The following is a 53,881-nucleotide window of genomic DNA, read 5'->3' on the forward strand; positions in this document are numbered from 1 at the left end:
CTCGCACCCCAGACACCCACCCCCAGCCACGACATCACCCACGGCGCCGCGGGCAGCGGACTCGCCGCGGCCCACCTGTGGCACCGCACCGGCGACCCCCGCCTGGCGGCCCTGGTCGTCGACGCCGCCGACCGGCTCGCCGCGGCCGCCCGGCGCGAGCGGCCCGGGGTGAGCTGGCCGGTACCCGCCGAAGCCGTCTCCGAGGAGGCCGGCAAACGGTACCTGGGCTTCGCCCACGGCACCGCGGGCATCGGCTGCTTCCTCCTCGCCGCCGCGACCGTCACGGACCGCCGGGACTACACCGAGCTGGCGGTGGAGGCGGGTGAACACCTGGCCGCCCACGCCGTGCTCGTCGGCGAGGCCGCCCAATGGCCCGCCCAGGCCGCGGACCCGCCCACAGCCCCGTACTGGTGCCACGGCTCGGCCGGCATCGGCACCTTCCTGGTCCGGCTCTGGCGCGCCACCGGCGACGACCGGTTCGGCGACCTGGCCCGCCGCGCGACGCACGCCGTCGTCGAACGCGCCTCCCGCGCGGCCCTCACCCAATGCCACGGCCTGGCCGGCAACGGCGACTTCCTCCTCGACATGGCCGAAGCCACCGGGGACCCGTCGTACCACACCATGGCCGAACACCTGGCCCGCCTCGTCACCGCCGAACGGGCCCACCGCGCCGGCCACGTCGTCTTCCCCAACGAGTACGGGGACGTCTCGACGAGCTGGAGCGACGGATCCGCAGGAATCCTGGCCTTCCTCCTGCGGATCCGACACACAGGACCCCGGCGCTGGGTGATCTGACCCAGCAGCCGGTTTGAGCGGCAGGGACCCTGCCGCCACATCACAGAGAAGGAGAAAGTCATGGAGAACCGCGACCTCGAACTGCTGGCTCACCTGCACGCCCTTCCGGAGACCGACCCGGTCGGCGTCGACGGAGCCCCGTTCGCCGCGACCTGTGAGTGCGTCGGCCTGCTGACGCTCCTCAACACCGTCTGCGTGGGCATCAGCTGCGCCTGACCCCGTTCACGGGCCCGCCCGGCCGGAGACGGCACGCGTAGGGCTCGATGACCTCCGGCCGGTGGCTGCCCCCGCAGCAGCCGCCGGCCGGAGCACCACCCCGGCCCACCAGCCTCCGTACCGCCCGAGTCCGCAGACCCGCACCCGGCAGACGAGGACCGCCCATGCAGCCACCCCCCGGTGACGACGCCCCCGCGCAGGCCCTGCTCCTGACAGCCGCGCCCGCGGCCCCCGACACCACCGGGTCGGCGCCCGAACCGGCGTACGCCATCCGTACCCGCGGCCTCGTCAAGAGCTACCCGGGCCCGGACGGCACCACCGTCCACGCCGTCCGTGGCCTGGACCTCGACGTGCGGCAGGGCGAGACCTTCGCCTTCCTCGGCCCCAACGGCGCCGGGAAGTCGACCACCATCGCCATGCTGTGCGCCCTGGCCCGTCCCACCGCCGGACGGGCCGTCGTCGCGGGAGCAGACGTGACCGGCCGGCCGGACCGCGTACGACGACACGTGGGAATGCTCTTCCAGCACAGCGCCCTGGACCCGGACCTGACGGCCGAACAGAACCTCCACATCCACACGCGCCTCTACGGGATGAGCCGCCGCCACGCCCGCCGGCGCGTCACCGACACCCTCGAAGCGGTCGCCCTGACCGACCGGCGACGATCCCCGGTCCGCACCCTGTCGGGCGGCATGCGGCGACGCCTGGAACTGGCCCGAGGGCTCCTGCACGAGCCCCGCATCCTCTTCCTCGACGAGCCGACCACCGGACTCGACCCGCACGCCCGCGCCCAGGTCTGGGACCACCTGCGCGCACTGCGCGAGCGGCACGGCACCACGCTCTTCGTCACCACCCACTACCTGGAAGAGGCGGAGCACTGCGACCGCCTCGCCATCATCGACGCGGGCCGCCTGGTCGCCCAGGGCGCACCCTCCGCCCTGAAGGCCGCGATCGGCGACGACCGGGTGGTCCTGCGCACCGGCGACGACGCGGGCGCGCGAGCGGTCGTACGGGACACCGCGCCGCCGGGCGCCGCCCTCACCCAGGACGGCGACGGTCTCTCTCTACGCGTACCCGACGGCAGTGCCTGGATCCCCCGCCTGTGCGCGGCACTGGCGGCCCACGGCATCCCCGTACGGGCCGCGTCCGCGACCCCGCCCACCCTCGACGACGTCTTCTTCCACCACACCGGCCGCAGCATCACCACCGCCCGGCCCCCGCAGACGCGGACGGAAGCCGGGAGGGAGGCATGACCGCACCCGCGCTCGGCGCCCCCGACACCCCCCACACCCCCGACACTCCCGAGGCCGCCGCCGAGGACGGCCGCGCACCGACCCGCCTGCGGCGTGAACTGCGCGCGGTCCACGGCCTGGTCCACCGCGACCTGCTGCGCCTGTCCTCGCAGCCCACCCACACGGCCCTCATGCTGCTCCAGCCGGTGCTGTACCTCTTCATCCTCGGCGGCGGCCTGGCCGCGCTGATCCCCACCTCCACGCTGGGCGTCGGCTACCAGACCTACCTCTTCCCCGGCATGCTGATGATGACCGTCCAGACCCCGGCCATCATGGTCGGCATCCGTCTGATCACCGACCGGCAGAGCGGCTACCTGCGCGAGCTCCTGATGGCCCCGGTCAGCCGCACCACCCTGCTCCTGGGCAGCTGCGCGGGCGGCACCACCGTCGCCGCGGTCCAGGGCGCCGTACTCCTCGCGCTGGCCGGCGCGGTGGGCCTGCCCTACGATCCGCTGCTGCTGGCGCTGCTCATGGGCGGCATGATCCTTGCCTCCTTCACCCTCACCGCCCTGTCCCTGGCCCTGGCGGTGAGCCTCCAGCGGGCCGAGGTCTTCCACATGCTGCTCGGCGTCGTGATGATGCCCCTGCTGTTCCTCTCCGGCGGGTTCTTCCCGCTCGAAAGCCTGCCGGGCTGGGCCCGCTCCCTGGCCGCCGTCAATCCGATCGCCTACGGAGTGGACCTGCTCCGCCGCTCCATCACGCTCCGTCTCCCGGACCGGGCGACCGCGGCGGGCATCGAGTGGTTCGGCAGCCGCCCCCCGCTGGTCCTCGAAGCCGCCGCTCTCCTGGCGGCCGGCGCCCTGGCCCTCCTCTGGGCCGCCCACCGCTTCAAGCGCCCCGAGTAGGCTCACCCGGCCCGGCCCGACCACCCTCGTGACACTCCGTCACTGGCCGGTGGACCGCCGTTTCCGGGTGCGTCCTCCGCCAGGGGAATCCCCGAACGGCCGGAGTCGAGCACGTGTCCCCCTTCGCCATTTCAGTTCGTATCCGTCGTGCCGACGCCCCAGCGCACTTGTTCCGTTTCCCGGGTATCCGCACGTGCCGAAGCCAAGTCCGCTCTTGCCGGGCTGGGCCGGGCCGCACGCAAGGGCTCCCCGAATGTCGCGCAGATGAATTCCGGGTGCGTGCGGGTCGGGCGTTCCCGCATTCCTGATCTCCGGGTCGTGGAAACCGTAGGAACGGGGTGTGTTTCTGCTCGGTGAGCCGCATCCCGTCACGGGCGAAGCCGTTCGGGGAGTGGAATACCCCAGGGCACGGGTCGCACCGCTCTACCGGCCGATGACATCAGCCGTGAGTGGCGTCGATGACGCAGAAGCGGTTGCCCTCGGGGTCGGCCAGCACCACGAAATCCGGGTCCTCCGGATAGGAATCCCAGTCGACGTGCCGGGCCCCCAGGGCGACGAGCCGCGCCACCTCCGCCGCCTGCTCCGCCGCGTCCGCCGCGTACAGGTCGAGGTGGACCCGCGGCCGTTCCTGCACGGGCGTGGAGCTGCGGCCGAGGGCCAGGCCCGGACCGCCGCCGTCGGCCGGGACCAGGACCGTCCAGCCGTCGTCCACCTGGCCGTCACGGGGCACGTACCCCAGCGCCCGGCTCCAGAATTGCGCGGCCCGCCGCACGTCCGCGGCTCCCATGACGATCGTTCCCAGGGTCAGCATGATCCGATTCTGGCAAACCGGCGCCGGGCCCGGCCTACGGTGCCGGTGCCGCGGGCCGCTCGATGGCCACCATCGCCGCGTCGTCGTCCAGGGTGTTGCCGGCCGCGTGCGCGAGCAGGTCCTCGCACAGCCGCTCCAGCAGCGCCTGCGGGCGCAGTCCCGACCACGCGCTCACGCGCCGCGTCAGCGGGTAGAAGGCGCCCGCCCCGTCGCGGGCCTCCAGGACACCGTCGGTGTACAGGAGCAGGACGTCGCCTTCGGCGAAGGCGAAGGTCTGCGCGGTGGCCGTCGACGGCACGAGCCCGGCGAGCCCCAGCGGCGGCGCGGGCCGGTCCACTTCCAGGAGCTCGGCGCCGCCGTCGCGCAGCACGAGCAGCGGCGGCGGATGACCGCAGCTGACGAGGTGCACCACCGGCTCCGCGTCGGGAATCTCCAGGACGGCCGCGGTCACGAAGCTCTCGCCCTCGTCCCCGGCACCGTCCAGGTCCGCCGAGACCGCCGCCTCCAGGTAGTCCACCAGGGCCGGCAGTCCGGCCTCCTGGTGGGCGGAGGCCCGGAAGGCGCCCAGTACGAGCGCGGCGTCCCCGACCGCCTCCAGCCCCTTGCCCCGGACATCGCCGATGATCAGCCGGGTGCCCGTGGCCGTCCGGGCGGCGGCGTACAGATCCCCGCCGATCTGGGCCTCGGCCGCGGCGGCGAGGTACACGGAGGCGACGCCCAGCGGACCGATCCGGTCGGGCAGCGGCCGCAGGACCACCTCCTGCGCGGTCTCCGCCACCGAACGCAGCTGGGTCAGCTCCTTCTCGTGCACCTCGCGCAGGTGGGCGAAGAAGGTCACGAACACCGAGATCATCACGAGCGCGATGATCTGGAAGGTGTGGTTCAGATCCGTCAGGCTGGTACGCGCCGTCGCCACCACGACCTGGGCCAGCACGGCGACCAGACCGACGAACGCCGTCATCCGGGGCCCCGCGAACGACGCGGTCACGGCCGGCGCGGCGGCCAGGAACGGTCCCAGGTGCACCTCGGGCGGAGCGAGCACGTCGATCGCCGTGACGAGCGCGATCAGCGCGAACGGGACCGCCAGCTGCGCGTGGCTCACCGCGGGGGGCCGGTGGTGACGGGGGTGCGACGGCGGCCGGAGATCCATCCCTCCTGCATACACCGTGAGGTGAGCCGGATCCCCGAAGCCCGGCCGTCGCAGGCGGCCCGGCCGGTCCTACGGGCGCCGGCCGGTCCTCATGGCGCCGGCCGGTCCTACGGGCGCCGGCCGGGCCTGCCGCCCTTTCCGCCCTTGGCGCCCTTTCCGCCCTTGCTGCCGCCCGAGGCCCCGCGGGTGTTCCTGCCCGCCGGCTTCCCGGACGAGGACGTGCCGCCGGCTCCCGACTTCCGCTGCCCGCCGCCACCCGAACCCGGTTCCGGGCGCTTGCGCTTCGCCTTGGGCTGCGGCGGGGTGGGTGCCCGCCCCCGCGTGCTGTTCACGGTCCGGCCGCGGACGATCCCGATGAACTCCTCCACCAGATCGGTGGTCTGCTCCTGCGGCCACGACAGCGCGACCCGCGAGGCGGGCGCGTCGGAGACGGGCCGGTAGGTCAGGTCCTTACGGTGGTGCAGGCGGGCCAGGGACTGCGGGACGACGAGGACGCCCACTCCGGCGGCCACCAGCTCGATCGCGTCCGCCGTGGTTTCGGGACGCTCGATCGCCGGCTTGCCGGGCAGCTGCTCCCAGTCCAGGGTGTCGTCGAGCGGGTGGAACACGATCTCGTCGGCGAGGTCCTCCGTGGACACCTCTTCCGCGGCGGCCACGAGGTGGTCCTTGGGGACCACGACCACCGTCGTCTCGGTGTAGAGCGGAATCGCGCTGAGGTCGTCACGGTCGACCGGCAGCCGCACGAAACCGGCGTCGGCGCCGCCCGCGCGCAGCACCCCGCACGCCTCGACGGGGTCCACCGCGACCAGGGTCAGCGGGATGTCGGGCAGCCGCTCGTTCCAGATACGCACCCACTTGCTGGGTGTCACCCCCGGGACATAAGCGAGCCGGAACGAATGGGGTACTTCCGAGCCTGTCACGCCGCAAGGTTACCGGTCGTGGTCGGAGGTAGCGCACACGCTCGATACCCTTGACACCATGACGTCGCACCAGAACACCCAGACGATGAAGCCCGCGACCGCGGCGAAGAAGCTGGGCGTGTACCTCGAGGCCACCCCCGCAGAGTTCCAGGAGGGTGTCGTCTCGCGCAGTGAATTGAGTGCGCTCCAGGCCGATCCGCCCCAGTGGCTCAAGGAGCTGCGCGCCAACGGTCCGCACCCCCGGCCGGTGGTGGCGGCCAAGCTCGGCGTGTCCATCGCCGGCCTCGCCCGCGGCGGGGTCACCGAGCCGCTCACCACGGAGCAGATCGAAGCGCTGAAGCAGGAAGCCCCCGAGTGGCTCCAGCGCGAGCGCACCACCCAGGCCGAGGTCCGCAAGGAAGCGGTCCGCATCAAGGAGAAGAACGCGGAGCGCGCCGAGAAGGCCCGCGACCAGCGCTCCTGACCCGCGACTGCGCCTTCCGTCAGGCCTGGCCTCCCCACGGGGAGGCCAGGCCTGACGCCTTTCGCCGACTGCGTCGGGGGCGGACGGCGCCGGTACCGGCGACGCCGAACCGATTCCTCAGGCGGTGACGGCCTCCGGGCGGTTCTCGTCCCGCCGCCCGGCCGGGGGTGCCGAACGCGTGGAGAACAGCCCGTCCACCGCCAGGGCGCCGGGGCCGGTGAAGACCAGCAGGAGGAAGGCCCAGCAGAACATCGCCGAGGCCTCGCCGCCGTTCTGCAGGGGCCACAGCGCACCGGGCTGGTGCACGGTGAAGTACGCGTAGGCCATCGAACCGGAGGCGACGAAAGCGGCCGCCCGGGTGCCGAGACCCAACAGGACCAGGGCTCCGGCGACGAGCTGGATGGCGGCGGCGTACCAGCCGGGCCAGGTGCCGGTGGCGATGGTTCCGCCGCCGTGGGCACCGCCGAGGACACCGAAGAGGGAAGCGGCGCCGTGCGAGGCGAAGAGCAGTCCGGTGACGATCCGGAACAGGCCCACGGCGTAGGGCTGGGCATGGTCGAGACGTGCGTTCATGGGGGGAGGGTCCTTCGGTCGGGGACGGGTTCCGAAGTCGTGCCGGCGTTCTCGATCGTGAGGCGAGCCATAGGTTAGGTAGACCTAACCGGGCTGACAAGCGCGAGTTCCGGCCACCCGCAGAGGGGATCCGACGCCACCCCGTACCCGGCAGGCAGCACACCGGCCCGCACACCGGCCCGCATCCCGGCCCGCATCCCGGCCCGTGCGCCGCGCCCGGGTCCGCCCGATCCCGTGCGCACCTGGTCGCGCGTCCGGCCGTGTGGTTCGCGCGGCGCGTCGGCCCCGCCCGAAGGCCGTCGGCCGACCCGTGGGGTCCGCTGGACGCGTGAGCATCCTCCCCGGACGTGACTGGTGGACCGGGCTCCCGCCCGCCGCGGGAGCCGCCGTCATGGCCACCGGCATCATCTCCGCCGGCCTGCGCCTGACCGGGCGGGACGCGGCGTCACTGGCGGCGCTGGCCGTCGCCGGGGCGCTGTGGCTGGTACTCGCCGCCGACTTCGTCTCCCGGCTGCTGGGCGACCGCGGGCGGTTCCGTGCCGAGGCCGACACTCCGGCCGCGCTGACGGCCGTCGCCGCGACCACCGTCATCGGGGCCCGGCTCGCGCAGCAGGGCTGGCAGACGGCGGCCGCCGTACTGCTCGTCCTGGCGGCCGTGCTCTGGCCCGGGCTGCTGTTCAACGTCCTGCGGCACTGGCGGCGGCGCATGCCGGGAGCGGCCTTCCTCGGCTGCGTGGCCACCCAGGGCCTCTCCCTCCTCGCCGCGTCCCTCGCCGACGCCGGCCGACACGACCTGCTGGCGCGGGCGGCGCTGGCCGCCTTCTGCCTCGGCCTGCTGCTCTACCTCGCGGCCCTCCTCCGCTTCGACCTGCGCGAGGTGGTGGGCGGGGCGGGCGACCACTGGGTGGCGGGCGGTGCGCTCTCCATCTCCGCCCTGGCCGGATCCAAGCTCACCGCGTCACCCGTATGGACCGGCACGGCACACACCACGCTGCGTAACGTCACCCTGGCCCTCCTCGCCCTGTCCCTCGTCTGGTACGTGGTCCTCCTCGCCGCCGAACTGCGCCACCCGAGGCCGCGCTACGACATCCGGCGCTGGGCCACCGTCTTCCCGCTCGGCATGACGGCCACCGCCTGCCTCTCCGTGGCGGGTCCGGCCGGGGTCGACTGGCTGCGCCCGCTGGGCGAGGTACTGCTCTGGATCGCCGTCGGCGCCTGGCTGCTGACCTTCGCCGCGCTGGTCGCCTCGCACCTCACCGCCGGGCGCGGCGCACCCGGCCACTGACTCCCGCACCGCCCGGCGGACGCCCGTCCCGGGCGCCGTGTCGCGTCGGTGCCGGTGCGGGCGCCGGTGTCTCAGTAGGGTCCCGGCATGGCGTACACATTCCAGGTGACCATCGACTCGACCGACCCGCACACGCTGGCCGACTGGTGGGCCGAGGCCCTCGGCTGGGAAGTGGAGCCGAGCGACGAGCAGTTCATCCGCGGCCTGATCGAGGCGGGCCACGCGAGTGAGGACGACACCAAGACCCACCGGGGCACCCTCGTCTGGAAGGCCGGCGCCGCGATCCGCCACCCGGAGGGCCTGGAGGGCGCGCCCCGCGTCCTCTTCCAGTTCGTCCCCGAACCCAAGACGGTCAAGAACCGGGTCCACTTCGACGTCCGTACCGGCTCCGACGACCCGAAGGCACTGGTCGAACGGCTCGTAGCCAAGGGCGCCGAGCACCTCCACGAGGGCCGCCAGGGCCCCAGCACATGGACGACACTCGCCGATCCGGAGGGCAACGAGCTCTGCGTCTCGCACTAGGGCGGACACGGCGCCCGCACGACGTAGGCTGCGTCCGTGAACGTCATCCTCTTCGGCGGGACCGGAATGCTCGGCCGGGCCGTCCTGCGGGAGTGCCTGCGCGACGATGCGGTCGAGAGCGTCGTCGCCGTCGGACGCGGCCCGCTCGGCGTCAGCCACCCCAAGCTGCGCGAGTGCGTCCAGAGCGATCCGTCCGACCTGGCCGCCGCCGGGATCGACCCGGCCGCGTTCGACGCCTGCTTCTTCTGCCTCGGGGTCTCCTCCGTCGGCATGACGGAGGAGGCCTACCGGCACGTCACCTACGACCTGACGCTCGCCGTCGCCCGGCCGCTGGCCGCCGCCAACCCCGGCATGACCTTCGTCTACGTCTCCGGCGAAGGCACGGACAGCACCGAACAGGGCCGTTCCATGTGGGCGCGGGTCAAGGGGAAGACCGAGAACGACCTCCTGGAACTCCCCTTCCGCGCCTACATGTTCCGCCCCGGCATCGTCCAGCCGGTGCGCGGTGTGCCCTCCAAGGCCCGGCTGTCCCGGGTGTTCTACGCCGTCCTCGGCCCCCTGGTCCCGCTCGTGCGGCGGGTCGCCCCGAACCTCGTCATCACCTCCGAGGCCTTCGGCCGTGCCATGATCGCCGTCGCCGCGCCCGGCACCGAGATTCCCGGCCACATCCTGCGGCCCGCCGACATCAACCGTCTCGGCGCGGCGCCGACCAGGCATAATTGACTACCGGGCACACCCTCCCGCACGTGAGAATGAGCCATCTCAAACCGGGAGGACCCCATGAGCCAGGAGACCCTGACTCTGCATGACCTGCTGCCCGCACAGGCGCTGGCGGAATCGATCGACGCCGGGTACGTGACGCGCAAGTCGCACCCCGAACTGCCGCTGTCCATCTACACCTACACACGGACCGCCCAGTACGAACGCGTCTGGAACGACGTCACCACACGCTGCCGCGGCCTCGTCGCCGACGACGAGACGGGCGCGATCGTCGCCCTGCCCCTGCCGAAGTTCTTCAACGTCGGCGAGCACGAGTCGGGTCAGCCGTACGCCCCCGCCCTCCCGGACGAGGCCTTCGAGGTCTACGACAAGGTCGACGGCAGCCTCGCCGTAGTCTTCCACTACGCGGGCCGCTGGCGGGTCGCCTCCAAGGGGTCCTTCATCAGCGCCCAGGCGACCTGGGCGCAGCGCCGGCTCGACGGCCGGGACACCGCGGCCCTGCGCCCCGGCACCACCTACCTCGCCGAGATCCTGTACCCGCAGAACCGTATCGTCGTCGACTACGGCGACCGCCGGGACCTCGTCCTGCTCGCCGCCTTCGGTCTGGACGGGACCGAGGTCCCGCTCGCCGAGGCCGCGTCCCACTGGGCGGGAATCGGCTCCGTCGTCACGGTCTGGCCCGCCATGCCCATCGACGAGCTGATCGCGCTCACCGAGTCCAACGTCCTGCCCGGCGGCGCCCCGGCGACCGGTACCCAGGCGGAGGGCTTCGTGCTGCGCTTCGCCTCCGGCGTGCGGGCCAAGGCCAAGCTGTCCGAGTACGTACGGCTCCACCGGCTGCTCACCAAGGCCACCGAGCGCGACATCTGGCGCGCCCATGGCATCCAGCGGTTCGCCGGCCTGCCCCTCAAGCAGCTGGCCCAGGGCCTCGGTACCACCGTCGCCGAGATCGAGGCCTCGGGCGGCAAGCCCCTCGACGCGCTGCTGGACCAGGTACCCGACGAGTTCGACACGTGGGTGCGTGAGGTGATCGAGCGGATCGAGAGCGAGTTCGCGCGGCGCGAGCGCGCCATCGACGAGGCGTACGAGGGCCTCGCGCACCTGGCAGCCGACCGGGGGGCCTTCGCCCGGGCCGTGAAGGCACTGCCCGACCGGGAGATCCGCGCCGCGATGTTCCTGCGCCTGGACGGCCGGTCCACGGAACTGGCCGTCTGGCGCAACGTGCGGCCGGAGACGTCCGACCCCTTCACGAACGACGAGGAGAACTGACCCGTGTCCGAAGAGACACCCGCCCTCACGGACGCGAACGACGCCGTGGCCGCCGCCGAGGGGGCCCCGCTCCCCGTCGTGCACGTCATGACGGGCCTGCCGGCCTCCGGCAAGACGACGGCCGCGCGCGCCCTGCAGGCCGAGGCCGGTGGCCGCATGCGCCGCGTCAACCTCGACGACCTGCGGCTCATGCTCGACCTCCCGGACCCGGCGCGGGGCCGTAGCTTCCGGCACGAGCAGACCGTGCTGACCATCCAGGACGCGGCGGTCCGCGCGGCGGTCGACGGCGGCTTCGACGTGGTCGTCGACAACACCCACCTGACCAAGAACATCCCCAAGCGGCTCAAGGCGGCGGTGGGCGGTCTCGCGACCTTCGTCGTGCACGACTTCACCGGCGTCCCGCTGGAGGAGTGCCTGCGCCGGGACGCCGCGCGCGAGCGCCAGGTCGGCGAGGAGGTCATCCGCATCCTGGCCGAGAAGCACGAGAAGGCCCGGCGGGGAGGCTGGCGGCTGACGTCGGAGTGGATGAACGGCGGGGCGAGCGGGGTGGCCGCGCCGCCCGTGACGGAGTACGTCGCCGACCCGGCGCTGCCTGCCGCGGTGATGTGCGACATCGACGGCACGCTGGCGCTGACCGGCGACCGGGGCCCGTACGACTTCTCGCGCTGTGAGCTCGACCTGCTCAACGAGCCGGTACGGCACGCGCTGGACGCCTTCCGCCGCGCCGACGGCGACGTGATCGTGCTGCTGTCGGGGCGCGGCGAGGAGCACCGTCCGCAGACGGAGTCCTGGCTGCGGCGCCACGAGGTGCCGTACGACGAGCTGTGGATGCGCGCGGCGGGGGACACCCGCCGCGACGACGTGGTCAAGGCGGAGCTGTTCGACACGCACGTGCGCCACCGGTACGCGGTGCGGGTCTCGCTCGACGACCGGGACCGGGTGGTCGCGATCTGGCGCCGGATGGGCCTGCCCACCTGGCAGGTCAACTACGGCGACTTCTGAGGGCCGGGCCGCCGTGGACGCCGCGCGGAAGGTGCTGATCGTGGACGGCGCGAACGTCGTCGGCTCCGTGCCGGACGGCTGGTGGCGGGACCGGCGGGGCGCGGCCGTCCGGCTGCGTGACCTGCTGGCCGGCCGGGCCGGGGACGAGGAGATCGTCCTCGTCGTCGAAGGCGCCGCCCGGGGCGTCGAGTCCGTTCCCGGCGTACGGGTGGACCCGGCGCCCGGAAGCGGTGACGACCGGATCGTGGAGCTGGCCGCCGCGTACGCGGAACGCGGCTGTGTCGTGGTCACGGCCGACCGGGAACTGCGTGAACGGGTCCGGGCGTACGGCGTGGAATGCGTGGGGCCGCGTGCCGTACGCCCGGTGGACTGACTGCCGACCTGCCGACCTGCCGGCCTGACGGCCGGCGGGGACGGGGTCAGCGGCAGTACTTCACCTCGGAGAGGTTCTTGACGTAGCGGGCGGAGACCCAGCGCTCCTTGTCGTAGGCGCGCTTGGGCGCCCCGGCCTCGTGCTCCCAGTTCGCGTTCCGGTCGGCCAGGCGGTACCAGATGCGGTTGCCGTCGACGTTGTCACCGTACTTCTTGCAGTCGATCTCGACCTTGCTGTTCGGGTAGACGTGGCCGAGGGACTGCGAGCGGGTGCTCGGCTTGCTGCGGACCGTCAGCGGGCCCTTCGACACGACCTTGCCGGTCACGTGCCGCTCGGGGTACACACCGGGCTCCGCGGACCCTCCGCCGACGACGATCTCCCGCGGCGGCAGGTTCTCCGAACCGTCGTCGGCGACGGCGGCGCCCGCTCCGACCAGACCGAGAACCAGGCTTCCGGTGGCGAGAGCGAGGGTGGTTCTGGTGGGCTTCAGCATGAGCCGGCTCCTCTACGAAGACATCCACCCGGCCGCGACGCGCGGCACGGGGCGGCAACCAGGCGGTTGCCAGGGACGACTATGACGAGGGCGGGGCGCGTAACCCCGGTGGCTCACCGTCCTTTAACCCGATATGACCAATTTGCACCCTGGGGGTGCGTGGCCGTGCCCGCCCCCGAACGGGCACGGCCACGCAACGGGGCCCCGGGGGGACTGGGCCGGTGCCGGCCGCCTGGCCGGCGAAGGCAAATCTACGGTCCGGCCACCCGGACCGCGCCCATCCAGGGGATGAGACCGGTCTACCGCCGAGGGAGGCCGTGCCGTACAACCTGAGTGGTACACAAGGAGGTTGAGGTGTACCTACGCACCCGTCCAGTGGTGGTAGCGCGCCGCGGCGGGCTCGCGGCCCGCATGCCCTGATCGAGCGCCCCGGGGTGCGGGTGGCGCAGGCCCGCGCGAGAGTGGGTGCCATGGGAATCGATGACTACGGCGGCGGCGCCGGCGCACATGAGAGCGGCGTCCTCGTCGTGACGACCAACGACGTTCCCGGCTACCGGGTCGAGCGCGTCATCGGCGAGGTCTTCGGCCTCACCGTCCGCTCCCGCCACCTGGGCAGCCAGATCGGCGCGGGCCTGAAGTCGATGATCGGCGGCGAGCTGAAGGGCCTCACCAAGACCCTGGTGGAGACCCGTAACCAGGCCATGGACCGGCTCATCGAACAGGCGAAGGCGCGCGGCGGGAACGCCGTGCTGATGATGCGCTTCGACGTCACCGACGCACAGGACGTCGGGACCGAGGTGTGCGCGTACGGAACGGCCGTCGTCCTCGTCCCCGCCTCCGCCTGATCCTCCCGGCCTCCGCCCGACCCGCCCGACGGCCGCCCGGCCCCTGCTGAGATGCTCGCCCGGTGAACGATCGATGCGAGATTGTCGTGGTGCGCCGGCCCGGTCGGGACCTCTCCGTCCAGGACGGCCTGGCCGGGCTGCTGGCCGCCTACCATCTGCGGACGGAGGCCGAGAAGGGTACGCCCGTCGCCGGTGCGGACGCCCTGCCCGACCGCTACCGGGCGGAGATCGCGGATCCGCGGGCCGCGTTCGCCGACGACCTCGTGCTGCTGGCGCTGAGCGGGGACACCACGGTCGGATGCCTGGTGGTGACCGACTCGGCCCCGGGGCGGCACGAGGTGAAGAGGCTCTGGACGGCCCCGGAGTTCCGCGGACAGGGCATCGCGTCCCGACTGGTCGGCGCCGCGCTCGCGCATGCCGGGGAGAGCGGCGCCGAGGCGGTGCGGCTGTCGGTGTGGGACTGGCGGACGGGCGCGATCGCGCTGTACGAACGCCTCGGATTCACCGTCACCGCGTCGTGGGACGAGCGGGACGGCCTGGTCTGCATGGAACGGTCCGTGTGAACGGGCGAGCGGTCGTCGTGGCCATGCGGCGATGGCCACGACGACCCTCGCGGCGCCGGGCGGGGCATCACCCGCGGGCGGCGACTACCGCTTCCAGAGCGTCACTTCGGTCATGTACGTCGGGGTCGTGTAGTTCTTCTCGGTCGAGGGTTCGAGGCTGACGATCTTCACCATGGCCAGGTTGCCCTTGCTCGTGACGGTGCACAGCAGGTCGCCCTGGACGATGGTGCTGTCGGCGCCCGTGAGGTCGGCTTCCCGCAGCTTGTTCGGGATGGGATCGGTGGCGGCCCCGGTCTCGCACTGTTCGGGGGTGGCGCCCTTGCTCTTGCCGAACGAGGTCGCGGTCCGGATCCCGTCGTAGGCCATCGTCAGCTCCTGGTCCGACGAACTGATGTCGCCGAACGGTGCCACCTTGGGGAAGTCGAGGTCGACGTCGTTGTACTTGCCGAACTCCCTGGGCGCCAGGAACTTCACGGGCTTGTCCTTGAACACCGCGGTGTAGGTGCGCGCGCCGGATGCGCCGGATGCGCCGGATGCGCCGGAGGACGAGGCCGAAGCCGAGGCCGAGGGGGTCGGGCCGCCGGCCTGCGCCGCCGGCGACGCGTCCTTCGGGGACTCCGCCGGCTTCTCCTTGCTGTCGCCCGCGGTCCGCTTCGCGCCGTTGCCCTCCTCGCGCGTGAGGTACCAGGTGCCGCCAGCGGCGACGGCGAGGACCAAGGCGCCCGCGCCGACGGCCAGCGGCACCCGGCTGCGACGCGCCGCGGGGGCGGGGGCGGCGGTCGGGCCGGTCGGCGCGCCGTAGGCAGGTGCGTAGCCGGGTGCGGGGGTCGGCGCGCCGTACTGCGGCGGGTGCGGGCCGCCCACCGCGCCGCCCGGGCCCTGGGTCGGCGCGTACGCCGCGGGGACCGGCCCCGGCGCCTGGGCGGGCGCCTGCGTGGGCGGGTACGACGGCGCCTGCGTGGGTGCGTACGAGGGCGGGGCCGGGGCCTGCGCCGGTGCCGAGAACTGCGTCGGGGACGGCACCGGCACCGGTGCCTGGGCCTGCGACTGCGCCGCCAGCTCGCGCCGCGCGATCTCCGCGGCCAGCGGCGCGGGCAGCCAGCCGTCGAAGTCCCGCAGCTCCCGGCCCGCCTCCCGGCCGCACCACTCGGCGAGTTCCGCCGGGGTGGGCCGCTGACCGGCATCGGAGTGCAGGCAGCGCTCCAACAGCCGGCGCAGCTGCTCCGGGTAGCCGCTCAGATCCGGTGCCTGCTGCGGGGTGTTGGCAATCGCGGCGGCGATGGAGAGACCCGCGCCGTCACCGTAGGGGTGGCGGCCGGTGGCCACGACCGCGGCGATCAGACCCAGCGCGAACACGTCGGTCGCCGCGGTGACCGTCCGGCCGAGCGCGTGCTCGGGGGACATGTACTGCGGCGTCCCGATGAACCCGCCGCTGCGGGTCAGCTGGGTGGTGTCGGTGGCCCGCGCGATCCCGAAGTCGATCACCCACGGGCCGTTGGAACCCAGCAGGATGTTGCTGGGCTTGAGGTCGCGGTGCACCACCGAGGCGGCGTGGATGGAGTGCAGGGCCTGCGCCGTGCACCCGATCAGCTGGAACACCGCGGGCAGCGGCAGCGGGCCGTGCGTGGCGAGCGCGTCGTCGAGCGCCAGGCCCGGCACGAACGCGGTGGCCAGCCAAGGCTGTTCGCCACTGGTGTCGTGGTCGAGCACCGGCACGATGTGGTAGCCCTGCACGCGCCGGGCGGCCTGCACCTCGCGTTCGAAACGGACCCGGAAGTCCTGCTCCTGGGCGAACTCGCGGCGGATGACCTTGAGGGCGACCGGCTGGTTCCCGCGGGTCCGTGAGAAGTAGACGGAACCCATACCGCCTTCGCCGATCTTCGCGAGCAGCCGGTACCCGGAGATCTCCTGCGGATCCTCCGGGCCGAGCGGTCTCAGTACGGCGTCGTCGGTGTTGGTCATGGGCTCCCCCTTGAAGATCACTGGCACCAGATCCTAACGGGGGAGCGGACCCCGGACGCACCGCGCCGCTACGGTGGTGCTCCGGAGACGAAGGGGCGGCCCGATGAGTCAACGCAAGTCGGCGGCGGAGGTGTTCGACGCGCTGGGAGAGCGCTACGAGGAGGTGTTCGGTCGGGTTCCCGGTCAACTGGCCGCCCTCGACTGGCTCATCGCCCGACTGCCCTCCGGGGCGCGGGTGTTGGACGTGGGCAGCGGTACCGGCCGGCCGACCGCCGAGGCGCTGGTCCGGGCCGGCTGCGCCGTCACCGGCATCGACGTCTCCGCGGCCATGGTCGAACTGGCCCGCGCCCGTGTCCCGCAGGCCCGCTTCGAGCAGGCCGACGTACGGACCTATACGCCCGGGCGGGCCGGCTTCGACGCGGTGTGCTCCTTCTTCCCGCTGCTGGTGATGGACCAGCCGGAGGTGGCGGCCGCGCTGGACCGCATGGCGTCCTGGGTCGCGCCGGGCGGGTACCTCGTGCTGGCCACGGTGCCGGGGGACATCCGGGGCCTGGACATCGAGTGGATGGGCCACGAGGTCACCGTCAGCAGCCTTTCCACGGAGGACCACCTGGCCCGGCTCGCCGGCCTGGGCCTGGAGGTGCTGCACCACCACACCGCGCCTTTCCAGCCCGCCGACGACCGGGCGGGACCCGAGGAGCACCTTTTCTGCTACGCGCGCCGGTGCATGTGACGGGCCCACGCACCGGGCCGGCACGTGGTGCCGCTGCCCGCTGCCCTGCTGCCCGCTGCCCTTGCCCCGAGCGGGCGGCAGCGGTCCGCCGTGTGCCGTGGACGCGGTCCCCGGTGCGTCCCGTGGCCGCGGAGGGGCGGTCCTGCCGGGCCCGTGGCGCAGCCGCGCCCCGTGCCGGACGGGCGCGTCCGGCACGCGCCGGAGACCGGCGGTCGTCCCCGGCACGTCACCCCGTCGGCTCCTGCGGTCGAGGAGCCGAGGGGACGTCCGGCGCGGGCCCTTCCGCCCGGGCGGCCGCCCTCGGGGCACGGTCCGGACGCAGGCCCGCGGCCAGACCCGCGATCACCACCAGCAGGCCCAGCCACACCGCCGGGCCCGGGACCCCGCTGCCCGTGAGGACCCCCGCACCGGCCGCGGCCAGCGGCGCGATGCCGGTCAGCAGGCCGGCCCGGCCGGCGCCCACGGCGGTCACCGTGCGGTACCAGAGCAGGAAGGCCACCGCCGTCACCATGACGGCGAGGTAGCCGGCGGCCGCCCACTGGGCACGCCCCAGCGACCACAGCCCGGCGGGACGCTCGAAGGCGACCGCGAGCCCCACCAGCATCAGCGCGCCCAGCCAGACCGCGTGCACGGACACCCCCCACGCCCCGTGCCGGCGCAGGACCGGCACCGCGAGCAGGGTGAAGGCGGCCTCGCAGCCGAGCGCGAGCGCGGCCCAGGCCACGCCCGCGGCGTCCGTGCGGCCCGTCCCCTCGACCAGTACCGCCCCGGCCACCACCACCGGAGCCGCGAGCAGCACCCGGCGGCTGGGCCGGCGTCCCTCCAGGAGGGGGCCGAGCAGGCCCAGGAGGATCGGTACGGAGGCCACCGCGACGGCGATCACGGCCGGTTCGGCGTGTGCGACCCCGCGGACCACGGCCACGTTGAACAGCACCAGCCCGGCCGCCGCGATCCCGGCGAGCCACAGCCACTCCCGGCCCCGGGGCCACAGGATCGTCACCCGGGCGGCCCGGGCCAGACCGAACAGCAGCAGCGCGGCGGCCACGTACCGGACGGCCTGGGTGGCGAACAGCGGGGCGCCGACGAGCGCCCGCGAGACCGTGACGCTGCTGCCGACCAGTGCCATTCCCGCGATCCCCGGAACCAGGGCGCGGAACGGGGCGGAGGCTGCCGCGGGTGCCGAGACGGGTGCCGAGGCAGGTGCCGAGGCGGACGTGGACGTGGAGGTCGAGGCCGGGGTGGAAGCGGGCTGTGTCTGCATGGAAGCCAGCGTGGCCGCACAATGGCCCCATGAGCAGGTCCAAAGAGGGCGCAGCCGAGGGGTCCAAAACGCCCAGCGGATCGGACTTCCTGCAGCTCGACGTCGGCCAGGCCCCGCCGGGCGGCCGCACCGAATGGCTGGCGGGCCGGCTCCGCGCGGCCATCGCCGACGGCACCCTCCCCGTCGGCAGCCGGCTTCCGGCCAGCCGTGTCCTCGCCGCCGAACTGAGGGTGTCCCGGGGGCTCGTCACCGAGGCCTACCAGCGCCTCGCCGAGACGGGCCAGGTCAGCGGCCGGGGCCGGGGCGGCACCGTGGTCGTCGCCGCCCCGCCACCGGTCGCCGCCCCCACCCGCCCGGCGGAGCGCGGCGGGCTCGTCGACGCCCTGCGCGCCGAACCGTGCCGGATCGACCTCTCGCCCGGAGTGCCCGACCTCACCGCCTTCCCGCGCACGGCCTGGCTGCAGGCCGAGCGCCGGGTCCTCGCCTCCCTCACCCCGGCCGACTTCGGCTACGGCAACCCCCAGGGCGCGCCCGCACTGCGCGAGGCGGTCGTCGGCTGGCTCGCCCGGAACCGGGGCATCCGGGCCGACCCCGACGAGGTGGTCGTCGTCGCGGGCGTCGCCCAGGCGCTGGCGCTGCTCGCACACGTCCTGCGGGAGGAGGGCGTACACCGGATCGCGGTGGAGGACCCGGGCTCGCTGGGCGCCCGGCAGCAGCTGGAGTACGGGCGGATCGAGACGGTCCCCGTACCGGTGGACGAGGCCGGGCTGGACGTGGCCGCGCTGCGGGCGAGCGGGGCCGGGGCCGTGCTGCTCACTCCGGCGCACCAGTTCCCGACCGGTGTCGTCCTCGACGGCGAGCGCCGCCGGGACCTGCTCGGCTGGGCGGCCGCCGGGGGCCTGGTCATCGAGGACGACTACGACGCCGAGCACCGCTACGACCGGGCCCCCGTCCCCGCCCTGCGCGCCCTGCTGCCCGAGGCGGTCTGCTACGCCGGCAGCGTGTCCAAGCTCCTGGCCCCCGCCCTGCGCCTGGGCTGGCTGCTGGTCCCGCCGCGCCTGCGGGACGCCGTGACCGCCGCCAAGCGCTACGCGGACCTCGGCAATCCGGTCCTGACCCAGCTCGTCCTCGCCCGGCTGACGGACTCGGGCGAACTGGAACGGCACCTGCGCCACGTCCGGCGCCGCCACCGCCGGCGCCGCGACGCCATGCTGCGGGCCCTCGCCGAGCTGATGCCCGGCGCCCGGGTGCACGGCGCGGCGGCCGGGCTGCACCTGATGGTCACCTTCGACGGGGCCGGCTTCGACGACACGGCTCTGGCCTCGGCTGCCCTGGCGCTGGGCGTGAAGACCCATCCGCTGTCCTGGCACCGGGTCAGGCCGGGGCCGCCGGGCCTGATCCTCGGCTACGCGGCCGGCTCGGCCGGAGAGATCGAGCAGGGCATCGCCACCCTGGCCACGGCCCTCGGGAAGATCCCGGCCGGGGCCCCGGCAACCGGTCGGAAAGTTTTTCCGGAACGGCGGCAACCTCCCGGCGGGACGCGCGTCGTGCGGGGGTGAAGGGCGCAGTACCGCGTCCTCGACCCGACCGTGGAGAACCACCGTGAAGAACCTGTTGCGCGTCCCCCTGGCCTTCCGCCGGACGGCCGTCACCGCCGCGGCCGCCGGAGCGGCCGTCGCCCTCGCCGGTCCCGCCTTCGCCGCGGGCGGCAGCTCGGCCGCGCCCTCCCCGTCGGTCAGCGCGCCCGCCAGCGCCTCGCCCAGCGCGGGCGGGGTCAAGCCGTCCCCGTCCGTGAGCACCCCGCCGAGCGCGGGCTCCGAGGCGAAGAGTGCCGCCCCCAGCGCGGCTCCCAGCGCGAGCGTGTCTGCCCCGGGTTCGAGCACCAGGCCCAGTGCGTCGCCGTCGGAGCCCGCCGCCGCACCCGGCCCGGCGGAGCTCGCGCATACTGGCTCCTCGGCGACGACCATCGCCATGGGGGCGGGGGCCACGGGTCTGGTCCTCGTCGGCGCGGGAGCCCTGTACGCCGTACGGCGCCGCGCCAACAGCTGAGGAATCCCGTGCTCCGACTCGCGTCATCCGTCGGCCCCCTCACGCCCGGCTTCGGCCGGGCGTGGCGGGGCCTTTGGTCGTTGCTGCACCGGGAGCGTTCCGCCTCGCCGGTCTCCCCGCGGTCCTACGGCTCCGCGTACGGCCCCTCGTACGGCTCCTCGTACGGGCACTCGTCCCCGTACGGCCACACGGGGCACGGCGACGAGCGGCCGCCCACCGTCACCGAGCTCTACCACGCGCACCGGCTGCGGATGGTCCGGCTCGCGGTGCTGCTCGTCGACGACCTGGCCACCGCCGAGGACGTGGTCCAGGACGCCTTCACCGCCCTCTACCGGCGGCACGGGGAGCAGATCAGCGAGGTCGACAACGCGCTGGGCTACCTGCGCACCGCCGTGGTCAACACCTCGCGCTCGGTGCTCCGCCGCCGGCGCACCGTCCGGGCCTGGACCCCGCCTGCGGCGGTCGACATACCGTCCGCCGAGGACCACGTGGTCCTGGACGAGGCGCACCGCGAGGTGCTCGCCGCGCTCGGCCGGCTCACGCCGCGCCGCCGCCAGGTGCTGGTGCTGCGGTACTGGGCCGATCTGAGCGAGGCGGAGATAGCGGCCACCCTCGGGATCAGCCGGGGAGCGGTGAAGTCCAACGCGAGCCGCGGCCTGGACGCCCTGGAACGGATTCTGGAGGGACGGATATGACGCGTGACGGCGAACGCCTGGCCGAGCACCTCGCCGAGCGGCCCGTCGAGCGCCGGCTGCGGCAGGCTCTGGACGCGCGCGCGGACGGCATCGACATCCGCCGGCTGCGGCCCGCGGAGCCGCCGGGGGCGCACTCGGGGCGGCGGCCGATGGCGGGGCTGCGGCGGTTCGCGCTGCCGCTGGCGGGCCTGGCCGCAGCGGCGGCCGCCGGGATCGGCTACCTGCTGCTCGCCCCGGATCCGTCACCCGGCCCGGGGCTGCCGGCCACCCCGCCGCGGATCACGGCCCCCGGCCCGTCCCCGCAGGACCCGACGTCACCCGCCCCGCGGCCCTCCGGATCGGGGCGGCCGACGCCGTCCCCGTCCCCGCCCGCCACCGGGTCGGCGAGCCCGTCGGTCCCGGTCTCGCCCAAGGCGTCGGGATCGGAACCCCCGTCGGCGAGCCCGTCCGGCGCGCGGGGAGCCGTGGTGACGTCCTCGCCGCCGTCGAGCTCCACCCCGCGCTGAGGGCCCTGCCCACGCGGTGGCGCGGGCCGGGCCCCGCGCGGGCGCGGTTCAGCGCCGTAGGTTCTCCACCGCCGTGACCAGCGGGGCGAGTTCAGGTACGTGCGAGGCCTCGTCCAGGGCCTCGCGCAGGGCGGTGTCGTTGGTGGGGCGGGCCGCGGCCAGGAGGGCCAGGCCCGCCTCGCTCACATCGGTGTAGATGCCCCGCCGATCGGTGTCGCAGATGTAGCGGTTCAGCAGGCCGCGGTCCTCCAGCCTGCTCACCAGCCGGGTCGTCGCGCTCTGGCTGAGCACCACGGAGTCGGCGACCTGGTGCATCCGCAGGTGCCCGCCCGGCCCGTCGTGCTGGCGGCTGAGGACGTCGAGCAGCGAGTACTCGCGCACGCTGAGGCCGTGGCCGGCCTGCAGGGCCCGTTCGATGTGCGCCTCGATCCGACCGTGCAGGAGGGAGAGGGCGCACCACCCCTGGGAGAGGGCGGTGAGCGCGCTGTCCGTGGCCGTCATGGGCTCCTCCGTCGAAGCGTCCCGGGCTGGGGTGTGTGACCCCCAGGATAGTCCACACGCGCAATAGCCAGCGCTTGCAAATATCCCGCGTCTGCAATTAATGTAGACGCATGCAAGTGGCGACCGCATGAATCGCCGCCCCGCCCGGCGCCCGCCCGCGATCACTCCGGCCGTTCCCGGCCGTTCCCGGCCGCGATCACGCCGTCGCCCCGCGCACCCGCACCACCCCCTCCCCTGAAGGACACCTCCCCATGCCTCTCGCACTCCTCGCCCTCGCCGTCGGGGCCTTCGGGATCGGCACCACCGAATTCGTGATCATGGGCCTGCTCCCCGAGGTCGCCGGCACGTACGGGGTCTCGATCCCCACCGCGGGCTTCCTGGTCACCGGCTACGCCCTCGGCGTCGTCCTCGGCGCACCCCTGATGACCGTGCTCGGCACCCGCATTCCCCGCAAGCGCATGCTGATGCTGCTCATGGGCCTGTTCATCGCGGGCAACGTGCTCTCCGCCCTCGCCCCCGCCTTCGGCGTCATGCTGGCCGGCCGCGTCGTCGCCTCGCTCGCCCACGGCGCCTTCTTCGGCATCGGCGCGGTCGTCGCCGCCGGACTCGTCGCCCCCGAGAAGAAGGCCGGTGCGATCGCCATGATGTTCACCGGACTGACGGTCGCCAACGTCGTCGGCGTCCCGCTCGGCACGTTCGTCGGCCAGACCCTCGGCTGGCGCGTCACCTTCCTGATCGTCGCCGCGCTCGGCGTCGTGGGCCTGCTGGGCATCGCCCGCCTGGTACCCGAGCTGCCCCGGCCCGAGGGCGGGGTACGGATCCGCCGCGAGCTCGCCGCCTTCCGCAACGTCCAGGTCCTGCTCGCCATGGCGATGACCGTCCTCGGCTTCGGCGGTGTCTTCGCCGCGATCACCTACATCACGCCGATGATGACCGGCGTCGCCGGCTTCGCCGACTCCTCCGTCACCTGGCTCCTCGTCCTCTTCGGCCTGGGCATGGTCGGCGGCAACCTCGTCGGCGGCCGCTACGCCGACCGCGCGCTGATGCCGATGCTGTACGTGGCCCTGGGCGCCCTGGCCGTCACCCTCGCCGTCTTCACCTTCACCGCCCACACCAAGGCCGGCGCGGCCGTCACCCTCGTGCTGATCGGCGCCCTCGGCTTCGCCACCGTGCCACCGCTCCAGAAGCGCGTCCTGGACCAGGCCGCCGGCGCGCCCACCCTGGCCTCGGCCGTCAACATCGGCGCCTTCAACCTCGGCAACGCCCTCGCCGCCTGGCTCGGCGGGCTGGTGATCGCCGCCGGGCTCGGTCTGACCGCCCCCAACTGGGTCGGCGCGGCACTGGCCGGATCCGCCCTGGTGCTCGCCCTCGTGTCCGGCGCGCTGGAACGCCGTACGACGCGGCGCGTGGCCCGTGGATCCCTGCCCACGGCCGCGACGGCCGCGACGTCCGGCACGTCCGGCACGCGCGAGGCGGCCGGGGCCGTGCCCGCCCACCACTGAGCCACCCCGTTCCCCCGTACGCACGCACCCCCGTACGCACGCAGCCGCGTACGTACCCCGCCCGCAAGGAGAAGCACCGCATGTCCACCCCCACCCGCACCGCCGTCGCCCCCCTCACCACCGAGGACGCCGAGCTGCTCGTCGCCACCGCCAAGGCCGCCGCCGAGGCGGCCGGGATCACGGTCAGCGTCACCGTCCTCGACGCGGGCGGCCACCTGCTCGCCTTCCGCCGCGACGACCGCGCCGTACTGATCTCCGGCGAGACCAGCACCCGCAAGGCCTACACCGCCCTCCAGCTGAACGCGCCCACCGCCGACCTCGTCGAAGCCGTCCGGCCCGACGGCCCCTTCCACACCCTGCCCACGGCCCTCGACCGGCCCCTGCTGTTCATCGCGGGCGGGCTCCCCGTCCACCGCGACGGCCGCCTCGTCGGTGCCATCGGAGTCGGCGGCGGCGCCCCCGAGCAGGACCACGGTTTCGCCGCCGCCGCACTGGACGCCCTCGTCTGAGACCGCCGGGTCGCGCGCCCGTGTCCCCCGTGCCACGTTGGTACGGGGGACACGGGCACATGATGAGCACACCGAGACGGCACAAGAGGGTCCACACCATCGCGACGGCAACGGTCGCCGCGCTGGTCACCCTTGCCCTCCCGGGCTGCACGGCCGCCTCGGACGAGGCGAGCGCCCGCGGCCCCGCGGACTCCTCCGCCGCCTCCGCGACGGCGGCGCGCCCGGCCGAAGCCGCCCCCACCCCCACACCCACCCCGTCCTACCCCCTGTCGACCGCCCCCCGCACGATCCCGGCGGTACGGGAGCACGTGCCCGCCCGGGGCCCCGGCTGGAAGCCCGCGCCCGAGGCCCGTGTGGTCGTGGCCCCGGACGACAGCGCCGCGCTCGCCGACGAGGCCAAGCTGCTCGCCGGTGAACTGGGCATCGGGTACGGGGCGTCGGCGGCGCCGCGCTCCGGCGACGTGGAGCTGTCCCTGGACGCGGGGGCCGCGGGAGGGCCCGAGTCGTACACCATGGACGTCAAGGACGGCCGCGTCCGCATCAACGGCCCCGACCAGGCCGGGGTCTTCTACGGCACCCGCACCCTCAAGCAGGCGGTCAAGAGCGCGGGCTCGGCCCCCGAGGGCACCGTGCGCGACGCCCCCGCGAAGCCACAGCGCGGCCTCAACCTCGACATAGCCCGCAAGCCCTTCACCGCCGACTGGATCGAGGACCGGCTGCGCGAGATGGCCGACCTCAAGCTCAACCAGCTCGGCCTGCACTTCTCCGACGACCAGGCCTTCCGCATCCAGTCCGACACGCACCCCGAGATCGTCTCGACCCCGCACCTCACCAAGGCCCAGGTACGCGAGATCAACGCGCTCGCCTCCCGGCTGCACATCACGGTGGTCCCCGAGATCGACTCGCCCGGCCACCTCGGCGCGGTCCTGCGCGCCCACCCCGACCTGCAGCTGCGCGACACGCAGGGGCGGGCGGTCAAGGGCGCCGTGGACATATCCAACCCCGCCTCCGCCAAGCTGGTGGACGAGCTGCTGCGCGAGTTCCTTCCGCTGTTCCCCGGCGGAGCCTGGCACCTGGGCGCCGACGAGTACCAGGCGCTGGTCTACCGCGACCCGCAGGCGTCCTTCCCCCAGCTCGCCCGCGCAGCCCAGCAGCGGTACGGGCCCTCGGCGCGGGTCCAGGACCTGGCGACGGGCTGGCTGAACGACCGCGCCGACGTGGTCCGGCCGTCGGGGAAGGCGCTCAAGGCGTGGAACGACGGGTTCTTCGCGGGCGGGGTCACGAGCGCGGCGAAGGACATCCAGGTCGAGTACTGGACGGGCAAGGAGAACGGTGCCCGGCCGCCGCTGGAGTACCTGCGCGAGGGCCGCAAGCTCGTCAACCTCAACGACGAGTTCCTCTACTACGTGCTGGGGGAGCCCAACCAGTTCACGTATCCGACGGGGAAGCGGATCTACGAGCAGTGGACCCCGCTGGTCCTGCGCGGCACGACCCCCGTCCCGGCCTCGTACGGGCCGCAGATCCTGGGTGGCCGTCTGGCGGTCTGGAGCGACCTGTCAGGTGCCCAGACCCAGGCCCAGGTGGCCGCGGGCATCCAGGCCCCGCTGGCCGCGCTCTCCCAGAAGGTGTGGGACGCGCGCACGCCCCAGCTGCCGTGGTCCGACTTCAAGGCCCTCGCCGACCGGCTCTGAACGGCCCGGTCCGGGATCCCGGATCCCGGATCCCGGTCTCCGGCCGCCGCGCAGGCTGCCGGGGCCGGCCCTACAGCCGCCCCGTACCGCCGGCGCGCTGCCGGCGACGCCCGAGCCACTGGCCGGCCAGTGGCAGCGCCAGGATCACCGCCGAGGTCCAGACGGCGGCGAAGACCCAGATCAGGATCCGGGAGACGGTGACCGAGGCCGCCACGAACAGCACCGCCGCCGCCACACCGAGCAGCCAGGCGGCCACGGTGCGCTGACGCCGGTGCGAGGTGGAGCGCAGGATCCGGTCGAGGGAACGGTCGGCCTTCAGTTCGGCCTCGATCGCGGAGAGGGCGCGCTGCTCGCTGTCGGAGAGTCCGGCTCCATCCATCACGGCGTACCTCCGCCGGCTGCTGCCGTCGGGCGCGGGTCGCAGCCTCTGGCCGGGGAATACCCTGCCTGACGCGGCCCAACCCCCGGAGGACGCCGTGACGGCGGACCTGGTCACCAGATGGAGTTGACCCACTCCGGGTGGTCGATGAACGGGTTGCGGTTGTGCTGGAACTGGTCGAATATGACCTGGTTCCGGCGCTGCTCGAAGGCGTCCGGCGGGTCCATCTGGTTCCACTGCTTCAGCAGGCTGATCCGGCCGAAGAGCGGTGCGGAACCGTTGTTGACGTTGTCGTTCAGCTCCAGGTTCGCGAAGCCGTCACCACCGTCGTAGCGGACGGCCATGTACAGCAGCATCCGTGCCACGTCGCCCTTGACGGCGTCACGCGGCTCGAAGGAGTCGGCGTCGGTCAGGCTGCCCGGCGCCTCGGCGACCGGGCTGCCGCCCTTGTCGAAGTCCTTGTTGCCCCGGGTGCTGTTGACGGTGACGTCCTCGGGGCGCAGGTGGTGCAGGTCGGTGCCCGGGCCGGTGGCGGTGCCGAAGTCGCCGTGGCTCTTGGCCCAGACGTGCTCGCGGTTCCAGTCGTTGACGCCGCCGCCGTTCGTCGCCTTGGACTGGGAGCGGCCCGAGTAGACGAGGATGACGTTGTTCGGGTTGGCCGGGTCCTGGTCGGTCACCTTCAGGGCGTTCCACACGCCGTCGTAGGTCACCTTGGACTGGTTCTTGATGATGTCGTGCAGGGCGGTCTTCAGGGCGGGCCCGGTCTTGCCCTGGGCGTTCGCGTAGTAGTCCGCGTACGGGTCCGCCGCCGCGGCGGAAGGATTCTCCGTCGCGGTCGGGCCCTGCTGGCCGGCGGCCGCGGCCGCCGGGACGGCGAACAGGGCGGCGGCAGCGAGGCCGGCCGCCCAGGGGGTCAGGCGCGAGATTCTCATCGGGTGGGGGGTACCTCTCCATACGCACCGTCCCCGCCCGGGGATTTGGCGGAGTGTCAGTGGCAGAGCGAGGGTCACATTGTCATGTGCCGAACAGGTGAAGACCACGTGTCGGGAGTGGGGGATCTTCGTGTGTGTGCGGGTCGCGCGCCGCGGGCAGGGTAGCGGTGGCCCCGATGGGGCCGGAGGGACGATGACCAGCCCGAACCGGAGGACCCCGTGGCAGTGAAGATCCTCATCGTGACCGGCGACGCGGCCGAGTCGCTGGAGGTCCTGTATCCGTACCAGCGCCTGCGCGAGGAGGGGTACGAGGTCCACATCGCGGCGCCGCAGGTGAAGAAACTGCGGTTCGTGGTCCACGACTTCGAGGAGGGCTTCGACACCTACACCGAGAAGCCCGGCTACACCTGGCCGGCCGACCTGGCCTTCGCGGACGTCGTCACCGAGGAGTACGCGGCCCTGGTCGTCCCCGGTGGCCGGGCGCCCGAGTACCTGCGCAACGACCCCGAGGTGCGCCGGATCCTGGCCGCCTTCGCGCAGTCCGACAAGCCGATCGCCCAGATCTGCCACGGTCCGCTGATCACGGCCGCGGCCGGGGGCCTGGGCGGCCGGCGGGTGACCGCGTACCCGGCGCTGGAACTGGACATGAAGGCGGCCGGCGCCGAGTTCGAGGACTCCGAGACCGTGGTCGACGGCACCCTGGTCTCGGCCCGGGCCTGGCCGGACCACTCGCGCTGGATGCGGGAGTTCCTGACGGTGCTGCGCGCCAAGGCCCCGGTGGCCTGAGCGGGGACCGCGGATCGCACGGGCGGCCGTGGCCCCGGGCGAGGGGGCCACGGCCGCCGGGACGTGCGGGCGGTGCCGGGAGCGGGCGGGACGCGAGCGCGCCGCGCCCCGGGGTCGGCGCGGCCGCTGCTGCCGCTCCGGGCGTCAGCTCACGGGGGTGATCGCCGGAGCGGGCTCGTACTTGTAGTTGGCGCCGAAGTTCTTCTTCACGGCCGCCTCCCAGGAGCCGTCCGCGACCATCTTCTTCAGCGCGTCGTTGATCTTGCGCTGGAGGTCCTTGTTGCCCTTCTTGACGCCGATGCCGTAGTTCTCGTTGCTCAGCGTCTGGCCGAGCAGCTTGAACTTGCCCTCGTTGCCCTTCCGGGCGGCGTACCCGGCCAGGATGGAGTTGTCGGTGGTCATGGCGTCGACCCGGCTCTCCTGGAGCGCGACGACGCAGTCCGCGTAGCCGCCCATCTCCAGCAGGCCCGCCTTGGGGGCGAGGTTCTTGCGGAGGTTCTCGGCCGAGGTGGAGCCGCTGACCGAGCACAGGCTCTTCGTGTTCAGGTCCTCGGCCTTGGTGATCGAGGCGTCGTTGGCGCGGGTCATCAGGTCCTGGTGCGCGACGAAATACGGGCCGGCGAAGTCGACCTTCTCCTTGCGCTTCTCGTTGATCGAATAGCTCGCGACGACGAACTTGACCTCGTTGTACTGGATCAGCAGTTCGCGGTCGTTGCTGTAGACCTGCTTGAATTCGATCTTGTCCGGCTTGTAGCCGAGTTCCTTGGCCACGTAGGTGGCCACGTCGACGTCGAATCCGGAGAAAGTGCCGTCGGTCTCCCGCATGCCTATGCCAGGCTGGTCGAACTTGATGCCGATGGAGAGGGTCCCGTCCCCCTGGTCCCCATCGTCGAAGACGCTGCACCCGGAGGCGGTCAGGGCGATCGCGATCACTGCGGCGACCGCACCGGCCTGGGGAACCTTCATGCTGCACTCTTTCCTGGGGAACGCGGGACGCGTCACCCGGGATCGCCGGGGGCGTGTGGAACCGCGCGAATGTGGGGACGTGGGGACGCGTGTACGAGGAAGCTAGGAAGCGGAATGGCTTACCGTCACTAGATTTGAGCAAAACTTGAGGATAACGATCCGGTCAGTCGTAGATCGTGCGGTTGGCGCAGGTCGGAACGGGGAAAGGGGCGGGCGCGATAAAGGCGGCCCACGGGTTGCGGGGCGGCGCGGAGCCGGCCGGGGGCGAATCGGCGTTACCGGCTGAATCGGCTGAACGGGCCGAAATGGCCGAAAACGTATGATCGTTCGGGGCGGGCCGGGGGCTCGTGGGATCATGGACGCGCAATGCCCGTGAACGAAGGGGGAGTTCGGTGACCGGTGTACGCAAGGGTCTGGCCAAAGTGGAGTTCGCGCTGCGGTGGGACCCCAGCCCGGCGGGCGCGCCCGCGAACGACCTCGACGTGGTCGCCGCGGTCTACGGCGCCGCGGACCTCCACGGGACGCCCGTCCAGCTCGTGCACTTCGGCAGCCGGTCGCCCGACGGAACCATCACCTTGAACCGGGACAGCCACACCGGGCAGGGCTTCGGCTTCGACGAGGTGATGACCATCGAGCTGCACCGGATGGCGCCGGAGTCGAGCCGGGTGGTGGTCGGCGTGGTCATCCAGGACAACGGCGCCGGCCCCGCGGGCCGGCCGAAGACCTTCGCCGACATCGGCGGGACCGGCTTCCGGATCCGCGAGGGGCACACCGACCTCGCCCAGGGAGACTTCGCGGCCGTCGCCGCCGCCACCGCGGCCACCGTCGCCGAGTTCACCCGTGACGCCTCGGGCGCATGGTCCTTCGACCTGCGGCTGCACGGCTTCGAAGGCGACCCGGAGGCGTTCGCCCGGACCATGGGCGCCCTCCGCTGAGACCGGCCGTCCGGTCCGGGGTCGAAAACCGCGCGGACCGGGTGGCGGCCACTCCTGGGGTGAGTGGCCGCCACCCGGTCCGGGTGGCGCGCTGCCGCCGTCCCCACGAGGCAGCGCGGGCGGGTCGCCGTCAGGTCATCGAGGCGGCGGCCCGCCGGTTCAGGGGGCCTGGCCGGCCGGGGTGCCGGTGGGGCCGGAAGGCGTGAGGCCCAGGGACGGGAGCATCACGGCGTCCACGAACCGGACGAGGTAGTCGGCGTCCGCGTACCGCCCCTCCAGTACCGGCCGGATCCGGAGCACGCCCATCAGCTGGGCGGGCAGGAACTCCACGGCCGGATGGTCCGCGGCGATCTCGCCGCGCGCCACGGCGCGTCCGACCATCTCGTCGAAGGCGGCCAGCTCCGGCTCGACGAGCGCCTCGCGCAGGGCGGCCTGGAGTTCCTCGTCACTGAGCACGGCGTGCCCGAGGGCCTGGGTCAGCCGGGTGTCCCGGCCGGAGGTCCCCGCCGCGATCCGGGCCGCCTCGCGCAGATCGCCGGCGAGTGACCCGGTGTCCACGGCGACGAGGGTCCCGCGCCGCCCCGCGCGCAGGGCGGCGGCGACGAGCCGGGGCTTGGTCTTCCACTGCCGGTAGAGCGTCGACTTGCCGCAGCTGGCGCGGGCCGCGACGCCCTCCATGGTCAGGGCCTCGTAGCCGTGCTCGCGCAGCTGCTCCAGGACGGCGTCGTAGAACTCCTGCTCACGCTCCGGGGTGATCTTGGAGCGGCGCGCGGGGGACGGCACGGACGTCATGGATGCGGCTCTCCTCGGGGGCGCCTCGGCGGCAGGTTCCACTACGGAAGTGTACGGGAACGCGACCGTATCGGTACACCAGCGTATCGATACGCCAATGTATCGATACACTGGCGTGTCGCTGTGCGCGCAACAGGAAGAGAGACCGGGGGATGAGCTCCCACACCACACCTGCCGGAACGGCAGCCGGACCGAGAGCCGCGCGCCGCCGCCTCATACGCGAACTGCTGCTCGTCGTGAGCTTCTTCACCGTCTACAAGGCGGGCCGGCTGCTCTCGACCGACCGCACCGAGGACGCCTTCCGCAACGCGGCGCGCATATGGGACGCGGAGCGTTTCCTGCACCTGCCCGGCGAGGGCGCGATCCAGCGGCTGCTGCTGCACGGCGAGGCCCTCGTCACCACCGCGAACACCTACTACGCGGGCGTCCACTTCCCCGCGACCGCGCTCTTCCTGATCTGGCTCTACATCCGGCGCCCCGCCCACTACCTGTGGACGCGCCGCGTACTCGCCGGACTCACCGGAGCCGCTCTCGCCCTGCACCTGGCCTTCCCCCTCGCGCCCCCGCGACTGCTCGACGCCGCGCGGCTCATCGACACCGCACAGGTCTACGGACCCGCCGTCTACAAGGCCACCCCGGCCGAGGACACCCTGGCGAACCAGTTCGCCGCCATGCCCTCGCTGCACTTCGGATGGGCGCTGATGCTCTCCGTCGGCATGATCGCCGCCACCTCCTCGCGGTGGCGCTTCCTGTGGCTGCTGCACCCGCTGGTGACCCTGCTCGTGATAGTCGGCACCGCCAACCACTACTGGCTCGACGCCGTCGTGGCGGCCGTCCTGCTGGGGGCGGCCCTGCTGCTCGTCCCCAAGCCGAGGACGAGCAGGCCGGATGCGGATCCGGACCGGGACACGGGATCGGACCCGGGGCCGACCTCGGAGTCCGGCCAGGACCTCCCCGTACGGGGCCTGCCGCGCCCGCGGAGCGCGGACGTGGCCGTAGGAGCAGGACAGTGAACGACACCGCCCTCGCCGTCGCGCTCTGCCTGGCCTCGGCCGTCGCCTACGCGGCCGCCGCCGTCGCCCAGGAACGGCTCGCCCGGGCCGCCGTCGCACGCACCGCCAAGGCCCTGCTGGGCTCCGGGGCCTGGTGGTGGTCGGCCGGGCTGAACGCCGCCGCCGCGCTGCTGCACGCGGCGGCCCTGCGGTACGGCCCCCTCACCCTGGTGCAGCCGCTCGGCGCGCTCACCCTGGTGGCCGCCGTCCCGCTCGGGGCGCGCCGGTCCGGCCGCAGGGTGGCGGCCACCGAATGGCGGGGCACCCTGGCCACCGTCGCCGGGCTCGGCCTGCTGCTGCTCCCGGCTTCCGGGCCCGCCCCCGACGACACCCTCACGCTGATCGAGGCGCTGGCCGTATCCGGCGCGACCGTCGCCGTGATCCTGATGCTGACCGCGGAGAAGGACCCGCGCTCGGGCCTGCGCCACGCGACCGCCTCCGGGCTGGCCTCTGCGGCGGCCTCCGCCCTGACCCAGACGGTGGCCGTGGCGGCGGGCCGCGGCGGAGCCCTGCTCAGCGTCCGGGTCGTCTCCGTGGCCCTGCTCGTCATGGTGTTCGCCGTCGGCGGGATGCTCCTGTCGCAGCGGGCCTACCGTGGGGGGCTCGGCGCCCCGCTGGCCGTCGTGAACCTCGCCAACCCGCTGGCCGCGGCCGCCATCGGCATGGTCCTGCTCGGCGAACGGCTGCAGGGCGGGGTGCCTGGGCTGCTGCTGGCCGGCGCCGGGGCCCTCCTGGCGGCGCGCGGGGTGGTCCTGCTCACCCGGGCGCCCTCCGCCGGTGCCGGTGCGGGCACTCCGGGCGGCGGCCCTGTACCGGGCGCCGAACTCCCCGTGCCGGTCGGCCGTGTGGCGGTCTGAGCGCAGGAGAACCGATCCGCGCCCGGCCGCGTCCTTCCGGGAGAACGCCCGAACGACCGAAGCGGAGTGACTGGACATGGGGATCGTCAGCTGGATCATCCTGGGACTGCTGGCCGGGGGCATCGCCAAGGTCCTGCTCCCGGGCCGGGATCCCGGCGGCCTGATCGGGACCACCCTCATCGGCGTCGCCGGCGCCTTCACCGGTGGCTGGCTGTCGGCGAAGTTCCTCGACAGGCCCGTCCAGACCGAGTTCTTCGACCTCGCCACCTGGGGCTCCGCCATCGCGGGCTCCCTGGTCCTGCTGATCGGCTACCGCATCCTGTTCGGCAACTCCCGCAACTGACCCGGCCCGCCCGGTGTGTGCCGGCCGCCGACTAGGCTGGCCGCACCACCGCGACGTACGAGCCCGAGCAGCGAGGAAACCGGTAGCCGGATGAGTATCACCCCCGTCCCCACAGCCGACCTGTACGACGAGTACGGCGAGTCCCTGGCCATCTGCACGACCGGGTTCCGCCAGTTCGGCGGCCGCCGGCTCTTCGCCGGGCCCGTACGGACCGTGCGCTGCCACGAGGACAACGCACTGCTGCGCACCCTCCTCCACACGCCGGGCGAGGGCGCGGTCCTCGTCGTGGACGGCGGCGGCTCGCCGCGTACCGCCCTCGTCGGCGACCTCATCGCGGGTGCGGCCGAGGCCAACGGCTGGGCCGGGCTGATCGTCAACGGCTCGGTCCGCGACAGCGTCGCCCTCGCCGGGCTCGACCTCGGCGTCAAGGCGCTCGGCACCGTCCCCCGCAAGAGCGGCAAGACCGGCGACGGCGCGGTCGACGAGCCCGTCACCATCGGCGACGTCACCTTCCACGCCGGTGACACCGTCCACGCGGACGACGACGGCGTGGTGGTCCTGCCCCGCTGACGGCCGGCCCGGACCACTCGGCCGGCGCGCACCGCCGCCCCAGGTACACGAACCCGGTACACGAAAGCCCCCGCCATCCGGATCACGCCGGGTGGCGGGGGCTTCGCGTCGTGCGGCTACTCGCAGGCGGTCCCGTCACCGTCCTTGTCGAGGTGCTTGCCGTAGCCCGGGTCCCCGCGACGGACCGGCGCAGCACCGGCGGCCTTGGCCGCGGCGCAGTTCTTGTAGTAGACGCTGCCGCCCCCGCCGGTGCCGGACGAGCCGCCCGTGGAAGAGGATTCCTTCGTGGGGCTGGGCTTCTTCTGATCGGGATCGTTCGCAGGGATCTGGTACGTGGTGCCCTTGGCGGCCGGGCACTGCTTCACGATGCTGGCCTCCGACCACTGCCCCAGGTCGAGGCGGACCTTGGCGCCCGCCGGGAGGGCTCCGCCCTTGTCAGGGCTCTGGAAGCAGACCTTCCAGTCGCCGTCCGCGGCGGCCTTGGCGTGGGTGGGGGCGTCGATGTCGAGGTAGACGTCGTCGAGCGTGACGGCGGCCTCGCCGATCCCCGCGGTCTTGAGAGCAGCCATGGCGTCGCCATAGGAGGTGCCGACGACGTTCGGCATCGAAGCGGCTGCGGCGGCGGTGGGGGAGGTGCTGGCGGCCGGCGTGGGGTTCGACGCGGCGCCCGGAACGGAGGACGGTGCCGCCACGGCCGCCTTGGCGTCCTCGCCGCCCTTCTTGGCCGCGTCGCCGTCGCCGAGGAACGGGCTGATGAACCACAGGCCCGCGAGGACGGTGGCGAGGATCTTCTTGCCCTGACTCCAGCCCGAGGCCGCCCACACCAGGGCTATGCCGACCGGCGGCAGGACTATCAGGGCCGCGATGACGAGGGCGGGATGCTGCCACCAGCGACGGACGGGCGCGGGCGCGGGCGGGTAGGGGTACGGCGGCGAGTAGGTCACAAGATGCCTTTCTGGCAATCCACGTCGTATCGCGCCGAGATTACACAAGAGATCGAATCGTGTACCGAGAGATACGGGATGTGGGAATGCCGGAGTCGCCCACCGCTGGATCCGCCCCTGCTGAATCCGTCGGCGTCACCGCCGCGGGCGGGCGACCGGGAGAGACGCCACCCGGTCACACCATCTCAGCGGATCGCGCCAACAGCCACCGGATTCCGTGGAATTCGGTGCGGCTCCGCACCGGCCCGCGGTCGCCGGGAGCCTCCACCCGCTCCCGGTGGTACGGGTCCGCCGCACCCGGCGGCTGTGCCGAGCGGACGGCGGCCACCGTCCGGGGCACGCTGACGGTGGACCGCCTGCGCCGCCGGTCACGCCGCCCCCTACGATGAGCGGCCATGGATACGAGTGAGGCCGGCAGACAGCTGATCGACGGCCGTTTCGAGCTGGTCGCCCCCCTGGGCAGCGGGGGCATGGGCACGGTGTGGCGCGCCCGCGACATCGCCCTGCACCGCGAGGTCGCGCTCAAGGAGGTGCGCCCGCCGGACCCGGCGACCGCCGCGGCCCAGCCCGGTCTCGCCGACCAGATGCGCGAACGGGCCGTCCGCGAGGCCCGCGCCCTCGCCCGCCTGGCCCACCCGCACGTGGTGACGATCCACCACATCGTCGAACCGCCCGAGGGCGCGGACGGCCACCCGTGGATCGTCATGGAGATGGTCCGGGGCGGCTCCCTGCACGACCGCCTGGAGTCCGGCCCCATGCCGCCCGCCGAGGTGGCGCGCCTCGGCCTCGACGTGCTCTCCGCGCTGCGCGCCGCCCACGCCGAGGGAGTGCTCCACCGCGACGTGAAGCCGGCCAACGTGCTGCTGCGGCCCAGCGGGTCGGCGGTGCTCACCGACTTCGGGATCGCGGCGCTGAGCGACTCGACCGCCCTCACGTCGACCGGGGTGCTGATCGGCTCGCCCGAGTACATCGCACCCGAGCGCGTTCGCGGGGAGGAGGGGCTGGCCGCCTCCGACCTGTGGTCGCTGGGCATGCTGCTCTACGTCGCGGCGGAGGGGGTCCACCCGCTGCGCCGGGCCACCAGCCTGGCCACGGTCGTCGCGGTGCTCGACGAGCCGATCCCGGCACCCGTGCGCTCCGGCCCGCTGGCGCCCGTACTGGAGCGGCTGCTCGTACGGGACCCGGCCGCGCGGCCCGACGGGGAGCAGCTGGAACAGCTGCTCCGGGACGCGAGCGCCGCTCTCGGATCCGGCTACGGTGCGGGCGCGGCCGCCCCGCCGGCCGTCTCCGCACCGGCCGTACCCGCTGCGGCGGCCACGCCCGTCGCCCCGGGTCAGTACGGCCCGTACGGCGGACCGTACGGGCCGCCCACCCCGCCGCCGTTCGGCCAGGGCGCCTCCCCCTACGCGGCTCCCACCACGCCCGTCCCGCTGGGGCCCGCTGCGCGCCGGCGCCCGGTCCTGATCGGTGCCGCGCTCGCGGTCGTGCTGGCCGCCGCGGTCGTCGGGATCGTCCGGTGGATGCCCGACGGGAACTCCGGGGACAAGGACGTGGCCGACTCCCGTGCCAGCAGTCCCGCCGTCGCCACTCCGGGCGGCACCCCGGCATCCACCCCCGGTGCGAAGGCGAGTGCGTCCAAGGCCGGCACGGCCGCCCGCGGCAGCATGCTCACCCCGCAGAACATCCGGATCGCCCTGGACGCGCTCAAGGAGAAGACCGGCACCACCACCTTCGTGGACCTCACGGTCTACGAGGGCTACGTCCTCGCCTCGATCCCCACCGCCCCCGGCGCCGACACCGTCGACGCCTGGCAGTACCGTGACGGCGCCGCCAAGCGCACGGGCCCGGACGGCACGGTGGAGGAGGGTGAGCCGCTCATCGACATGGCGACCGTCAACTGGGACGCGGTGCCCGGTCTGCTGGAGCAGTCCAAGAAGGAGTTCGGCATCGAGAAGCCGACCTCGACCTATGTGATCATCGATCCCTGGATGATGGATCAGGTCCCCGCCATGCGGCCCTACATCACCGACGAGTACGGTCGAGGCGGCTATCTGCTCGCGGGTATCGACGGCAAGGTCAGGAAGGCCACCAAGTTCTGACGTCGTCCGCCCGTGCGCACCCACGGTCCGACCGGTTCAGGAGCACGACCACCATGCCCAGCTGGCGCACCACCCTCACGGCGGCCGGCGTGTCCCGCCCCCGGCTGCGCGACGACTACACCCACGCCGCGCGCCGGGTGCGCCGCCGCGAGCCCGCCCCGTACCTGGCACTGAGGCTGCTCGCCGCGCCGCCGCTGGTGCCCGCCCTGGCCGCGGGCCTCGCCTTCATGAACCTGGTCGACGACGTCGCCGAAACCGGTACCCCGCACCAACGGGCCGCGGGTCTGGCCGCGTTGTCCGAGCGGGTGGCGGCGGCCCTGGAGTCCGGGGACAGCCCCGACCCCCTCCTGCGGGCCTATGCGCACGCGGTGGACTCCCGCGGCCTGCCACCGCACTGGGTCACCCGCTTCCTGGAGGGCGCCGCCACCGCCGAGGCGGGCTTCGACGGGTTCGCCGCGGAGGAGGACTTCCAGGCCTACCTCGACGCCTACGCGTGGCCCGGGGTGCTGGTCTTCGCCGGACTGCAGTACCAGGGCGGTCCCGGAGCGGAACAGGCGGCGGGCTGGCGGCGGTTCGTCGACGCCGCCCAGCGCGTGGACTTCCTGGCCGATCTCCGCGGGGACCTCGCGGAAGGCCGGCTCTGCATCCCGCGCGCCCGGCTCGACGAGCACTCCGTGACCCGGGCCGACCTGGAGCAGGCCCGTGACACCCCGGCCGTGCGGGCTCTGCTGACCGCCGAGTGCCGGCGCGCCCGTACGGCCCTGGACGCCGCCCACGGCATCCTCGGCCTGGCCGAACCGGGGCTGCGTCCCGTCGTCACGACCATGACGGAGCTGATGGCGCACCAGTTGACCGCCGTGGAACGGGCGGGCGTCACCGCCCTGCGCCGGGACACCGGATACGGCCTGGCGGCGCCCCTGCGGATCCTCGTCCGCGCCGCCCGGCGTCGTCCGGTGTGAGCCGGCGCGGGGAGTTTCCTAGTAGGCCCCGTTGACGTTGTCGATCGAGCCGTAGCGCGCGGCCGCGTAGTTGCAGGCGGCGGTGATGTTGGCGACCGGGTCGTAGGAGTTCTGCGAGGTGCCGGGCACGTGGTAGGCGCGGAAGGTCGGATCGATGACCTGGAGCAGCCCCTTGGAGGGAATGCCGTTCCGGGCGTTGATGTCCCAGTTGTTGATCGCGAGCGGATTGCCCGAGGACTCACGCATCACATTGCGGTGAATTCCGTTGTAGGAGCCGGGAATACCGTGCTTGGCCATGACGGCGAGGGACTCGCGGATCCATCCGTCGAGATTGTTCGGATAGGCGGTCGCGGGCTTTGCCGCGGGCTTGGCCGCGGGCGCGGTGGCGGGCTTGAGGGCGGTCCGCGCGGCGGACCTGCTCGCGCGCTCGGTCGACGGCTGGGTGCCGAGCTGCAGCTTGATGCCGGGCCGGATGATCGACGGGTTGTCACCGACGACGGTCCGGTTCGCCGCGTAGAGCTGCTGCCAGCCGCCGCTCACGGAGTGCTTCGCCGCGATCTCCGAAAGGGTGTCGCCCGCGACCACGGAATACGTCGTGGGGGCGGCGGCCGTCTCCGCCGCGCCGGCGGTCGTCGCACTGATCAACGGGAGGGTGAGGGCCGCTCCACCGGTACCGGCGAGAGCCAGCTTGCGGGTGATCCGGTAGTGCTTGGGACGGCGGTGCTTACCCTTTGCAGGCATGGCGGAATTCCTCACGTGGGGGGACGGGAGATCCCGGGCGGCGGCCGTGTCAGGCAGCTGACCACCAGGAACGAGGTGACCGTAGGCGAGCCCGCCGCGCGGGAACAAGACCCGAATTCCACCGATAGATCGACATCTCGCTATCGGCCGGGTAAATGACCTTGAAGGGGTATCCGCGTAAAAGCCGATTCCCTTTCCGGGAAAAGGGAATCGGCCGTCGTGCGGAAATGATGTTGAGATGTCCGGTGTGGCTCACATCACGGTTTACCGACCGGATGGCCAATACGGGCAAGTCCGCACTCCGGGTGCCTGATTCGGTCGACTCGCCCATAAGCGGCGAATCGCCCATCCAGGACTCTTTCTGGCGAACTTTCGGCCACGGCGCGCGTCCGCGTCATGCCAGCCGCTCCAGCGCGGCCGTCACGGCCGCCACCGCCCCCGGCGAGGCCGGCAGCAACGGCAGGCGGACGTCCGGCGTCGGGATCCGCCCCTGGGCGTGCAGGACGCCCTTGAGCACCGCCGGATTGGGCTCGGCGAAGGCCGCCGCCGACATCCGGGCCAGCGCGTGCCCCAGTGGCCGCGCCCGGAGCACGTCGCCCGCCCGCCAGGCCCCGGCGAGCTCCGCGAACCGGTCCGTCGCCAGATGCGCCGATGCCAGGATCCCGCCCACCGCACCCAGTGCCATCAGCGGGGACAGGTACACGTCGTCACCGGCCAGCACCTCGAACCCGGCCGGAGGGTCACCGAGCAGCGCCACCGCGTCCTCGCCGATGCCGCCGCCCGCGTACTTCACGCCGACGACCCCCGGCAGCGCGCCGAGAGCCCGTAGCGCGGCCGCGTCCAGCGGCTGCCCCGTCCGGTAGGGGATGTGGTAGACGATCAGCGGTACCGGACTCACCTCGGCCAGCCGCGCGAAGTGGGCCAGCACCCCGGCGGCCGAGGGCCGGACGAACGGCGGCACGGTCACCAGCGCGGCCCGCACCTCGGGCCACCGGCTCAGCCGGGCCAGCGAGGCCCCGGCGGCCCGGGTGCCGCCGGCCCCCGCGCCGACGGCCAGCGGCACGCCCCGCTCCCCGCAGACCCGGGCGCACACATCGGTGACGAGGTCGCGCTCCGCCTCGTCGAGACCCGACACCTCCGCGGTGGTGCCGAGCGCGACGAGGCCGGCGGCGCCGGCGTCGAGCACCTCGTGGGCGAGCGCCTCCAGAGCCTCGACGGCGACGTTCCCGGCCGGGGTGAAGGGGGTGACGAGCGGTACGTGGATCCCGTGCGACGGGAGGTTCCGTGCGATGTCCTGTGCCATGCCCCAGAGCCTTGCCCGTCCAAAGGATCGAATCCAGTTCGCATTTCTTACCCAACCCGTAAGCTGAGCCGATGCTTGACGTACGACGCCTGCGCCTGCTGCGCGAACTCGCCCGCCGCGGCACCATCGCCGCCGTCGCCGAGGCCCTCACCTTCAGCCCTTCGGCGGTCTCCCAACAGCTCAGCGTCCTCGAACGGGAGGTCGGCCTGCCCCTGCTGGAGCGCACCGGCCGCGGGGTCCGCCTCACCCCGGCCGGCCAGCACCTCGTCGGACACGCCGAGGCGGTCCTGGAACGGCTGGAACAGGCCGCCGCCGACCTTGCCGAAGCGCGCGGCGGCCTGGCCGGAGCCCTGCGGATCGGCGCCTTCCCCACCGCCACCCGGGCCATCGTGCCGGCCGCGCTGATCGCCCTCGCCCGGCGCCATCCGGGGCTGGAGCCGATGGTCTCGGAGACGGACCCGGCGGCGGTGGCACACGCCCTGCGGGCCGGGGACCTGGACGTGGCCCTGGTGCACGAGTACGACTTCGTACCCGCGGAGCCCGAACCGGGACTGGCCACCGAACCGCTCTACGGCGAGGTGATGTATCTGGCCGCACCGGCACCCGCACCCGCCGCCGAGGCCCCGGCCCTGACCGGTGGACCCGTCCCGTCCGGGGAATCCGACCAGGGCGCCGTCCTGCGCGCCCACGCCCGGTCGCCGTGGATCACCGCCACGCCCGGCACCCTCTGCCATGCCATGACCGTCCGGGCCTGCCAGGCCGCCGGATTCACCCCGCGGGTCCGCCACCAGGTCGACGAGTTCGCCACCGTGCTCGCCCTCGTCGCGGCCGGCCAGGGGGTGGCCGTCGTACCGCAGCTCGGGATCACGGGTCCGGCCGATCCGGCCGTACGCCTGACCCGCCTGCTCATGGAGCGCCGTACCAACCTCGCCTACCGCAGCGGAGCCGCCGCGCACCCGGCCGTGGCGGCCTTCGGCACGGCACTTCGGGCCGCCGTACCACCGGATCTGGCCGGTGCGCGCGCCGGAAGGTGACACAACTCCCGTACCGCGTGCCGTCCGTGTACGTTCGTTGATCCAGACGGATTCGATCAGAGCGGGGTACGACGTGACACATCGCGTACGAGGGGTCATCGCCCGGAGCAAGGGCGCACCGGTGGAGACGACGACGATCCTCGTGCCCGACCCGGGACCCGGCGAGGCCCTCGTCCGGGTGCAGGCCTGCGGGGTCTGCCACACCGACCTGCACTACCGCGAGGGCGGCATCAACGACGAGTTCCCCTTCCTGCTCGGCCACGAGGCCGCCGGAGTCGTGGAATCGGTCGGCCCGGACGTCACGTCCGTGGCCCCCGGTGACTTCGTGATCCTGAACTGGCGTGCCGTGTGCGGCACCTGTCGCGCCTGCAAGCGCGGACGACCCTGGTACTGCTTCGCCACGCACAACGCCACCCAGCCCATGACCCTGGAGGACGGCACCCCGCTCTCCCCGGCCCTCGGCATCGGCGCCTTCGCCGAGAAGACCCTGGTCGCGGCCGGCCAGTGCACCAAGGTGGACCCCGCCGCCGCCCCGGCCGCGGCCGGGCTCCTCGGCTGCGGCGTGATGGCCGGCCTCGGCGCCGCCCTGAACACCGGCAGCGTCGGGCGCGGCGACTCCGTCGCCGTCATCGGCTGCGGAGGAGTGGGCAACGCCGCCGTGGCCGGAGCCCGGCTCGCCGGCGCCTCGAAGATCATCGCGGTGGACCTGGACGACCGCAAGCTGGAGTGGGCCCGCGGCCTGGGCGCCACCCACACCGTCAACGGGCGCACGGACGACGTGGTCAAGGCGATCCAGGGCCTCACCGACGGCAACGGCGCGGACGTCGTCATCGACGCCGTGGGCCGCCCCGAGACCTACCGGCAGGCCTTCTACGCGCGCGACCTCGCCGGGACGGTGGTCCTGGTGGGCGTACCGACCCCGGAGATGAAGCTCGAACTCCCGCTCCTGGACGTCTTCGGCCGCGGTGGCGCCCTGAAGTCCTCCTGGTACGGGGACTGCCTGCCCGAGCGCGACTTCCCGCTGCTCATCGACCTCTACCTGCAGGGCCGCCTGGACCTGGACGCCTTCGTCTCCGAGACCATCCCGCTCGACGGCGTCGAGGAAGCCTTCGCCCGGATGGAGCGCGGCGAGGTCCTCCGCTCGGTCGTCGAGTTCTGACACCCCGTCCGGCCCACCGTGCCGGACCCGGCCCTCCGTAGACTCGGGGGCCACCACCCCGCGCCCCCGCCGTCATCCGGCCGGGGGCGCGGTCCTTCATCTCCTCGTACCCCTGGGGGCCGTCCGTGACCACCGCACACAGCTACCGCCAGCCCGGCACGGTCGTCACCGACCACCGGTTCTCCGTCCCCCTGGACCACGCGCGCCCGGACGGGGAGCGGATCGAGCTGTACGCCCGCGAGGTCGTGGCCGCCGGCAAGGACCCCGGGACGCTGCCCTGGCTGCTCTACCTGGAGGGCGGCCCGGGCTTCGGGGCCCGCCGGTTCACCGGCCGCCAGGCCTGGCTGGACCGTGCGCTCACCGAGTACCGGGTACTGCTCCTCGACCAGCGCGGAACCGGTCGCTCCACCCCGGTGAACCGACAGACCCTGCCCCTGCGCGGCACCCCCGCCCAGCAGGCGGAGTACCTCGCCCTCTTCCGCGCCGACTCCATCGTGCGCGACGCGGAGGCCATCCGCCCCGGCCTCACCGGGGGTGCGCCCTGGACGGTGCTCGGCCAGAGCTTCGGCGGCTTCTGCACGATCCGCTACCTCGCGACCGCGCCCGAAGGCCTGACCGCCGCCCTGATCACCGGCGGCCTCCCGTCCCTGAACGCCACCGCCGACGAGGTGTACCAGGCCGCGTACCCGCGCATCGAGCGCAAGAACCTGGCCCACTACGCCCGGTACCCCATGGACGTCGAGCGCGCCCGCAGGATCGCCGCCCACCTCGCGGAGCACCCGGCCGAACTCCCCGGAGGCCACCGCCTCACCGTCGAGGGCTTCCAGTCCCTCGGCATCCTCCTCGGCGGGGGCGACGGCAGCCACCAGCTCCACTACCTGCTGGAGGACGCCTTCGTGCCGACCCCCGCGGGCCCCGCCCTCTCCGACGCCTTCCTGGAGGGCGTCCGCGCCCAGCTCTCCTTCGCCGGGCACCCCCTCTACGCGCTGGTCCACGAGGCGATCTACGCCCAGGACCCCGCCACCCCCACCGCCTGGGCCGCCGAGCGGGTGCGTGCGGACCACCCCCGCTTCGACGCCGGCAAGGCGCTCGCGGGCGACGAGCCGCTGCTCTTCACCGGAGAGACCATCCACCCCTGGCACTTCACCACGGACCCCTTCCTCGCCCCCCTGCGCGAGACCGCCGAACTCCTGGCCGCCCGCACCGGCTGGCAGCCGCTCTACGACCCGGCGCGGCTCGCAGCCAACGAGGTGCCCGTGGCCGCCGCCGTCTACCACGACGACATGTACGTGGACACCGCGCACTCGCTGGAGACGGCCCGCTCCGTCCGGGGCCTGCGCACCTGGGTGACGGACGAGTTCGAGCACGACGGCGTCCGCGCCGGCGGCACCCGCGTCCTGGACCGGCTGCTGTCCCTGGTCCGCGACGAGGTCTGAGCGATGTCCGTGCAGGTCAGGGACGTGACCAGGGCACCGAATAATCGTTCCCACCGGAGTTGATCACACGGTTAGGGTGGCGCTCGCACCCGAGGAACCGACCGATGTGTGGAGCGTGCATGGTGAGAAGGATGTCGAGCGCGGTCGCGCTGGCCCTGGCCGGCGGACTGGCCGTGAGCGGCGGGGTCGTGGGGACGGCGACGACCGCCGTCGCCGCCCCTGCCGTCAGCGCCGCGGGGGCGGGGGAGACGCCCGTCGGCGCGCAGGCCTGGACCCGCGTGTCCAAGAAGAACCCCAACCGTTCGTACTGGAACGCCGCCGACGACCTGCGCGTCGGCAACGAGGGCGGCGCGCAAGGGCTGTTCCGCTCGTACCTCCAGCTGGACACCACCGCGCTCAAGGGCGCCACGGTCACCAAGGCGACCTTCCGGATCGCCAACACGGGGACGCCCTCGTGCACGGCCCGGCCGGTCGAGCTGTGGAGCGTCGGCGCCGTCTCGGCGAAGACCACGTGGAAGAGTCAGCCCGCCAAGGGCGCCCGACTGGCCACGGTGACGGACGCCAGGGGCCGTGAGGGCTGCGCCGCGGGCGACCTGGAGTTCGACGCGACGGCGCTGGTCAAGGAGGCGGCGGCCAGGAACCTGGACTCCGTCACCGTGGGCCTGTTCGCCGCGAACGAGTCGGATTCCTCGGCCTGGAAGCGCTTCGCGCCGGCGAGCGCGAAGCTCGAGACCGTCATCGGCCGCCCCGTGCCTCCGGTGATCAGTTCCCCCGAGTTCCCCGACGCCTCGAACGGGGTTCCCGCAGGGACCGGAAAGGCCCGTACGCCGGGCACGTTCACGTTCGGTACCGGCGGCGCCGCGAACCTGGAGAAGATCGTGTACTGGTCGGACTCCGAGCCGCGGGAGATCACGGTGGCGCCGGGCGCCAGTGTCGTGATCACGCCCACCGGCTCCGGTCCGCACACGATCTACGCGTACAGCCTCGACAAGGCCGGGCGGCGTTCGGACCAGGCCGTGTACCGGTTCTGGGCCCTCGGGACCGGCGGGGTCCGCGACGCCGCCGGTGACCTGAACGGCGACGGTCTGCGCGATCTGTGGACCCTGGACCAGGACGGCAGGCTCCGCTTCTCGGCCGGCCGGGCCGACGGCAGCTTCGCCGCACCCGTGGACGGCGGGGCGTCCTTCGCCCCGGGAACCCGGATCGCCGCCGGCGGGGACTGGGGCGAGGACGGCTACAACGACCTGCTGGTACTCGAATACAACGACGCGCTCCGGGCGAAGCAGCTCCGCGTCCTCCCGGGCAACGGCCTCGGAAGCGTGCGCCCGCACGACGGCATCGAGCTGAGCGTCTTCTGCCCGGTCGCGGACCCGGACGCCGGGTGTGTCAACGACGACCCGGCGTGGACCGGCGACGCCCACTGGGCCGACGCCGAGAGCATCGTCGACGCGGGTGACCTCGACGGAGCCGGCGAGCCCGACCTGCTGGTCAAGCAGGGCGCGAAGCTCTGGTCCTACCAGGGCAGCCGCTCCGGCTACCTCGACATGAACGGCGCCCCGGTCCTCGTCGGCGACGGCGGCTGGGACGCCGTCTCGGTCCTCGTCCCGGGCGACACCGACGGTGACGGCGCCGCCGACCTGTGGGTCCGCGACGACGCGTCGGGCGACCTGTTCGCCGTGAAGGGGGCCAAGGGCGCTTCCGGTCAGCTCGATCCCAAGAGCTGGGCCTCGGCGCCGCGGGTGAAGATCGGCTCGGGCCTCGGCCGGACGGCCTACCCGACGCTCGTCTCGGCGGCCGACTTCGACCGCGACGGCCTGGCCGACCTGTCCGCCGTCGGCGCGGACGGCAAGGCCGTCTGGTTCCGGGCGACGGCCTCCGGGATCGACGCGACCCCGCGTCCGGTCGGCTGATCGGGGGACAACCCGCCGGGCCGGCGCCTCCCTTCAGGGGCGTCGGCCCGGCGCCGTTTCCGCGGGCGGCTCCACGAACGCACGGGTCAGGTGCGCGGTCGCCAGCAGGGCACCCCGCTCCCGCGCCCGTGCCAGCAGGTCCTCGCGCGAGGCCCGGGCGGTCACCCGGTCGCGCTCGTGGGAGTACGGCACCGTGGGGTCGCCCAGCTGCACCGCGTGCACCAGTACGTCCCCGGTGACCACCACGTCACGAGCCCCCGCGCCCTGGTCCACCAGCACCGACTGGTGCCCCGGGGTGTGCCCGGGCGTCGGCAGCAGGGTGATGCCGGGGGCCAGCAGGTGGGACCCGTCCACCTCGTGCAGCTGCCCGCTCGCCCGCAGGGGCGCCACCGTCCAGTCCCACACCGGGTCCGTCCGGTCGAGTGCGGCCACCTCCGCCCGCTGGACGACGTACCGGGCCGCGGGGAAGAACGGCGCCCCGCCGGTCCCCGACGTCCAGCCCGCGTGGTCCTCGTGAAGATGGGTCAGGACCACCGCCTCCACGTCGGCCGGGGCGATGCCGGCCTCCGCGAGGGCGTCGGGCAGCCGTCCCGGCACCGGTGCCCAGGCGGCGGCGGGGGACTGGGCCGGCCCGACCCCGGCGTCCACCAGCACCCAGCGGCCGCCGGGCCGGGCGATCGCGAAGCACCGGAAGTCGAGCACCCAGGTCCCGTCCGGCCCGATCGCGCCCGGATCCAGCCTCCGGGCCCGCTCCCACGCGGCCTCATCCGCCCCCGGGAAGGCCGTGCGGGCCGGCTCGAAGAAGTTCCCCGTGGCGTCGAGCAGTGCCACCACCTGCCCCTGTCGGTTCATTCGCCTATTGTGCGAGACATGACCGAACAAGCTGATCAGCAGCCCGCCTTGCAGCCCATGCCCGGCGACTGGACGCGCGCCCTCGCGGTGGTCGCCCACCCCGACGACCTCGAGTACGGGTGCGCCGCGGCCATCGCGCACTGGACCGACGGGGGCCGGGAGTTCGTCTACCTCCTCGCCACACGCGGCGAGGCGGGCATCGACAGCATCGCCCCCGCCGAATGCGGCCCGCTGCGCGAGGCGGAGCAGCGGGCGAGCGCCGCGGTCGTGGGGGTGTCCGAGGTGGAGTTCCTCGACTACCGCGACGGCGTCGTCGAGTACGGCCTCGACCTGCGCCGGGACATCGCCGCGGCCATCAGGCGGCACCGGCCCGAGCTGATCGTCACGCTGAACCACCGTGACACGTGGGGCGGAGCGCAGGGCGGCGGCTACTGGAACACCCCCGACCACAAGGCCGTCGGCCGGGCCGTGCTGGACGCGGCCGGTGACGCCGGGAACCGCTGGATCTTCCCCGAGCTGATCGAGCAGGGCCTGGAGCCGTGGAACGGCGTGCGCTGGGTCGCGGTGGCCGGTTCGGCCACCGCGACGCACGCGGTCGACGCCGGCCCCGGGCTGGAGCGTTCGATCAAGTCCCTCCTGGAGCACAAGGCGTACATCGAGGTGCTCACGGACCAGGACCCCGAGGAGTACGTCCGTACCTTCCTCACCGGGAACGCCGAGCAGGCGGCGGCCCGCTTCGGCGGGCGTCCGGCCGTGACGTTCGAGGTCTTCCCCCGCTGACCGCACGCCTCTAGTCTGACGATCCGTCAGTTCGGCGGATCGTCGGCATCGGGCCGGAGGTGCGGGACACGGTGATCGACACCATCTCCACGGAGATCGCGGAGGGTGAGGAGCGGATCCGGCTGGAAGTCGCGGACGGCCTCGCGGTCCTCACCCTGTGCCGCCCGGACAAGCTCAACGGCTGGAGCTGGGAGTCCACCCGCCAGCTCGGACTGCTCGCGGACCGGATCCGCTTCGACGCGTCCGTACGGGCGGTGCTGCTGAGGGCCGAGGGCCGGGCCTTCTGCGCGGGCATCGACGTGAGCGCCCCGGGCGGCGCGATCACGGGCGGCACCCCGGCCGAGCGCACCCGCAACTACTACGAGGGCATCCGCTGGGTGCACGAGCGGTTCGCGGTCCTCGCCCGGCTCCCACAGCCGGTGGTGGCCGCCGTCCGGGGCTACTGCCTCGGCTTCGGCTTCGAGCTGGCGCTGATGGCCGATGTCAGGGTGGCGGCCGAGGACGCCGTCTTCGCGCTGCCGGAAGCCGGGCTGGGCGTGGCGGTGGACGCGGGCGGCGACCTGCGCATCGCCCGTGAGGCGGGCGCGGGCTGGGCCAAGTACCTGGCCCTTACGGGCCGGCGCATCGACGCCGCCACGGCGCAGCGGCTCCACCTCGTCCAGCTGGTCGTCCCCGGGGACGACCTGGAGGAGGCCTCGCGCTCCGTGGCCCGGGAGATCGCCGCCAACGCGCCGCTCGCCGTTCAGGGCATCAAACGCGCGATCGACGGCTACGCCGACGCCGCCCTCCCCGCGGCCCTCGACCGGGTGGCGATGACCGCGGCCCTCACCCTCACCTCGGAGGACTGCCGGGAGGGCTACACCGCCAAGGCGGCCCGCCGGCCCCCGGACTTCAGCGGAGGCTGAGCACCGGCCGGGTGGAGAACTCCGCGTACATGCCGGCGCCGTCCGGCCCGTAGGTGAACTCGGCCGCGTAGGGGTTGCGGTTGGCGGTGGCCAGCGGCAGCCAGCCGAGCAGGTTGCCGTACCCGCCGCAGACGGCCTCGCCGCCGTCCCCGCCGTGCACCGCGGCCGGGTCGTCGCTCAGCTCCGTGCCGTAGCTGTCGTAGGCGATGTGCAGGCCGAACGCGTTCGGTTCGTGGCGGGGGCCGCCGCTCCCGTACGGGGGCTCGTCCAGGGGGCACTCGTTGCCCCAGCGGAACAGGGTGCCGGACCCGGCCCCGCACGCGTGCTCCCACTCGTCGGCGCCGGGCATCCGCAGCCCGTGCGCCGCGAGCGCGGCCGGCACGCCGGAAGCGGGCTCGGTCAGGGCCTCGTCCTCCACGGCCATCAGCACGGTCGCGAGCGTCGCGGTGCGCGGCGGGCTGAGCACGTCGGCGAGATAGGACGTGAGGTCCTCGTGCCCGTACCCGTACCCCTCCTCCGCGCTCTCTGCGTAGTCGGCGCGCTGCGCTGCCGTCGGCTCCCAGGCGTCCAGGTCGAACCCCAGCCGCACCGTCCCGCCGGGTACGAGCGCGAACTCCCGCCCCCCGCGCTCGATGCGTACACGGTGCAGCGGCCCGCCCAGGTGTCCGACGGTGTCGAGCAGCACCACCCGGCCACCCACCTGGGCGGCGGCCTCGCGGGCGAGGCGTCCGGCGGCGTCCGGGTCGAGGGAGCGCCAGCGGTCGAGGGTCAGATCGGCGAGAGACATGCTCCGATCCTCGCACCGCCCACTGACAACCGGCGTTCAGGGGGACGGGGTGAAGGGGCCGCGGCCCAGCTGGGTGCGGACCGGGACCACCTCGGGGCCGGCCACCGACCGGCGCTGCCAGTTCGCGCCGTCCACCACCAGCGTGTGCCCGGTGACGAACCGCGCGTACGGCGAGGCCAGGAAGGTGGCGGCCCAGCCCAGTTCACGGGGTGCGCCGACCCGCAGGGCGGGCTGCCGGGCGTCCGCTGCGCCCGGCGCCGCACGCTCCAGGCCGCCCCGGATGTCCTCGGTCATGTCGGCGTGCGGGAACAGCCCGGGGACGAGCCCGTTGACCTGGATGCCGTACGGGCCCCACTCGACGGCGAGCGTCTCCACCAGGCTCTTCACCCCGGCCTTGGCCGCAGCGCTGTGGGCGAAGCCCGGACCGCCCGTCCAGGCGTACGAGGCGCCGATGTTCACGATCGAGCCGCCGGTGCCCGCGGCGAGGTGGCGGCGGCCGAACTCGCGCGTCATGAACCAGGTTCCCGTCAGCGTGATGTCGACGACCGCCCGCCAGGCGTTCGGCGAGAGGTCCTCGGCGGGGGAGGGGAAGTTCGCAGCGGCGTTGTTGACCAGCACGTCCGGCAGGCCGGAGGCCGCCTGCGCGGCGTCGAAGACCTCGGCGACCCGCTCGGGATCCCTGATGTCGCAGACGGCGGCCGTCACCCGGCCCGCGCCGGGGACGGCCGCCAACTCCTCCCGCGCCGCCATGAGCTGCTCGGCGCGCCGGCTCGCGATCACCAGATCGGCGCCGAGCCGGGCGAACTCGGCGGCGATGGCCTTGCCCAGCCCGGTGCCGCCGCCGGTCACCAGGACCACCTGTCCCTCATAGGTGCCGGAGGGCAGGGCGGCGGCGCCGAGCGCCGGTGGCGCGGGCAGCCCGCGCCGGATCTCGTCCGTCATGGGGCATCGATAGCGCGCGGGCGCCGAGATCGCCATCCCCCGGACGGGACCGGCTCGGGACCGGCCTGCGCGACCACCCGGCGGTCAGCCCTGCGGCGCGTACGCCTGCTTGCTCGCGCAGGTCCAGACCACGGCCTTGCTCTCGCGGGTCTCCCGGTCGGTGATCATGCCTGCGACGCGGTCGTCGTCGGTGGCGGCGTAGGCCCGGCTCAGTGGCACGCCCGGGGTGCCGGCGGGGAAGGGCAGCACCAGCGGCTCCCCCTTGCCGGGCCAGTAGACGGCCTGGAAGAAGCTGGGCCAGCTCTCCTCGAAGTTGGTGGCCGTACCGACGGCCACGTTCGTGGTCGGGCTGCTGCCGGACAGTTCCAGGTCGTGGTAGCCCTTGGCCCGGCCCGGGTCGGCGGGCAGGGCGTCGTACGGCTTCTTCCAGACGGCCGGGGTCAGCTTCGGGTCGTTGCGGTAGTAGTAGTCCTCCAGGCCCACCACCCGGCCGCGGTCGTCGATGTCCCGGCCGATCGTCGAGAACGAGGAGTGGTAGCCGTTCCACACCTGGAGGCTGTAGGGCGGGTAGCCGCCCCCGGCCGGCCAGACCACCGGGAAGTTCTTGGTGACCATGATGTCGTTCTCGGCGTCGAAGTAGGAGCCGGAGACCGTGCCGACGATGTCACCGCGCTTGTTGATGCCGTTCAGCGCAGTGACCTTGCTTCCGGCGATCGCGTCGGCCGGGACCGGCAGTTCGCGTACGACCTTCCCGTTCACCCATTCCTTGGCGACGCCCCCCACGGCGAAGACGACCCGCCCCGACTCGTTGACGTCGACGTCGAAGACGCGGTCCGTCGTGCCCGGCGAAACGAGCGACTCGGAGGTGGCGGAGCCCCGTTGGTGGGTGAAGGCGACCATGGCCTGGTCCGAGGTGCGGGTGGCCGTGCCCACCATCAGGCCCTTGGCGCTGACCGCCTTGACGCTGCCCCGGTCGAAGCCGGCGGGCAGCGGGACGGCGTGGACCGTGTGTTCGGCGCCGGTCCAGTAGACGGGCAGACCGGCGCTGTCGCCGACGACGATCCCGCCGGTGCCGAAGCCCACCGCGGTGGAGCCCGTCGACCCGGGCAGTCCCGGGAGGATCTCGATCCCCGGGGTGCAGGAGGCCGCCGTGCCCGCCGCCGAGGCCGGGCCGGCCGCGGTGATCAGGCCCGCCAGAACGATCGCGGCTCCGGCCGCGGACATGCTTCTTCTCATGTGGTGGTCCCCCCTGGACAGGTGCTGTTCCCCGTTGAGTCATGACACGTGCACGCCACATGTTGCCTGATCTTGAGACGGATGTGGCCTGAATGACGCGTGTTGATCCGGACCGGATGGTTCTCCGCCTCGACCGATGGTTCACAGGAGGGCAAGCGACCGCTTAGTATGCGCGCGGAGCGTGTGGTTCATCGACGGCGGCTGGAGGCCCCGGATGCAGGCATGGCGAGTACATACCCCCGGCGAACCCCGAGAGGCACTGCGCCTCGAAGAGATTCCCGAACCGGTCCCGGGTGAGGGCGAGGTGCGGCTGCAGGTGCTCGCCGCGAACCTCAACTTCCCCGACGCGCTGCTCGTCCGCGGCCAGTACCAGATCCGCCCGCCCCTGCCCTTCACCCCCGGCGTCGAGATCTGCGGCCTCACCGACGACGGCCGCCGCGTCATCGCCACCCCGAGCCTGCCCCACGGCGGCTTCGCCGAGTACGTGATCGCCTCCGAGCGGGCCCTGCTGCCGGCCCCCGAGAGCCTGAACGACGCCCAGGCCGCAGCCCTGCACATCGGCTACCAGACCGGCTGGTTCGGCCTGCACCGCAGGGCGCGCCTCCAGCCGGGCGAGACCCTCCTCGTGCACGCCGCCGCCGGCGGGGTCGGCAGCGCCGCCGTCCAGCTCGGCAAGGCCGCCGGAGCCACCGTCATCGGCGTCGTCGGAGGCAAGGCCAAGGTGTCCACCGCCGAGGAACTCGGCTGCGACCTCGTGATCGACCGGACGGCCGAGGACGTCGTCTCCCGCGTGAAGGAGTTCACCGGGGGGCGCGGAGCCGACGTGGTGTACGACCCCGTCGGCGGCGACTCGTACACCGCCTCCGCCAAGTGCGTGGCCTTCGAGGGCCGCATCGTCGTCGTCGGCTTCGCGAGCGGCGCCATCCCCACCCCCGCCCTCAACCACGCCCTCGTCAAGAACTACTCGATCCTCGGCCTCCACTGGGGTCTCTACGCGACCAAGGACCCGGCCGCGATCCTCGCCTGCCACACCGAACTCACCCGCCTCGCCGACGAAGGCGCCGTCAAGCCCCTCGTCAGCGAACTCGTCGCGCTCCCCGCCGTCGCCGACGCCGTGCAGCGCCTCGCCGACGGGACCACCACCGGGCGCGTCGTCCTGGCCATGCCCCGGCAGCCGGGCGTGACCCGATGACCGTGATCACCGCAGAGCACCTGCTCACCCGCGTCCAGGAGCTGCTCGCCGCCCACCCGCCCGCCGGCACCGACCGCGGCGCGTTCCTGCGCGCCCGCTTCGACGCCGGACTCGCCTGGGTCCACTACCCCGAAGGCCTCGGCGGCCTCGGCGCGCCCCGCTCCCTCCAGGTGGTCGTCGACGCCGCACTGGAAGCCGCCGGAGCCCCCGACAACGACCCGCGCCGGATCGGCATCGGCCTCGGCATGGCCGCCCCCACGATCCTCGCGTACGGCACCGAGGAGCAGAAGCGGCGCTTCCTGCGGCCCCTGTGGACCGGCGAAGAGGTCTGGTGCCAGCTCTTCAGCGAGCCCGGCGCCGGCTCCGACCTCGCCGCCCTCGGCACCCGCGCCGTCCGGGAGAGCGGCTCCGGCGACTGGATCGTGGACGGCCAGAAGGTGTGGACCTCCAGCGCCCACACCGCCCGCTGGGCCATCCTGATCGCCCGCACAGACCCCGCTCTCCCCAAGCACCGGGGCATCACCTACTTCCTCTGCGACATGCACGACCCGGGCGTGGAAGTCCGGCCGCTGCGCCAGATCACCGGCGAGGCCGAGTTCAACGAGGTCTTCCTCACCGGCGTCCGCATCCCCGACGCCCACCGCCTCGGCGCCGTCGGCGAAGGCTGGGCGGTCGCCCGCACCACCCTGATGAACGAGCGGGTCTCCATCGGCGGCATGCGCATCCCGCGCGAGGGCGGCATGATCGCCCCCGTCGCCGCCGCCTGGCGGGAACGCCCCGAACTGCGCACCCACGCCCTCCACCAGCGGCTGCTGGACCTGTGGGTCGAGGCCGAGGTCGCCCGCCTCACCGGAGAACGGCTGCGCCAGCAGCTCGTGGCGGGACAGCCCGGCCCCGAGGGATCGGGCATGAAGCTCACCTTCGCCCGGCTCAACCAGGAGATCAGCGGACTGGAGGTCGAACTCCTCGCGGAGGAGGGGCTCCTGTACGACGACTGGACCATGCGCCGGCCCGACGGCGTCGACTTCACCGGCCGCGAGGCCGGCTACCGCTACCTGCGCGCCAAGGGCAACAGCATCGAGGGCGGCACCAGCGAAATCCTCCTCAACATCGTCGCCGAACGCGTCCTCGGCCTGCCCCCCGAGCCGCGCGACGACAAGGACCTCGCCTGGAAGGACCTGAGCCGATGACCACCGCCGCGGCACCGACCGACCTGCTCTACTCCGAGGCCGAGGAGGAGCTCCGCTCCGCCGTACGCGCCCTCCTCACCGACCGCTGCGACGCGAAGAGCGTCCTCGACCGGGCCGGGACGGGCCGGCCGCACGACCCGGCGCTCTGGAACACCCTCGCCGCCGGCATCGGCGCGGCGGGCCTCCTCGTACCCGAGAAGCTCGGCGGGCAGGGCGCGAGCCACCGCGAGGCGGCCGTGGTCCTGGAGGAGCTGGGCCGGGCCGTCGCGCCCGTCCCCTACCTGACCAGCGCCGTGCTCGCCACGGAGATCCTGCTCGGCTGCGACACCGCGGAAGCGGCCCCGCTGCTCCGCGAGCTGGCCTCGGGCAGCACGGTGTGCGTCCCGGCCGTGCCGCTGACCCTCGCACCCGGCGCGCCGCTCCCGGCCGCCGTACGGGACCTCGGAGACGGCGGCCTGACCGGCACGGTCACCTCCGTGGCGGACGCCGTGGCCGCCGACGTCCTGCTGGTCCTGGCCGACACCGGGCTGTACGCCGTCCCGGCCGCCGCGGCCCGGCTGACCCCGCGGATCCCGCTCGACCTGACCCGTCCCCTGGCCACCGTCACCCTGGAGGCCGCCGGCGGCACCCGCCTCGCCGATGCCGGGACGGCCCGGGCGGCCGTCGCCGGAGCCCTGCTCTCGGGCGCCGGACTGCTCGCCTCCGAGCAGCTCGGGCTCGCCGAGTGGTGCCTGACGGAGACGGTCGGCCACGTCCGGAGCCGGCACCAGTTCAACCGCCCCGTCGGCTCCTTCCAGGCCCTCAAGCACCGCCTCGCGCGGCTCTGGCTCGACGTGGCCTCCGCGCGCGCGGCGGCGCGGGCCGCGGCCGACGCCCTGGCCACCGCGGCCCCCGACGCCCCGCTGACCGTCGCCGTGGCCCAGGCCTACTGCTCGGGCGTCGCGGTCCGCGCCGCCGAGGAGTGCGTACAGCTGCACGGCGGCATCGGCATGACCTGGGAACACCCGGCCCACCTCTACCTCAAGCGCGCCAAGGCCGACTCCCTGGCCCTCGGTACGGCGGGCCACCACCGCGGCCTGGTCGCGGACTTCGCGGAGCTCCCGGCACCGTAGGCGTGCCGTCCGGTCCGGTGACCCGGGGCTCCCGTGGTCACCGGGCCGCCGTCCGTCCGTACACCGCTCCGGTCCCTTCCTCCGCTCGGCGGGCGCCGCCGGCCGGACCCCGTCGGCAGCCGGGCGACCGTGCCCGCCACGCGCG

The 53,881-nt window shown here is 73.6% G+C and carries 57 protein-coding genes (1 of these 57 running past the window's edge); 38 read left to right on the forward strand and 19 right to left on the reverse strand.

Annotation, left to right across the window (positions count from 1 at the left end; translation table 11 throughout):
• The 4 genes from lanL to DEJ51_RS32470 form a co-directional block, all read left to right on the forward strand.
• Positions 1 to 795, forward strand: the 3' end of a protein-coding gene (lanL, locus tag DEJ51_RS32460) for a class IV lanthionine synthetase LanL (RefSeq protein ID WP_150261188.1). The gene continues 1,911 nt to the left of window position 1, outside the view; only the last 795 of its 2,706 coding nucleotides appear in the window; the start codon falls outside the window, past its left edge; the stop codon is at positions 793 to 795.
• A 60-nt stretch (positions 796 to 855) separates the two neighbouring features.
• The gene (locus DEJ51_RS34785; protein ID WP_167350579.1) at positions 856 to 1,011 is read left to right on the forward strand and encodes a VenA family class IV lanthipeptide; all 156 of its coding nucleotides are present in this window, start codon (positions 856 to 858) and stop codon (positions 1,009 to 1,011) included.
• Positions 1,012 to 1,175: 164 nt separating this feature from the next.
• Positions 1,176 to 2,261 (forward strand): ATP-binding cassette domain-containing protein, encoded by a 1,086-nt coding sequence (locus DEJ51_RS32465; RefSeq protein ID WP_150261189.1) that lies wholly within the window; start codon positions 1,176 to 1,178, stop codon positions 2,259 to 2,261.
• Positions 2,258 to 3,145 carry an ABC transporter permease gene (locus DEJ51_RS32470; RefSeq protein WP_150261190.1) on the forward strand — a complete coding sequence of 296 codons (888 nt, stop codon included), beginning with the start codon at positions 2,258 to 2,260 and terminating at the stop codon, positions 3,143 to 3,145. Before DEJ51_RS32465 ends, DEJ51_RS32470 begins: the two co-directional genes overlap by 4 nt.
• A gap of 439 nt (positions 3,146 to 3,584) precedes the next feature.
• Here the strand turns inward: DEJ51_RS32470 and DEJ51_RS32475 are convergent, their stop codons facing one another.
• The 3 genes from DEJ51_RS32475 to DEJ51_RS32485 form a co-directional block, all read right to left on the reverse strand.
• Positions 3,585 to 3,956 (reverse strand): VOC family protein, encoded by a 372-nt coding sequence (locus DEJ51_RS32475; RefSeq protein ID WP_190620811.1) that lies wholly within the window; start codon positions 3,954 to 3,956, stop codon positions 3,585 to 3,587.
• A 34-nt stretch (positions 3,957 to 3,990) separates the two neighbouring features.
• A complete protein-coding gene (locus DEJ51_RS32480; RefSeq protein ID WP_150261191.1) occupies positions 3,991 to 5,106 on the reverse strand; it encodes a PP2C family protein-serine/threonine phosphatase in 1,116 nt (371 codons plus the stop codon).
• Between the two features lie 107 nt (positions 5,107 to 5,213).
• Positions 5,214 to 6,026 (reverse strand): LysR family transcriptional regulator substrate-binding protein, encoded by an 813-nt coding sequence (locus DEJ51_RS32485; RefSeq protein WP_150261192.1) that lies wholly within the window; start codon positions 6,024 to 6,026, stop codon positions 5,214 to 5,216.
• Positions 6,027 to 6,084: 58 nt separating this feature from the next.
• On the opposite strand from DEJ51_RS32485, the gene DEJ51_RS32490 reads away from it, so the two are divergent.
• Complete coding sequence (locus DEJ51_RS32490; RefSeq protein WP_150261193.1) at positions 6,085 to 6,489, forward strand: DUF5997 family protein; 405 nt, start codon at positions 6,085 to 6,087, stop codon at positions 6,487 to 6,489.
• Between the two features lie 117 nt (positions 6,490 to 6,606).
• Here the strand turns inward: DEJ51_RS32490 and DEJ51_RS32495 are convergent, their stop codons facing one another.
• The gene (locus DEJ51_RS32495) at positions 6,607 to 7,062 is read right to left on the reverse strand and encodes a DoxX family protein (RefSeq protein ID WP_150261194.1); all 456 of its coding nucleotides are present in this window, start codon (positions 7,060 to 7,062) and stop codon (positions 6,607 to 6,609) included.
• Positions 7,063 to 7,390: 328 nt separating this feature from the next.
• Here DEJ51_RS32495 and DEJ51_RS32500 point away from each other — a divergent pair, with 328 nt between their 5' ends.
• The 6 genes from DEJ51_RS32500 to DEJ51_RS32525 all read left to right on the forward strand — a co-directional run bounded on the left by DEJ51_RS32500 (position 7,391) and on the right by DEJ51_RS32525 (position 12,233).
• A complete protein-coding gene (locus tag DEJ51_RS32500; RefSeq protein WP_223836075.1) occupies positions 7,391 to 8,347 on the forward strand; it encodes a tellurite resistance/C4-dicarboxylate transporter family protein in 957 nt (318 codons plus the stop codon).
• 87 nt (positions 8,348 to 8,434) lie between these two features.
• On the forward strand, positions 8,435 to 8,869 hold the full coding sequence (locus tag DEJ51_RS32505) for a VOC family protein (protein WP_150261195.1): 435 nt from the start codon (positions 8,435 to 8,437) through the stop codon (positions 8,867 to 8,869).
• A 36-nt stretch (positions 8,870 to 8,905) separates the two neighbouring features.
• On the forward strand, positions 8,906 to 9,592 hold the full coding sequence (locus DEJ51_RS32510; RefSeq protein ID WP_150261196.1) for an epimerase: 687 nt from the start codon (positions 8,906 to 8,908) through the stop codon (positions 9,590 to 9,592).
• A gap of 57 nt (positions 9,593 to 9,649) precedes the next feature.
• A complete protein-coding gene (locus tag DEJ51_RS32515; protein ID WP_150261197.1) occupies positions 9,650 to 10,858 on the forward strand; it encodes an RNA ligase in 1,209 nt (402 codons plus the stop codon).
• Positions 10,859 to 10,861: 3 nt separating this feature from the next.
• On the forward strand, positions 10,862 to 11,860 hold the full coding sequence (locus DEJ51_RS32520) for an AAA family ATPase (RefSeq protein ID WP_223836076.1): 999 nt from the start codon (positions 10,862 to 10,864) through the stop codon (positions 11,858 to 11,860).
• A gap of 13 nt (positions 11,861 to 11,873) precedes the next feature.
• Entirely contained in the window at positions 11,874 to 12,233 is a 360-nt protein-coding gene (locus DEJ51_RS32525) for an NTP pyrophosphohydrolase (RefSeq protein WP_150261198.1), read from the forward strand.
• Positions 12,234 to 12,279: 46 nt separating this feature from the next.
• Here DEJ51_RS32525 and DEJ51_RS32530 read toward each other — a convergent pair whose 3' ends face one another.
• On the reverse strand, positions 12,280 to 12,726 hold the full coding sequence (locus DEJ51_RS32530; RefSeq protein WP_150261199.1) for an SH3 domain-containing protein: 447 nt from the start codon (positions 12,724 to 12,726) through the stop codon (positions 12,280 to 12,282).
• Between the two features lie 470 nt (positions 12,727 to 13,196).
• On the opposite strand from DEJ51_RS32530, the gene DEJ51_RS32535 reads away from it, so the two are divergent.
• Positions 13,197 to 13,571 (forward strand): YbjQ family protein, encoded by a 375-nt coding sequence (locus DEJ51_RS32535; protein ID WP_150261200.1) that lies wholly within the window; start codon positions 13,197 to 13,199, stop codon positions 13,569 to 13,571.
• A gap of 62 nt (positions 13,572 to 13,633) precedes the next feature.
• Complete coding sequence (locus DEJ51_RS32540; RefSeq protein ID WP_150261201.1) at positions 13,634 to 14,134, forward strand: GNAT family N-acetyltransferase; 501 nt, start codon at positions 13,634 to 13,636, stop codon at positions 14,132 to 14,134.
• A gap of 84 nt (positions 14,135 to 14,218) precedes the next feature.
• On the opposite strand, the gene DEJ51_RS32545 is transcribed toward DEJ51_RS32540, so the two are convergent.
• Positions 14,219 to 16,096 carry a serine/threonine protein kinase gene (locus DEJ51_RS32545; RefSeq protein WP_150261202.1) on the reverse strand — a complete coding sequence of 626 codons (1,878 nt, stop codon included), beginning with the start codon at positions 16,094 to 16,096 and terminating at the stop codon, positions 14,219 to 14,221.
• A 103-nt stretch (positions 16,097 to 16,199) separates the two neighbouring features.
• Here DEJ51_RS32545 and DEJ51_RS32550 point away from each other — a divergent pair, with 103 nt between their 5' ends.
• Positions 16,200 to 16,829, forward strand: coding sequence for a class I SAM-dependent methyltransferase (locus DEJ51_RS32550; protein WP_150261203.1), 630 nt, complete (start codon positions 16,200 to 16,202; stop codon positions 16,827 to 16,829).
• A gap of 226 nt (positions 16,830 to 17,055) precedes the next feature.
• On the opposite strand, the gene DEJ51_RS32555 is transcribed toward DEJ51_RS32550, so the two are convergent.
• Positions 17,056 to 18,090, reverse strand: a complete 1,035-nt coding sequence (locus DEJ51_RS32555; RefSeq protein WP_150261204.1) for a DMT family transporter — start codon at positions 18,088 to 18,090, stop codon at positions 17,056 to 17,058.
• A 29-nt stretch (positions 18,091 to 18,119) separates the two neighbouring features.
• Between DEJ51_RS32555 and DEJ51_RS32560 the strand changes: the two genes are divergently transcribed.
• Genes DEJ51_RS32560 through DEJ51_RS32575 form a run of 4 tightly spaced genes read left to right on the forward strand, consistent with a single transcriptional unit; the run spans position 18,120 to position 21,340 of the window.
• Positions 18,120 to 19,649: a PLP-dependent aminotransferase family protein gene (locus DEJ51_RS32560; protein ID WP_150261205.1), complete on the forward strand. Its 1,530-nt coding sequence runs from the start codon at positions 18,120 to 18,122 to the stop codon at positions 19,647 to 19,649.
• A gap of 43 nt (positions 19,650 to 19,692) precedes the next feature.
• On the forward strand, positions 19,693 to 20,139 hold the full coding sequence (locus DEJ51_RS32565) for an LPXTG cell wall anchor domain-containing protein (RefSeq protein WP_150261206.1): 447 nt from the start codon (positions 19,693 to 19,695) through the stop codon (positions 20,137 to 20,139).
• Between the two features lie 8 nt (positions 20,140 to 20,147).
• Complete coding sequence (locus tag DEJ51_RS32570) at positions 20,148 to 20,834, forward strand: RNA polymerase sigma factor (protein WP_223836077.1); 687 nt, start codon at positions 20,148 to 20,150, stop codon at positions 20,832 to 20,834.
• Positions 20,831 to 21,340 carry a hypothetical protein gene (locus DEJ51_RS32575; RefSeq protein WP_150261207.1) on the forward strand — a complete coding sequence of 170 codons (510 nt, stop codon included), beginning with the start codon at positions 20,831 to 20,833 and terminating at the stop codon, positions 21,338 to 21,340. The genes DEJ51_RS32570 and DEJ51_RS32575 overlap by 4 nt, the downstream gene beginning before the upstream one ends.
• 48 nt (positions 21,341 to 21,388) lie before the next feature.
• On the opposite strand, the gene DEJ51_RS32580 is transcribed toward DEJ51_RS32575, so the two are convergent.
• Complete coding sequence (locus DEJ51_RS32580; RefSeq protein ID WP_150261208.1) at positions 21,389 to 21,841, reverse strand: MarR family winged helix-turn-helix transcriptional regulator; 453 nt, start codon at positions 21,839 to 21,841, stop codon at positions 21,389 to 21,391.
• A gap of 251 nt (positions 21,842 to 22,092) precedes the next feature.
• On the opposite strand from DEJ51_RS32580, the gene DEJ51_RS32585 reads away from it, so the two are divergent.
• The 3 genes from DEJ51_RS32585 (at position 22,093) to DEJ51_RS32595 (ending at position 25,543) form a co-directional block, all read left to right on the forward strand.
• On the forward strand, positions 22,093 to 23,343 hold the full coding sequence (locus tag DEJ51_RS32585; protein WP_150261209.1) for an MFS transporter: 1,251 nt from the start codon (positions 22,093 to 22,095) through the stop codon (positions 23,341 to 23,343).
• 80 nt (positions 23,344 to 23,423) lie between these two features.
• On the forward strand, positions 23,424 to 23,852 hold the full coding sequence (locus DEJ51_RS32590; protein ID WP_150261210.1) for a GlcG/HbpS family heme-binding protein: 429 nt from the start codon (positions 23,424 to 23,426) through the stop codon (positions 23,850 to 23,852).
• A gap of 62 nt (positions 23,853 to 23,914) precedes the next feature.
• Entirely contained in the window at positions 23,915 to 25,543 is a 1,629-nt protein-coding gene (locus tag DEJ51_RS32595) for a beta-N-acetylhexosaminidase (RefSeq protein WP_150262289.1), read from the forward strand.
• A 70-nt stretch (positions 25,544 to 25,613) separates the two neighbouring features.
• Here DEJ51_RS32595 and DEJ51_RS32600 read toward each other — a convergent pair whose 3' ends face one another.
• Positions 25,614 to 25,922: a DUF3040 domain-containing protein gene (locus tag DEJ51_RS32600; protein ID WP_150261211.1), complete on the reverse strand. Its 309-nt coding sequence runs from the start codon at positions 25,920 to 25,922 to the stop codon at positions 25,614 to 25,616.
• 113 nt (positions 25,923 to 26,035) lie between these two features.
• On the reverse strand, positions 26,036 to 26,854 hold the full coding sequence (locus tag DEJ51_RS32605; protein ID WP_150261212.1) for an endonuclease I family protein: 819 nt from the start codon (positions 26,852 to 26,854) through the stop codon (positions 26,036 to 26,038).
• Positions 26,855 to 27,073: 219 nt separating this feature from the next.
• On the opposite strand from DEJ51_RS32605, the gene DEJ51_RS32610 reads away from it, so the two are divergent.
• The gene (locus tag DEJ51_RS32610; protein ID WP_150261213.1) at positions 27,074 to 27,640 is read left to right on the forward strand and encodes a DJ-1/PfpI family protein; all 567 of its coding nucleotides are present in this window, start codon (positions 27,074 to 27,076) and stop codon (positions 27,638 to 27,640) included.
• 144 nt (positions 27,641 to 27,784) lie between these two features.
• Here the strand turns inward: DEJ51_RS32610 and DEJ51_RS32615 are convergent, their stop codons facing one another.
• Positions 27,785 to 28,606 carry a glutamate ABC transporter substrate-binding protein gene (locus DEJ51_RS32615; RefSeq protein ID WP_150261214.1) on the reverse strand — a complete coding sequence of 274 codons (822 nt, stop codon included), beginning with the start codon at positions 28,604 to 28,606 and terminating at the stop codon, positions 27,785 to 27,787.
• 392 nt (positions 28,607 to 28,998) lie between these two features.
• Here DEJ51_RS32615 and DEJ51_RS32620 point away from each other — a divergent pair, with 392 nt between their 5' ends.
• On the forward strand, positions 28,999 to 29,541 hold the full coding sequence (locus DEJ51_RS32620; RefSeq protein ID WP_150261215.1) for a TerD family protein: 543 nt from the start codon (positions 28,999 to 29,001) through the stop codon (positions 29,539 to 29,541).
• A 159-nt stretch (positions 29,542 to 29,700) separates the two neighbouring features.
• On the opposite strand, the gene DEJ51_RS32625 is transcribed toward DEJ51_RS32620, so the two are convergent.
• Positions 29,701 to 30,333, reverse strand: a complete 633-nt coding sequence (locus DEJ51_RS32625; protein WP_150261216.1) for a TetR/AcrR family transcriptional regulator — start codon at positions 30,331 to 30,333, stop codon at positions 29,701 to 29,703.
• Positions 30,334 to 30,485: 152 nt separating this feature from the next.
• Here DEJ51_RS32625 and DEJ51_RS32630 point away from each other — a divergent pair, with 152 nt between their 5' ends.
• The 4 genes from DEJ51_RS32630 to rraA all read left to right on the forward strand — a co-directional run bounded on the left by DEJ51_RS32630 (position 30,486) and on the right by rraA (position 33,155).
• Entirely contained in the window at positions 30,486 to 31,346 is an 861-nt protein-coding gene (locus DEJ51_RS32630; protein ID WP_150261217.1) for a phosphatase PAP2 family protein, read from the forward strand.
• Positions 31,343 to 32,242: a hypothetical protein gene (locus DEJ51_RS32635; RefSeq protein ID WP_223836078.1), complete on the forward strand. Its 900-nt coding sequence runs from the start codon at positions 31,343 to 31,345 to the stop codon at positions 32,240 to 32,242. The genes DEJ51_RS32630 and DEJ51_RS32635 overlap by 4 nt, the downstream gene beginning before the upstream one ends.
• A gap of 76 nt (positions 32,243 to 32,318) precedes the next feature.
• Positions 32,319 to 32,585: a GlsB/YeaQ/YmgE family stress response membrane protein gene (locus tag DEJ51_RS32640; RefSeq protein WP_150261218.1), complete on the forward strand. Its 267-nt coding sequence runs from the start codon at positions 32,319 to 32,321 to the stop codon at positions 32,583 to 32,585.
• 90 nt (positions 32,586 to 32,675) lie between these two features.
• Positions 32,676 to 33,155 carry a ribonuclease E activity regulator RraA gene (rraA, locus tag DEJ51_RS32645; RefSeq protein WP_150261219.1) on the forward strand — a complete coding sequence of 160 codons (480 nt, stop codon included), beginning with the start codon at positions 32,676 to 32,678 and terminating at the stop codon, positions 33,153 to 33,155.
• Between the two features lie 116 nt (positions 33,156 to 33,271).
• On the opposite strand, the gene DEJ51_RS34790 is transcribed toward rraA, so the two are convergent.
• On the reverse strand, positions 33,272 to 34,099 hold the full coding sequence (locus DEJ51_RS34790) for an excalibur calcium-binding domain-containing protein (RefSeq protein WP_190620813.1): 828 nt from the start codon (positions 34,097 to 34,099) through the stop codon (positions 33,272 to 33,274).
• A 395-nt stretch (positions 34,100 to 34,494) separates the two neighbouring features.
• Between DEJ51_RS34790 and DEJ51_RS32655 the strand changes: the two genes are divergently transcribed.
• A complete protein-coding gene (locus tag DEJ51_RS32655; RefSeq protein ID WP_223836079.1) occupies positions 34,495 to 36,198 on the forward strand; it encodes a serine/threonine-protein kinase in 1,704 nt (567 codons plus the stop codon).
• A 53-nt stretch (positions 36,199 to 36,251) separates the two neighbouring features.
• On the forward strand, positions 36,252 to 37,157 hold the full coding sequence (locus DEJ51_RS32660) for a phytoene/squalene synthase family protein (RefSeq protein ID WP_150261220.1): 906 nt from the start codon (positions 36,252 to 36,254) through the stop codon (positions 37,155 to 37,157).
• A gap of 18 nt (positions 37,158 to 37,175) precedes the next feature.
• On the opposite strand, the gene DEJ51_RS32665 is transcribed toward DEJ51_RS32660, so the two are convergent.
• Together DEJ51_RS32665 and DEJ51_RS32670 are read right to left on the reverse strand one after the other, a co-directional pair.
• Positions 37,176 to 37,898: a transglycosylase SLT domain-containing protein gene (locus tag DEJ51_RS32665; RefSeq protein WP_150261221.1), complete on the reverse strand. Its 723-nt coding sequence runs from the start codon at positions 37,896 to 37,898 to the stop codon at positions 37,176 to 37,178.
• Between the two features lie 394 nt (positions 37,899 to 38,292).
• Positions 38,293 to 39,201 (reverse strand): dihydrodipicolinate synthase family protein, encoded by a 909-nt coding sequence (locus tag DEJ51_RS32670; protein WP_150261222.1) that lies wholly within the window; start codon positions 39,199 to 39,201, stop codon positions 38,293 to 38,295.
• Positions 39,202 to 39,272: 71 nt separating this feature from the next.
• On the opposite strand from DEJ51_RS32670, the gene DEJ51_RS32675 reads away from it, so the two are divergent.
• The 4 genes from DEJ51_RS32675 to DEJ51_RS32690 all read left to right on the forward strand — a co-directional run bounded on the left by DEJ51_RS32675 (position 39,273) and on the right by DEJ51_RS32690 (position 44,740).
• Positions 39,273 to 40,235: a LysR substrate-binding domain-containing protein gene (locus DEJ51_RS32675; protein ID WP_150261223.1), complete on the forward strand. Its 963-nt coding sequence runs from the start codon at positions 39,273 to 39,275 to the stop codon at positions 40,233 to 40,235.
• Positions 40,236 to 40,308: 73 nt separating this feature from the next.
• Positions 40,309 to 41,394 (forward strand): S-(hydroxymethyl)mycothiol dehydrogenase, encoded by a 1,086-nt coding sequence (locus tag DEJ51_RS32680; RefSeq protein ID WP_150261224.1) that lies wholly within the window; start codon positions 40,309 to 40,311, stop codon positions 41,392 to 41,394.
• Between the two features lie 125 nt (positions 41,395 to 41,519).
• The gene (locus tag DEJ51_RS32685) at positions 41,520 to 42,830 is read left to right on the forward strand and encodes an alpha/beta fold hydrolase (RefSeq protein ID WP_150261225.1); all 1,311 of its coding nucleotides are present in this window, start codon (positions 41,520 to 41,522) and stop codon (positions 42,828 to 42,830) included.
• A gap of 131 nt (positions 42,831 to 42,961) precedes the next feature.
• Entirely contained in the window at positions 42,962 to 44,740 is a 1,779-nt protein-coding gene (locus tag DEJ51_RS32690; protein ID WP_190620815.1) for a DNRLRE domain-containing protein, read from the forward strand.
• A gap of 33 nt (positions 44,741 to 44,773) precedes the next feature.
• Here the strand turns inward: DEJ51_RS32690 and DEJ51_RS32695 are convergent, their stop codons facing one another.
• Complete coding sequence (locus tag DEJ51_RS32695) at positions 44,774 to 45,592, reverse strand: MBL fold metallo-hydrolase (RefSeq protein WP_150261227.1); 819 nt, start codon at positions 45,590 to 45,592, stop codon at positions 44,774 to 44,776.
• 18 nt (positions 45,593 to 45,610) lie between these two features.
• On the opposite strand from DEJ51_RS32695, the gene DEJ51_RS32700 reads away from it, so the two are divergent.
• Positions 45,611 to 46,372 carry a PIG-L deacetylase family protein gene (locus tag DEJ51_RS32700; protein ID WP_150261228.1) on the forward strand — a complete coding sequence of 254 codons (762 nt, stop codon included), beginning with the start codon at positions 45,611 to 45,613 and terminating at the stop codon, positions 46,370 to 46,372.
• Between the two features lie 71 nt (positions 46,373 to 46,443).
• Positions 46,444 to 47,277, forward strand: coding sequence for an enoyl-CoA hydratase/isomerase family protein (locus DEJ51_RS32705; protein ID WP_150261229.1), 834 nt, complete (start codon positions 46,444 to 46,446; stop codon positions 47,275 to 47,277).
• Here DEJ51_RS32705 and DEJ51_RS32710 read toward each other — a convergent pair.
• The 3 genes from DEJ51_RS32710 to DEJ51_RS32720 form a co-directional block, all read right to left on the reverse strand.
• On the reverse strand, positions 47,264 to 48,064 hold the full coding sequence (locus DEJ51_RS32710; RefSeq protein WP_150261230.1) for a hypothetical protein: 801 nt from the start codon (positions 48,062 to 48,064) through the stop codon (positions 47,264 to 47,266). The genes DEJ51_RS32705 and DEJ51_RS32710 overlap by 14 nt on opposite strands.
• A gap of 36 nt (positions 48,065 to 48,100) precedes the next feature.
• Complete coding sequence (locus tag DEJ51_RS32715) at positions 48,101 to 49,006, reverse strand: SDR family oxidoreductase (RefSeq protein WP_150261231.1); 906 nt, start codon at positions 49,004 to 49,006, stop codon at positions 48,101 to 48,103.
• Between the two features lie 84 nt (positions 49,007 to 49,090).
• Entirely contained in the window at positions 49,091 to 50,242 is a 1,152-nt protein-coding gene (locus DEJ51_RS32720; protein WP_150261232.1) for a hypothetical protein, read from the reverse strand.
• A gap of 214 nt (positions 50,243 to 50,456) precedes the next feature.
• On the opposite strand from DEJ51_RS32720, the gene DEJ51_RS32725 reads away from it, so the two are divergent.
• The 3 genes from DEJ51_RS32725 to DEJ51_RS32735 are packed head-to-tail and all read left to right on the forward strand — an operon-like array spanning position 50,457 to position 53,736.
• Entirely contained in the window at positions 50,457 to 51,434 is a 978-nt protein-coding gene (locus DEJ51_RS32725; RefSeq protein WP_150261233.1) for an NADPH:quinone oxidoreductase family protein, read from the forward strand.
• The gene (locus DEJ51_RS32730; protein WP_150261234.1) at positions 51,431 to 52,624 is read left to right on the forward strand and encodes an acyl-CoA dehydrogenase family protein; all 1,194 of its coding nucleotides are present in this window, start codon (positions 51,431 to 51,433) and stop codon (positions 52,622 to 52,624) included. The genes DEJ51_RS32725 and DEJ51_RS32730 overlap by 4 nt, the downstream gene beginning before the upstream one ends.
• Positions 52,621 to 53,736, forward strand: coding sequence for an acyl-CoA dehydrogenase family protein (locus DEJ51_RS32735; protein ID WP_150261235.1), 1,116 nt, complete (start codon positions 52,621 to 52,623; stop codon positions 53,734 to 53,736). The genes DEJ51_RS32730 and DEJ51_RS32735 overlap by 4 nt, the downstream gene beginning before the upstream one ends.
• The last annotated feature ends 145 nt before the right edge of the window (positions 53,737 to 53,881 follow it).

The organism is Streptomyces venezuelae, from assembly GCF_008642275.1.
In the GTDB taxonomy this organism is placed as follows: domain Bacteria; phylum Actinomycetota; class Actinomycetes; order Streptomycetales; family Streptomycetaceae; genus Streptomyces; species Streptomyces venezuelae_E.

What these genes read in the sequence shown, in the direction of transcription:
- DEJ51_RS32730 (WP_150261234.1), top strand. Translation starts at nt 51,431, where the DNA reads ATGACCGTGATCACCGCAGAGCACCTGCTCACCCGCGTCCAGGAGCTG.
- DEJ51_RS32480 (WP_150261191.1), bottom strand. Translation starts at nt 5,106, where the DNA reads ATGGATCTCCGGCCGCCGTCGCACCCCCGTCACCACCGGCCCCCCGCG.
- DEJ51_RS32725 (WP_150261233.1), top strand. Translation starts at nt 50,457, where the DNA reads ATGCAGGCATGGCGAGTACATACCCCCGGCGAACCCCGAGAGGCACTG.
- DEJ51_RS32670 (WP_150261222.1), bottom strand. Translation starts at nt 39,201, where the DNA reads ATGGCACAGGACATCGCACGGAACCTCCCGTCGCACGGGATCCACGTA.
- DEJ51_RS32600 (WP_150261211.1), bottom strand. Translation starts at nt 25,922, where the DNA reads ATGGATGGAGCCGGACTCTCCGACAGCGAGCAGCGCGCCCTCTCCGCG.
- DEJ51_RS32675 (WP_150261223.1), top strand. Translation starts at nt 39,273, where the DNA reads ATGCTTGACGTACGACGCCTGCGCCTGCTGCGCGAACTCGCCCGCCGC.
- DEJ51_RS32715 (WP_150261231.1), bottom strand. Translation starts at nt 49,006, where the DNA reads ATGACGGACGAGATCCGGCGCGGGCTGCCCGCGCCACCGGCGCTCGGC.
- DEJ51_RS32640 (WP_150261218.1), top strand. Translation starts at nt 32,319, where the DNA reads ATGGGGATCGTCAGCTGGATCATCCTGGGACTGCTGGCCGGGGGCATC.
- DEJ51_RS32690 (WP_190620815.1), top strand. Translation starts at nt 42,962, where the DNA reads ATGTCGAGCGCGGTCGCGCTGGCCCTGGCCGGCGGACTGGCCGTGAGC.
- DEJ51_RS32490 (WP_150261193.1), top strand. Translation starts at nt 6,085, where the DNA reads ATGACGTCGCACCAGAACACCCAGACGATGAAGCCCGCGACCGCGGCG.
- DEJ51_RS32665 (WP_150261221.1), bottom strand. Translation starts at nt 37,898, where the DNA reads ATGCCTGCAAAGGGTAAGCACCGCCGTCCCAAGCACTACCGGATCACC.
- DEJ51_RS32585 (WP_150261209.1), top strand. Translation starts at nt 22,093, where the DNA reads ATGCCTCTCGCACTCCTCGCCCTCGCCGTCGGGGCCTTCGGGATCGGC.
- DEJ51_RS32515 (WP_150261197.1), top strand. Translation starts at nt 9,650, where the DNA reads ATGAGCCAGGAGACCCTGACTCTGCATGACCTGCTGCCCGCACAGGCG.
- DEJ51_RS32615 (WP_150261214.1), bottom strand. Translation starts at nt 28,606, where the DNA reads ATGAAGGTTCCCCAGGCCGGTGCGGTCGCCGCAGTGATCGCGATCGCC.
- DEJ51_RS32595 (WP_150262289.1), top strand. Translation starts at nt 23,915, where the DNA reads ATGAGCACACCGAGACGGCACAAGAGGGTCCACACCATCGCGACGGCA.
- DEJ51_RS32530 (WP_150261199.1), bottom strand. Translation starts at nt 12,726, where the DNA reads ATGCTGAAGCCCACCAGAACCACCCTCGCTCTCGCCACCGGAAGCCTG.
- DEJ51_RS32470 (WP_150261190.1), top strand. Translation starts at nt 2,258, where the DNA reads ATGACCGCACCCGCGCTCGGCGCCCCCGACACCCCCCACACCCCCGAC.
- DEJ51_RS32535 (WP_150261200.1), top strand. Translation starts at nt 13,197, where the DNA reads ATGGGAATCGATGACTACGGCGGCGGCGCCGGCGCACATGAGAGCGGC.
- DEJ51_RS32625 (WP_150261216.1), bottom strand. Translation starts at nt 30,333, where the DNA reads ATGACGTCCGTGCCGTCCCCCGCGCGCCGCTCCAAGATCACCCCGGAG.
- DEJ51_RS32580 (WP_150261208.1), bottom strand. Translation starts at nt 21,841, where the DNA reads ATGACGGCCACGGACAGCGCGCTCACCGCCCTCTCCCAGGGGTGGTGC.
- DEJ51_RS32735 (WP_150261235.1), top strand. Translation starts at nt 52,621, where the DNA reads ATGACCACCGCCGCGGCACCGACCGACCTGCTCTACTCCGAGGCCGAG.
- DEJ51_RS32505 (WP_150261195.1), top strand. Translation starts at nt 8,435, where the DNA reads ATGGCGTACACATTCCAGGTGACCATCGACTCGACCGACCCGCACACG.
- DEJ51_RS32590 (WP_150261210.1), top strand. Translation starts at nt 23,424, where the DNA reads ATGTCCACCCCCACCCGCACCGCCGTCGCCCCCCTCACCACCGAGGAC.
- DEJ51_RS32575 (WP_150261207.1), top strand. Translation starts at nt 20,831, where the DNA reads ATGACGCGTGACGGCGAACGCCTGGCCGAGCACCTCGCCGAGCGGCCC.
- DEJ51_RS32545 (WP_150261202.1), bottom strand. Translation starts at nt 16,096, where the DNA reads ATGACCAACACCGACGACGCCGTACTGAGACCGCTCGGCCCGGAGGAT.
- DEJ51_RS32560 (WP_150261205.1), top strand. Translation starts at nt 18,120, where the DNA reads ATGAGCAGGTCCAAAGAGGGCGCAGCCGAGGGGTCCAAAACGCCCAGC.
- DEJ51_RS32495 (WP_150261194.1), bottom strand. Translation starts at nt 7,062, where the DNA reads ATGAACGCACGTCTCGACCATGCCCAGCCCTACGCCGTGGGCCTGTTC.
- DEJ51_RS32660 (WP_150261220.1), top strand. Translation starts at nt 36,252, where the DNA reads ATGCCCAGCTGGCGCACCACCCTCACGGCGGCCGGCGTGTCCCGCCCC.
- DEJ51_RS32475 (WP_190620811.1), bottom strand. Translation starts at nt 3,956, where the DNA reads ATGCTGACCCTGGGAACGATCGTCATGGGAGCCGCGGACGTGCGGCGG.
- DEJ51_RS32605 (WP_150261212.1), bottom strand. Translation starts at nt 26,854, where the DNA reads ATGAGAATCTCGCGCCTGACCCCCTGGGCGGCCGGCCTCGCTGCCGCC.
- DEJ51_RS32555 (WP_150261204.1), bottom strand. Translation starts at nt 18,090, where the DNA reads ATGCAGACACAGCCCGCTTCCACCCCGGCCTCGACCTCCACGTCCACG.
- DEJ51_RS32710 (WP_150261230.1), bottom strand. Translation starts at nt 48,064, where the DNA reads ATGTCTCTCGCCGATCTGACCCTCGACCGCTGGCGCTCCCTCGACCCG.
- DEJ51_RS32700 (WP_150261228.1), top strand. Translation starts at nt 45,611, where the DNA reads ATGACCGAACAAGCTGATCAGCAGCCCGCCTTGCAGCCCATGCCCGGC.
- DEJ51_RS32630 (WP_150261217.1), top strand. Translation starts at nt 30,486, where the DNA reads ATGAGCTCCCACACCACACCTGCCGGAACGGCAGCCGGACCGAGAGCC.
- DEJ51_RS32465 (WP_150261189.1), top strand. Translation starts at nt 1,176, where the DNA reads ATGCAGCCACCCCCCGGTGACGACGCCCCCGCGCAGGCCCTGCTCCTG.
- DEJ51_RS32695 (WP_150261227.1), bottom strand. Translation starts at nt 45,592, where the DNA reads ATGAACCGACAGGGGCAGGTGGTGGCACTGCTCGACGCCACGGGGAAC.
- DEJ51_RS32655 (WP_223836079.1), top strand. Translation starts at nt 34,495, where the DNA reads ATGGATACGAGTGAGGCCGGCAGACAGCTGATCGACGGCCGTTTCGAG.
- DEJ51_RS32720 (WP_150261232.1), bottom strand. Translation starts at nt 50,242, where the DNA reads ATGAGAAGAAGCATGTCCGCGGCCGGAGCCGCGATCGTTCTGGCGGGC.
- DEJ51_RS32550 (WP_150261203.1), top strand. Translation starts at nt 16,200, where the DNA reads ATGAGTCAACGCAAGTCGGCGGCGGAGGTGTTCGACGCGCTGGGAGAG.
- DEJ51_RS34785 (WP_167350579.1), top strand. Translation starts at nt 856, where the DNA reads ATGGAGAACCGCGACCTCGAACTGCTGGCTCACCTGCACGCCCTTCCG.
- rraA (WP_150261219.1), top strand. Translation starts at nt 32,676, where the DNA reads ATGAGTATCACCCCCGTCCCCACAGCCGACCTGTACGACGAGTACGGC.